Source organism: Brachybacterium sp. AG952, from assembly GCF_004362645.1.
GTDB lineage: Bacteria > Actinomycetota > Actinomycetes > Actinomycetales > Dermabacteraceae > Brachybacterium > Brachybacterium conglomeratum.
Genome location: NZ_SNXV01000003.1, coordinates 397,336 through 455,006, shown reverse-complemented (window position 1 = coordinate 455,006; position 57,671 = coordinate 397,336). Strand labels below are relative to the sequence as shown.

Below are 57,671 nucleotides of genomic sequence, written 5' to 3'. Positions count from 1 at the left end.
CCGCTGGGAGGGACAGCCCGTCGCCCTCCAGGAGGCGCTCCTGGCCGGCCGCGCGATCGTCGCCACCGACGCCGGCGGCACCCGCTGGGTCACCGGAACGGCCGCGCACCTGGTCCCCGTCGGTGACGCGGAGGCGCTCGCCGCGGCGGTCAGCACGCTCCGCGCCCCGCTCGCACGGCGCCGCGCCGAGACCGCCTCCCGGCGGCGGGCCCGCGAGCTCCCGCGTGCCGAGGATCTCCTGGCCCAGCTCGAGGAGATCCTCGCCCCCGCACCCCGTCGATGGTAGGTTGGCCGTCCGTGGCAGACACGAGCGCGAGCGCACCCCAGACCGGCACCGGCCCCATCCCCCGGATCGGGGCGGCCGCATCGGCCAAGCCCTTCCGCAACGAGGGCACCACCAAGCACATCTTCGTCACCGGCGGTGTCGTCTCCAGCCTCGGCAAGGGACTGACCGCTTCCTCCCTCGGGATGCTCCTGCGCAACCGCGGGCTGCGCGTGACGATGCAGAAGCTCGACCCGTACCTCAACGTGGACCCGGGCACGATGAACCCCTTCCAGCACGGCGAGGTGTTCGTCACCGAGGACGGCGCCGAGACCGACCTCGACATCGGCCATTACGAGCGGTTCCTCGACGAGAACCTCTCCGCGAACGCGAACGTGACCACCGGCCAGGTCTACTCCACCGTGATCGCCAAGGAGCGCCGCGGCGAGTACCTCGGCGACACCGTGCAGGTCATCCCGCACATCACCAACCAGATCAAGGAGTCGATGCGCTCCCAGGCCGGTGACGACGTGGACGTGATCATCACCGAGGTCGGCGGCACCGTCGGCGACATCGAGTCCCAGCCCTTCCTCGAGGCCGCGCGCCAGGTCCGCCAGGACATCGGCCGCGAGAACGTGTTCTTCGTGCACGTCTCCCTGGTGCCCTTCATCGGCCCGTCCCAGGAGTTGAAGACCAAGCCCACCCAGCACTCCGTCGCCGCACTGCGCAGCATCGGCATCCAGCCCGACGCGATCGTGCTGCGCGCCGACCGGGCGCTGCCCGCCTCCGTGAAGTCCAAGATCTCCTCGATGTGCGACGTGGACATCGACGCGGTCGTCACCTGCGCCGACGCCCCCTCCATCTACGAGATCCCGCTCGTGCTGCACGGCGAGGGCCTGGACGCCTATGCGATCCGGCGCCTGGACCTGCTCAGCCACGACGTGGACTGGAGCCAGTGGGAGGAGCTGCTGCGCCGCGTCCAGCATCCCGCCTACGAGGTCACCGTCGCCCTGGTCGGCAAGTACGTCGACCTGCCCGACGCATACCTCTCGGTCACCGAGGCGCTGCGCGCCGGCGGCTTCCACCACAGCGCGAAGGTCACGATCCGCTGGGTCGAGTCGGACCTGTGCGCGAGCGAGGACGGGGCCCGCGAGCAGCTCGCGGACGTCGACGCGATCGTCGTCCCCGGCGGCTTCGGCGTGCGCGGCGTGGACGGGAAGGTCGGCGCGCTGAGCCACGCCCGCACCCACGGCCTGCCCGCGCTGGGCCTCTGCCTGGGCATGCAGTCGATGGTGATCGAGTACGCCCGCACCGAGCTGGGCCTGACGGGGGCGCACTCCACCGAGTTCGACCCCGACACCGCCCATCCCGTCATCGCGACCATGGCCGAGCAGGAGGACATCGTCTCCGGCGCCGGGGACCTGGGCGGCACCATGCGGCTCGGCTCGTACGACCACACCCTCGCCGAGGGCTCCCTCGCCGCCGAGGTGTACGGCACCACCGAGGTCGCCGAGCGGCACCGTCACCGCTACGAGGTCAACAACGCCTATCGCGACCGGCTCGAGCAGGCGGGGCTGCGCATCTCCGGCGTCTCCGAGCTGACCGAGGACCACTCCCTGGTCGAGTTCGTGGAGCTGCCCGCAGAGGTGCACCCGTTCTACATCGGCACCCAGGCCCATCCCGAGCTGAAGTCCCGCCCCACCCGCGCCCATCCGCTGTTCGCGGGTCTGATCGGGGCGGCGCTCGACCTCCAGAAGGCCACCCGCCTGCTCGAGGTGGAGCCCGACGGGACCGTGCCCGAGCTCGCCGAGCGCGAGGACGACCAGGACCAGCAGGACTGAGACCCGCGCGGGCGCGCCGGGACCTCCCCTCCCGGCGGCCCGCGACGACCGAGGACGGAGCGGCGATGACCGACGGCACGACCCAGCACCCGCAGCACGGCGGCGAGGACCCGCTGCGCGACGACGCGGACCTCCGCCCCGTCGCCGCGCACCGCACGGTGCACGAGGGGATGGTGTGGGACCTGGTGCGCGACACGATCGACTTCGCGCCGGGCGTGCGCTTCGACCGCGAGTACATCCGACACACCGGCGCTGTCGCGGTCCTCGCCGTGGACGAGGCCGACCGGGTGCTGCTGATCCGCCAGTACCGCCATCCCGTCGGCCACCGGCTCTGGGAGATCCCGGCGGGGCTGCTCGATCTCGCCGGCGAGCCGCCCCATGTCGCGGCCGCCCGCGAGCTCGCAGAGGAGGCCGGCTGCGAGCCGGTGCGGATGTCCACCCTGGTGGACCTCCGCCCGAGCCCCGGCGGCAGCGACGAGGTGATCCGGGTCTACCTCGCCGAGGGCGTGCGCGAGAGCGAGGAGGAGTTCGAGCGCGTCCACGAGGAGGCGGAGCTGATCAGCCGCTGGGTGCCGCTGGGCGAGGCCGTCGCCGCAGTGCTCGAGGGCAGGATCACCAACGGCACCACGGTCGCCGCGCTGCTCGCCCTGCAGGCGCTGCGCGGCGGGGGATCCCCCGCGGTCTCGCTGCGACCCGCCGACGCGCCGTTCATGGAGCGGCCCGGACGGGACTGAGCGGGCGCTTCCCGGGTTCAGACGGACTCGACGAGCGCCCGGTGGATCACCGGCGCGGACTGCTCCGCCTGCCAGGGACGGGCGCCCAGGTCGCGCAGCGCCTGCTCGACCTCCGCCTCGGTCCCGGCCTGCTCGTGCTCCCACACCCACTGGCGCAGCAGCGCGGGCTGGAGGAGGTTCTCCGGCGGCATCTCGAGATCCTCGGCGCGCTCGTTCACCGCGGCGCGCACCAGCTGGTAGCGCTCGGCCACTTCGGGATGCTTCTTGGCCCAGAGCTTGTGGGGCGGGGGATAGGACCGCTCGGAGCGCTCCGGCAGATGCGAGGCGGGCAGCTCGATGCCCGAGCGGGCGACCTGCCACCAGCGGTCCTTGTGCCGCATCTTCGACGGCAGCGCCCGGTCGAAGGCCTCCCTCCCGCGCGGCGCCTCCTTCGCGGCGGCGACGAGGTCGCGGTCCTTGATCACCCGGTGCGGGGAGAGGTCCGCCTCGCTCGCGAGCTCGTCGCGGCGGGTCCACATCTCCCGCGCCGCCGCGAGCTGCCGCACGGTGCGCAGGGCGCCCAGGCCGTGCAGCCCCCGCCAGCTCGAAGAGCGGGTGGGACCGTGCTCGCGGGTGCGCTCGTGGGCGAACTCCTGGGCGGCCCAGTCCGCCTTGCCCGCCTCCTCGAGGCGCTGCGCCAGCACGTCCCGCACCTGGACCAGCACCTCGACGTCGAGCGCGGCGTAGACCAGCCAGCTCTCCGGCAGCGGCCGCTTCGACCAGTCCGCGGCGGAGTGCTCCTTGGCCAGGCGCAGCCCGAGGGTGTCCTCGACCACCGCGCCGAGCCCGACCCGCTCCATGCCCAGCAGCCGCGCCGCGAGCTCGGTGTCGAACAGGCCGCCCGGGTGCAGGCCCAGCTCCGCCAGGCTCGGCAGATCCTGGCCGGCCGCATGCAGCACCCACTCGCGCTCGGCCAGAAGGGTGCGCAGCGTGCCCGGCATCGTGAACGCCAGCGGGTCGATCAGTGCGGTCCCGGCCGCCTCGGTGCGCAGCTGCACCAGATAGGCGCGGGAGCTGTAGCGGTAGCTGGAGGCGCGCTCTGCGTCCACCGCGACCGGCTCGGCGGGATCGGAGGCCGCCGCCTCGCACCAGGCCAGCAGCGGCTGGATGCGGTCGATCACGGGCACGAGGCCGTCGCGGGGCGCGGTGAGGTCGCGCAGCTCGGGTCCTGCGGCGGGAGTGGTGGCGGTGTCGTGGGGCATCTGGGTGCTGGCTGCGCTGTCCGTGGTCTCGAGGGGGCGGGGGCGGCGAAGGCCGCGCGTGCGGGTGCGGCGGCGGGAGCGGGACGCCGCAGGATCGGCGTGATCGGCGGGGGAGGCGTCGCTCGCGGCGTTCACCGCAGCTCCCCGTCGTCCTCCGCGGTGCGGGGCGCTCGCGCATGGTGGGTGGGCGCGATCGCCGAGATCTGCGGGGGCGCCGGGGGCAGCCCTCCGGCGGCGGCGAGCATCGCGGTCCAGGCCGCGAAGTGCGGGGCGAGGGCGAGGTCCCCGTCTTCGGAGGGCTCCGGCGTCCACGACACCCGCATCTCGACGTCGACCGTGGAGGGCCGTGAGGCGAGCGCGCCGTAGGACTGCGAGACGACGCGGGTCGCTGTGCAGCCGAGCTCCCGGGCGTCGGCGTCGTGCAGCTCGAGGGACTCGGTCACCCAGGACCAGGCGACGTCGCCGAGCATCGACTCGATCGCGAACTCGGGCTCGAGCTGCGCCTGGACCAGCGCGACCATCCTCGAGGTGCCGTCCCAGGACTCCTGGCCGGCCGGGTCGTGCAGGACCACCAGTCGACCGGAGGCGAGCTCGTCGTCATGGACCAGGATCTCCCCGGTGCAGGCCCACGTCGAGGGCGCCATCCGGGATGGGGCCGGGATGGTGCGCCATGTGAACTCCGGGCGATGGGGAGCGCTGGTCATGGCGTCGATGGCGGCGCGGAAGGTGTCGTCGCCGGTGCGGATTCGATGGACGGACACGCAGGGAGGCTATCCCCGGCGTGCTCGTCCGCCCGGCAGGCGCGCCGGGGTCAGCCGCGGTCGGCGGCGTCGTCGCTGTGCAGCAGGCTGATCGAGTTGATGCAGTAGCGCTGGTCGGTGGGGGTGGGGAAGCCCTCGCCCTCGAAGACGTGCCCGAGGTGCGAGCCGCAGTTCGCGCAGCGCACCTCGATGCGGCGCATGCCGAGGGAGGTGTCCTCGAGCAGCTCCACCGCGTCGGCGTCGCCCGGGGCGTAGAACGCCGGCCAGCCGCAGTGGGCATCGAACTGGGTCTCGGCGGTGAACAGCTCGACGCCGCAGGCGCGGCAGGCGTAGGTGCCGGCGGGACGCACCTCCTCGTACTCGCCGCTGCCGGGGCGCTCGGTGCCGCCCTGGCGGAGCACCTGGTACTCGGCGGGGGAGAGCCGCTCGCGCCACTCCTCCTCGCTGATCGCGACCGGGTAGGGGCGGGTGCCGATGGGATCGGTGGACATGATGCCTCCGCTCTGCGGCGCCTGGCGCCGCCTGGGGCCGCGGACCGGCAGGGACGGGCTCGTCGCCGCCGGCGCGGACGGGTGTTCTCAGGGTCAATGGTAGTGCGTCGATAGGATGCGCGATATGACGCGCGACCTCTTCCGGAACCGTCCGACCACGGCTGTGACCCTTCGCGAGCGGCTCCTGGCCGCACGCCCTGACCAGGCGCGATGGTCCCACGTGGCGGGCTACGGGATCACCGGGGCCGCCGGGGCGTTCGCGCTCAGCGCAGGGCTGCTCACCGTCGGCGCCCGGGTCATGGCCCGACTGCCGCTGGTGCCGCGGGAGAGCCTGCGCGGGCGGCCGGACGTCACCGTCCGCGCCGTCCACCCCGACCGGGTGCACCTCGACGCCTCCGCGACCACGCGGCGCGACGGGCTGCTGGCGCTGCGCCAGTCCGGCGGGACCGTGCACGTGCGGCTCGGACCGGTCGCCGATCACCCCACGCAGACCACCGTCTCCCGGCCGCTGCTCGCCCGCGACACCGACGAGCCGCTCCTCGTGGACCGGGCGAAGTCCAACGGCTTCTTCTGGGCCGGCACGCCGCAGACGGCGCACGGGCTGGGGACGGAGGAGGTGGAGATCAGCTCGCCCGTCGGCCCGATGCCGGCGTGGCTCGTGCGGCCCGACGAGGCCGAGGGGTCCGTGCCGGGGCAGGAGGACACCTGGGCGATCCTGGTGCACGGCCACGGCTCCGCCCGCGGCGAGGCGCTCCGCGTGATCCCGCTCCTGCACCGACTGGGGCTGACCAGTCTCACCATCACCTACCGCAACGACGTCGGCGCCCCCGCCTCCGCGGACCGGATGCACCACCTGGGCTCGGCCGAGTGGGAGGACACCGAGGCGGCGATCGAGTACGCGGTGGCCCAGGGCGCCCGGCGCCTCGTGCTGGTGGGCTGGTCGATGGGCGGGGGGATCGTGCTGCGCACCTCCGTGCGCTCGGCCCACCGCGACCTCATCGAGGCCCTCGTGCTCGACTCCCCGGCCGTGGACTGGCAGGACATCCTCGTCTACCACGCCACCGCGCTGAAGGCCCCCGCCCCGATGCGGCGGCTCGCGATGTGGATGATGACCTCGAGCATCGGGGCGCGGATGGTGCGCCTGCACGAGCCTCTGGCGCTGCACGAGATGACCCCCGCCTACTACGGCCGTCACCTGCGCCACCGCACCCTCCTCTTCCACGCCCTGGACGATGCGACGGTGCCGCCCGCCCCGAGCCGGCATCTCGCTGCGCTGCGGCCGGACCTGATCGAGTTCGAACCCTTCGAGGGCGCCTCCCACACCCGCGAGTGGAATCGCGACCCGGCCCGGTACGAGCGGCTGCTGGCCGACTTCCTCGGCGATGCGCTCGGTCTGGGGGAGCAGGCCGCCGCGCTCGAGGTGCCGGTGCGCGATCCCGCTGCGCCCGCGCTCGAGGGATCGATCGGGCTGCGTCTCTGAGCGGTCGAGCCCCGAGGGCCCCGGTCGCGCCCCGACCGGGCGTGCTCAGTCCCGCCGGTAGCGCGACAGCGTCGCGCCCTCGCCCAGCAGCAGGGACTCCAGCGTCCAGCGCGTCTGGTGCGGGGCGCCGTCGAGCACGCGCGGGGAGGGTCCGCCGACGGTGCGGTGCGCGGTGGTGAAGCACAGCTCGTCCAGCAGCTCCGCCTCCGCCAGCCGGGCGAGGGCCGACGGTCCGCCCTCGGCCTGGATCAGCCGCATCCCCCGGGCGGCGAGCACCTCGACCGCCTCCTCCGCGGAGTCGGCGGCGAGCACCTGCGCGGCGGGCAGGCCCGAGCGCTCTGCCGCCTCTCCCGCCCCGGCCGACGGAGTGAGCAGATAGGTCGGCTGATCGGGGTCGACGTAGTCCGGCAGCTCCCCGCTGCGCGACCAGATCGCGAGCGCAGGTCGCGGGGCGCCGCCAGGACGGAGGGAGGGCCGCAGCAGGTCCTCGCGGCCGCGCACGCCGCGGTAGTCCTCCGCCCGCACGGTCGCCGCCCCCACGAGCACCACGTCGGCGAGCGCCCGCAGCACGGAGAACAGGAACGAGTCGTCGGGGTCGTGGAGCGAGCCCGAGGTCCCGTCGGCCCCCGCGATCGCGCCGTCGATCGTGGTGGTCATCATCGCGCGCACGTGCACGGCGCCCGGCGGGAGCTCCGGGGCGGCGTACAGCGCGGCGAGCGCGCGGGCGCCCTCGGCGTCGGCCGGGACGGGCACGGGGGAGGGCAGCGGGGCGCCGTCGCGCAGCAGCAGGTGCACGGGGACTCCTTCGCACAGGACGGGCGGGACGGGACATGCCGCTCCGGAGCATGGCCGGAGGGTGTGTCCTCGATCATCGCGCACCGGGGAACCGCCCGGGGCACGGCACGCGGTGCGGGATGCGCCCTACACTGACCGGCGTGACCGACTCCCTCTGCGACCGTCGCCCCGAACCGACCCTCGAACGACTGCTCGCGGACCTCGTGCCCCCGCCCCGCTTCGCGCAGGCGCGCCTGGAGAACTACGTCCCCGACCCCGCGCACCCCTCCCAGCAGGAGGCCAAGGAGCGCGTCTCCGCCTTCTCCGCCGCCCTCGACCGGCCGCGCGGCGGATTCCTCTCCCGGCTGCGCCGACGCAGCGAGGCGGCCCGCGGCATCTACCTCGACGGCGGCTTCGGCGTGGGCAAGACCCACCTGCTCACCTCGCTCTTCCACGCGGTCGAGGGGGAGAAGGTCTACGGCACCTTCGTGGAGTACACCGACCTGGTCGGCGCGCTCGGCTTCCAGAAGGCCGTGGACCTGCTGGGGGCCTCGCGCCTCGTCTGCATCGACGAGTTCGAGCTCGACGACCCCGGCGACACCCTGCTCATGACGCGGCTGATCCGGGAGCTCTCCGACCGGGGCGTCTCCATCGTCGCGACCTCCAACACGCTCCCCGACGCGCTCGGCGAGGGTCGCTTCGCCGCCCAGGACTTCCTGCGGGAGATCCAGGCGATGGCCGAGCGCTTCGAGGTGCTGCGGATCGACGGCGAGGACTACCGGCGCCGCGACGGGGTCGCCGAGATCTCCGCCCTGCCCGAGCAGGAGGTGCGCGAGCACGCCGCGGCGCAGGACGGCGCGACCCTCGACGTCTTCGACGAGCTGCTCGCGCATCTCATGCGCGTCCACCCCTCCCGCTACGGCGCCCTGATCGACGAGGTCGCCGCCGCGCACCTCACCGGGGTGCACGGGCTCACGCACCACCACGACGCGCTGCGCTTCGTGGTGCTCGTGGACCGGCTCTACGACCGGGAGGTCCCGGTGCTCCTCTCCCTCGCCCCGGCGGGCGGCGCGGACGCCGACGGCCGGGCCGCGGCGAGCGAGCCCGGGGACGGTGTGCTCGAGGACCTGTTCTCCGCCGAGCTGCTGCGCTCCGGGTATCGCAAGAAGTACCTCCGGGCGCTGTCGCGCCTGGCCTCCCTCGCCCGGGACGGGCTCGTCCTCAGCCGCTGAGGCGCGCCCCGCGCAGCACGGCCGCTCCCGCACCGTCCAGGTGCACGCCCCCGTCCTGTCCGTGACGGAGCGGCCCGAAGGAGCCCAGCACCTCCTCGGCGTGGAGCACCCGCCCGTCGGCCGCGGCGAGCGCGCCCGGGCCGAGGTGGGCGAGCACCGAGAGCTCCCCGCGATGCATCAGCACCGTCTCCTCGGCGAGCACCTCGACGCGGGTCGCGGCCAGATCGCCCGAGCGCAGCGCCTCGTGCGCGCGGCGCATCGCGATCAGCTCCCGGTACCACTCCAGCATCCGCCCGTGCTCGCCCTCGGCGCGCTCCTCCCAGCGCAGCTGCGAGCCGACGAAGGTCGAGCGCTGCTGCGGGTCGGGCACCTCCGCGGCCCAGCCCATCGCCGCGAACTCCTCGGCGCGGCCGACGCTGACCAGGGGCCCGAGCTCGTCGTCGTGGTCGGTGAAGAAGGCGAAGGGGGTCGAGGCCGCCCATTCCTCGCCCTGGAAGAGCATCGGCGTGCCCGGGCCCAGCAGGATCAGCGCGATCGCGGCGGCATGCGCGCCCGAGGATATGCCGTGGTGGATCCGGTCGCCGGCGGCGCGGTTGCCGACCTGGTCGTGGTCCTGCAGGAAGGTGACGAAGGAGTGGCCGTCGTAGTCGGGGGAGGCGGGGTCCACCGGCGCGCCCCACACCCGGCCGCGGAAGCTCGAGTACGTGCCGGCGTGCAGGAAGATGCCCGGCAGGACGGCGGCGAGCACGTCGGCGTCGCCGAAGTCGGCGTAGTAGCCGGCGCGCTCGCCGGTGGCCCAGGCGTGCACGGCGTGGTGCACGTCGTCGGCCCACTGCATGTCCATCCCCAGGCCTCCCGCGCCCGTCGGTGTGACGGTCGCGGGCTGGTTGCGATCCGATTCGGCGATCAGGGCGAGGGGGCGTCCGGTCTCCTCCTGCCAGGCGGCGACGGCGCCGGAGAGCTCGGCGAGGAAGTGCGGAGTGGAGTCGTCCTTCAGCTCGTGGACAGCGTCGAGCCGCAGCCCGTCCAGCCCCAGCTCCACCAGCCACTGCCGGGCGCTTCCCAGCAGGAAGTCGCGCACCTGGCGGGAGCCGGGCTGGTCGAGGTTCACCGCCTCGCCCCAGGGCGTCTCGTGGCGGTCCGTGAAGTACGGGCCGAACATGCCCAGGTAGTTCCCCGAGGGGCCCAGGTGGTTGTGGACCACGTCCAGCACGACGGCGAGGCCGCGGTCGTGGGCGGCGCGCACGAAGCGGGCCAGCGCCTCCGGCCCGCCGTAGGCGGAGTGCACGGCGTACAGCCCCACTCCGTCGTAGCCCCAGCCGCGCTCGCCGGGGAAGGTCGCCAGCGGCATCAGCTCGACCGCGTCCACGCCGAGCTCGACCAGCGCGTCGAGCCGCTCGATCGCGGTGTCGAGGGTGCCGCCGGCGCCGTCCGGACCCGGGGCGAAGGTGCCCACGTGCAGCTCGTAGAGCACGGCCCCGCGCAGGTCCCTGCCCTCCCATCCCGGTGACGGCGCGAGCGCCTGCGCGTCGACGACCTCGCTCGCGGCGTGGACGCCGTCCGGCTGGGACAGCGACCGGGGATCCGGCAGCCACAGCTCCCCGTCGTCGAGTCGGAAGGCATAGCGCGCCCCCGCCACGGGCGCCGGGTCCGACAGCTCGAACCATCCCTCCCCGGCCGGGGCCATGGTGTGCACGGTCCCGTCCACGCGGATCTCCACGGCGTCGGCCGACGGGGCCCACACGCGATAGCGGTCCATCCCGCCGAGCGGGGTCCGGGGCTGCGGCGGCGTCGAGGGGCGGGGGGCGGCAGTCATCGCGTCTCCTCCAGGGGGTGGGGGACCGGCAGGGCACCGGTCGGGGTGGCGCCGACGCGCACCAGCAGCGCGACGGGGCTGTCGTCCAGCAGCTCGACCAGCGGGACCATCCCGCCCTCGTGCTCCGCGCCGCCGAGCACGTCGCGCCAGCGGCCCTCGGGCAGGCCGATCCGGCTCTCGCCCCAGCCGCCGCGCTGGGCGAGCCCGTGCGCGAGCCGGGTGACGACGGTGACCACCTCGACCGGCCCCTCGCCGCACGCGCGGCCGAAGGCGACGGCATGGCCGGTCGTGGTGGGCAGCGGGTGGTAGGCGGCGTCCCGGCCCTGGAACAGGTCCGGCCGCTCCCGGCGCAGCACCAGTGCACGGTGGGTCAGCCACAGCTTCTCGTCGCCGATCCCCTCGGGACGGGCGCCCTCGATCATCCGTCCCAGGCGGGCGGCGTGCGCGGCGTGGTCGACCTCGCGGCGGTTGTCGGGGTCCACCAGGGAGAGGTCCACGCTCTCGTTGCCCTGGTAGACGTCGGGGACGCCCGGCATTGTGAGCTGCACGAGCTTCTGGCCGAGGATCGCGGCGCGCTGCACGGCGGCCGTGCGCCGGGTCCAGTCGGCGAGGATCGCGGCGACCTCCTCGGACTCCAGCGCCGCTCGCCCCAGGGCCTGCACCTCGCGCTCGTACTCGGCGTCCTGCTCGGTCCAGGTGGTGTGGGTCTTCGCCTCGCGCATCGCCTTGGCGAGATAGCCCTCGAGCCGGTCGGCGTCCAGCGGCGCGGCCCCGGAGCCGGGCAGCTCCCAGCAGGCGGCCAGGGTCTGCCACAGCAGCAGCTCGATCGCCCCGTCGACCCGGTCGCCGCGATGCGCGGAGGTCGCCCGATCCAGGTCCTGCACCACCAGCGCCCACTCGAGCGGCTGCTCGGTGAGGACGGCCAGGCGCGCCCGCACGTCCTCGCTGCGCTTGGTGTCGTGGGTGGACAGGGTGGTCATCGCATCGGGCCGGGTGCGCACCATGTGCAGGGCGTGGTCGTGCAGCACATCCGACTCGACCCCGATCCGCTCCGGGTCCGAGCCCACCTCGTTCACGGCCAGGAAGCGGGTGTAGCGGTAGAACGCGGTGTCCTCGAGCCCCTTGGCGTGGACGGGGCCGCAGGTCTGCGCGAAGCGGACCACGACCTCGTCGCGCTCGGCGCTGCGGCTGCGCCCCGCGCTGCCCGCCTCGTCCCCGCACACCAGGGCGACGACCAGCTCGAGGGTCGCGGCGAGGTCCTCGTCGTCCCCGAGCCGGGCCTGTGCCCGCGCCGCGGCCTGCTCGATCACGGCCCGCTCGGCGCCGGGGGCGGGCTCGCCCGGGACGATGTAGGCGCGGTAGCGGTCCATCGAGGTCAGCAGCGCGACGACGACCTTCTGGATGTTGCGCCGCGTGGTGTCGCGCAGGCGGATGTCGTCCTGGCAGATCCCGTGGATCAGCGCGGTCAGCCGTTCGATCTCGGCCCACAGGCTGGTGGTGACCACGAGGTCCGTGGACTCGGCGGCGACCTCCTCGAAGGGGCGCAGGTCACCGGTGCGCCGCTGCCACAGATGGGTCAGGCCCAGCGCGCCGTGCGGGTCGTGGAACAGGCCCGTCACCCGCCACAGCGCGTCGTAGCCGGTCGTGCCCGCGCAGGGGAAGTCGCCGGGCAGGTGCTCCTCGCCCTCGAGGATCTTCTCGATCACGGTCCAGGCCCCGTCGGTCGCGCGCTCGAGATCGCGCAGGTAGCCGCGAGGATCGGAGAGGCCGTCGGGATGGTCGATCCGGTAGCCGTCGATCACGCCCTCGCCCTGCAGCTGCAGCAGCGTGCGATGGGTCGCCTCGAACACGGCGGGGTCCTCGACCCGCACCGCGGCGAGGGTGTCCACGTCGAAGAAGCGCCGGTAGTTCAGCTCCTCGTCGGAGACCTTCCAGTACGCGAGCCGATACCACTGGCGGTCCAGCAGATCGGCGAGCCCGAGGTGCTCGGTGCCGGCGGCGACGGGCAGCACGTGGTCGTAGTAGCGCACCACGGTCTCCTCGGCGACCGACCCGTCGGCCTGCGGGACCTCCTCGACGCCCATCGTGATCTCCCCGTCGGCGAGGACCGCCCCGATGGGCCGTCCCAGCACCGGCACGAGCACCGAGCGCTCGCCGGAGAGCTCGAGGTCGAACCACTCGGCGAAGGGGGAGGCGGTGCCGTCGCGCAGCACCGACCACAGTGCCCGGTTGTGCCAGATCGGGGTCGGGATCGACATGTGGTTGGGGACGACGTCCACGACGATCCCCATCCCGTGGGAGTGGGCGGCCTCGGCGAGGCGGTGCAGCGCCTCCTCCCCGCCGATCTCCTCGCTGATGCGGGTGTGGTCCACGACGTCGTAGCCGTGGGTCGAGCCGGGCGCGGCCTGCAGCACGGGGGAGCAGAACAGGTGCCCCACGCCGAGCCGGGCGAGATAGGGCACGATCTCCGCCGCGTCGTCGGCGGTGAAGCCGGCGTGCAGCTGCAGGCGGTAGGTCGAGGTCGGGACCCGGCGCACCGCGGGCTGGGCCCCGGTGACGGCGGGTCGGGAGCGCCGGGACGGCGTCTCCCGGGTCGTGGGACGGGGACCGGTCTCGAGGCTCACTGCGGGGCTCTCCTTCTTGTGGGTCAGGCGCGGACCGTGCGCTCGAGGTCGTCGGCGGCGCGCTCCTCGTCCTCGCCAGTCTCCGGGGGCCGCATGAGGATCAGCATCGAATGGCCGGGGCGGACGACCTGCTGGCCGGCGTCGAAGACGGAGCCGACGTCGATGGTGTCGCCCGTGCCGAGCACGACCTCCCACTCGGCGCCGTACTCCTCGCCGGGCAGCACGACATCGACGTCGTTGCCGGAGGCGTTGAACACCACCAGCGCCGAGTCGCCCTCGATCCGTTCGCCGCGGGAGTTGGGCTCGGGGATCGCGGAGCCGTTGAGGAACATGGTCAGGCACTTGTTCTGAGGATCGTTCCACTCCTCCTCGGTCATCGGCTCCCCGTCGGTGCCCAGCCACTCCACGTCCTTGAGCACGGAGCCGGCGTCCTCGCGCACCACGCCCTGCAGGAAGCGGCGCCGGCGGAAGATCGGGTGCTCGCGGCGCAGCGCGATCATGCGCTGGGTGAACCAGAGCATCTCCTCCTGGTGCTCGTCGAGCTCCCAGTCCACCCACGACAGCTCGTTGTCCTGGCAGTAGGTGTTGTTGTTGCCCTGCTGGGTGCGTCCCATCTCGTCGCCGTGCAGGATCATCGGCACGCCCTGGCTGACCAGCAGCGTGGCCATGAGGTTCTTGGCCCGGCGCTTGCGCAGGGCGAGCACGGCCTCGTCGTCGGTGTCGCCCTCGACTCCCGAGTTCCAGGAGCGGTTGTGGCTCTCCCCGTCGCCGCCGCCCTCCTGATTGGCCTCGTTGTGCCGCTCGTTGTATGAGACGAGGTCCCGCATCGTGAACCCGTCGTGGGCGGTGACGAAGTTGATCGACGCGATCGGAGTGCGGCCGGTGTGCTGGTAGAGGTCCGAGCTGCCGGCCAGGCGCGAGGTGAAGTCGCCGACGGTGCCCGGCTCCGAGCGGTGGAAGTCCCGCACCGAGTCGCGATAGCGGCCGTTCCACTCCGACCACAGCGGCGGGAAGCCTCCCACCTGGTAGCCGCCCTCGCCCAGGTCCCACGGCTCGGCGATGAGCTTGACCTGGGAGATGATCGGGTCCTGCTGGATGATGTCGAAGAAGGCGGAGAGCCGGTCCACCTCGTGCAGCTCGCGCGCGAGGGTCGAGGCGAGGTCGAAGCGGAAGCCGTCCACGTGCATCTCGGTGACCCAGTAGCGCAGCGAGTCCATGATCAGCTGCAGCACGTGCGGGGTGCGCATCAGCAGCGAGTTCCCGGTGCCGGTGGTGTCGTAGTAGTGCGCCTCGTCGCCCTCGACCAGGCGGTAGTAGGCGCTGTTGTCGATGCCGCGGAAGCACAGGGTGGGGCCCAGGTGGTTCCCCTCGGCGGTGTGGTTGTAGACCACGTCGAGGATGACCTCGATGCCCGCCTCGTGGAGGTTCTTGACCATCTGCTTGAACTCCTGGACCTGCTGGCCCAGATCGCCCGCATAGGCGTACTCGTTGTGCGGTGCGAAGAAGCCGATCGTGTTGTAGCCCCAGTAGTTGCGCAGCCCCTTCTCGACGAGATGGCCGTCCTGCACGAACTGGTGGACCGGCATCAGCTCGACCGCGGTGACGCCCAGCTCCTTGAGGTGCTCGATCACGGCGGGATGGCCCATCGCGACGTAGGTGCCGCGGATGTTGTCGTCGATCTCCGGGTGCAGCATCGTCAGGCCCTTGACGTGCGCTTCGTAGATCACGGTGTCGTGGTACTCGTGCGCCGGCGGATGGTCGTTGCCCCAGTCGAAGAAGGGGGAGACCACGACCGAGTGCATGGTGTGGGCGGCAGAGTCCTCGGTGTTGCGCTTCTCGGGATCCTCGAAGTCGTAGCTGTACAGCGAGGGATGGTTGCTGGCCATGCCGGCGATCGCCTTCGCGTACGGGTCCAGCAGCAGCTTCGAGGGGTCGCAGCGCAGTCCTGCGCTGGGGTCGAAGGGCCCGTGCACGCGGTAGCCGTAGCGCTGGCCGGGCTGGACCGCGGGGAGGTAGACGTGCCACACGAAGGCGTCGACCTCGGTGACCTCGATGCGCCGCTCGGCGCCGTCCTCGTCGAACAGGCACAGCTCCACCCGCTCGGCCGCCTCGGAGAAGAGTGCGAAGTTGGTGCCCGAGCCGTCGAACGTGGCGCCGAGGGGATACGACTTACCTGTCCAGATCTGCATGGCCCCACAGTAATGCGCGCGGGCGGGCTGGGATCGGTGCGCGGCGAGGCGGGCCCGATCGTGATACTTCCGCGGGGCCGGACACGGCACAGGAGGGGACGGGGTCGCCGCCGGGGCAGGGGACGAGAAAGGCCCCGGCCGGAGCCGGGGCCTTGCATGGTGGGCGATACTGGGATCGAACCAGTGACCTCTTCCGTGTCAGGGAAGCGCGCTACCGCTGCGCCAATCGCCCGTCGCGCCGGAGGCGCGGGGGAGGGATGGAGCGGACGACCGGATTCGAACCGGCGACCCTCACCTTGGCAAGGTGATGCTCTACCAACTGAGCTACGTCCGCACATCGGCTGGGCCGACGAGGAGTTACCTTAGGCGCGTCCCGACCCCCGGCGCAAACCCGGACGGCGTTCAGTGTCCGAGGTCACGGGCGGCAGGGTCGGGGTGTGCGGAGTGCTCGTGTCGGCCGGTCGGCCGGGGCTTCGGGGCGCGAGGGGCGCGGACCGCGCCCGCGCTCCGCCCTCGCGCCTCACGGGCGCGGCGCGCCCGTGCAGTCGGATCGGCGGCGCGTCCGTGCGATCGGATCGGGGGGGGGGGCGATGGGGTCCGGGTGCCGGCGGGGCCGGAGGGTCGGCTCGTCGGGTCCGACGCCGCTCCGACCGACCGGGACGCAGGTCACATCCAGAAGTGGCGCGAGCACCCGTCGGGAGCATGTAAGCTTCTTCAAGTCCGATCGAGAGAGCGGACATCACCTCAGGGCGATTGGCGCAGCGGTAGCGCGCTTCCTTCACACGGAAGAGGTCACTGGTTCGATCCCAGTATCGCCCACGGCAGGATCCTCGGATCGCTGTCCTGCGGACGTAGCTCAGTTGGTAGAGCATCACCTTGCCAAGGTGAGGGTCGCCGGTTCGAATCCGGTCGTCCGCTCCGGGGGAACGGCGCTCCCGACCTCGCGTCGGGAGCGCTGTTCCGTATGATGCGTGAGCATCACCCGGTGGGTTGGCCGAGAGGCGAGGCAACGGCCTGCAAAGCCGTGTACACGGGTTCGAATCCCGTACCCACCTCGAACGGCACCCGTCGGTGCCGTCCCGGGCGATTGGCGCAGCGGTAGCGCGCTTCCCTGACACGGAAGAGGTCACTGGTTCGAACCCAGTATCGCCCACCCCCAGCAGAAGAGCCTCGGCCCCCCGGCCGGGGCTCTTCTGCGTCCGCGGAGAGGCGCCCCACGCCGGGTCCCGCAGCCGGGGCCCACCGGGCCCTCGGTCCCGGTGCGCGGCCTCCGAGGTCTCTAGGCTCGACGGTGACGAGACCGCCGTCACGTCACCCGCCGCGCCGACCCGGAGGAGACCTCAGCATGCGTGCCCTCATCGTCCGTGCCCATCCGCTGGACCCCAGCAAGTCCCGTTCCATGACGATGGCCGACGCCTTCGTCGAGGAGCTCACCGCGCATCGCCCCGACACGGTTTTCGACGACGTGCGGCTGTACGAGACCGCCGTGCCCGAGATCGACCTGGACATGATGACCGGCTGGGAGCGGCTGCGAGCGGGCGAGCACTTCTCCCACCTCACCGGTGCCCAGCAGAACAAGCTGGCGCTTTTCGACCAGTACACCAAGCAGTTCCAGAGCGCGGACCTGGTGGTGATCGCGAACCCGCTGTGGAACCTCTCGGTGCCCACGCGTCTGAAGGCATGGATCGACACCGTCTGCCGCGCCGGCGTGACCTTCCGGTACACGGCCGAGGGCGAGGCGGAGGGCCTCGTCACGGACAAGACCGTGGTGCACCTGCAGGCCAGCGGCGGCCACTTCGGCCAGCAGGATCCCGCGAGTCTGTACATCGCCGGGATGTTCCAGTTCCTGGGCTGCACTACCCACACCCTCGCCGCCGAGGGCATGGACCACGAGCCCGATCGTGCCGAGGAGATCATGGAGGCGGCGCTCCTCCGGGTGAGGGAGCTCGCGCGCTCCCTCTGAGCCGCCGGCGTCGAGGGGCCGGTCCGGCGCGGGCGTGCCGGCCGGTACCATCGACGGCGGAGCCGGCATCGTCGGCCGGCTCACCCCGACACGCAAGGAGCAGCACGTGGCCCAGATCGCCATCACCCTCGACGGTTCCCCCCAGCAGATCGAGGAGGGGACCACGGGCACCGCGCTCTTCGAGGGCACCGCCGCGATCGTCGCCCTGCGCATCGACGGGGAGCTGCGCGACCTCGACACCGTGCTCGGGGACGGGCAGGACGTCGAGGGCGTGGACATCTCCAGCCCTGACGGGCTCTCGATCCTCCGCCACTCGACCGCGCACGTGCTCGCGCAGGCCGTGCAGAAGACGAACCCCGATGCGAAGCTCGGCATCGGCCCGCCCATCACCGACGGCTTCTACTACGACTTCGACGTCGCCGAGCCCTTCACCCCCGAGACCCTCAAGGTGCTCGAGAAGGAGATGAACCGGATCGTCAAGTCCGGCCAGCGCTTCGTGCGCCGCGAGATCACCGACGACGCGGCCCGCGCCGAGGAGGCCGCAGAGCCCTACAAGCTCGAGCTCATCGGCCTGAAGTCGACCGCCGACGACGCCGCCGAAGGGGCGAGCGTCGAGGTCGGCGAGGGCGGCCTGACCATGTACGACAACGTCGACCGGCGCGGCGAGGTGGTCTGGACCGACCTCTGCCGCGGCCCGCACCTGCCCTCCACCAAGCTCATCGGCAACGGCTTCGCCCTGACCCGCTCCGCCGCCGCCTACTGGCGCGGCAGCGAGAAGAACCCGATGCTGCAGCGCGTCTACGGCACCGCCTGGCCCACCAAGGAGGAGCTGCGCGCCCACCAGGAGCGGATCGCCGAGGCCGAGCGCCGCGACCACCGGCGCCTGGGTAGCGAGCTGGACCTGTTCTCCTTCCCCGACGAGATCGGCTCCGGCCTGCCGGTGTTCCATCCCAAGGGCGCCATGATCAGGATGGAGATGGAGGACTACTCGCGTCGCCGCCACGTCGAGGCCGGCTACTCCTTCGTCTCCACCCCCCACATCACGAAGAAGAACCTCTTCGAGACCTCCCGCCACCTCGAGTGGTACGCCGACGGCATGTACCCGCCCATGCACATGGACGAGGAGGTCGACGCCGACGGCAACGTCACCAAGCAGGGCCAGGACTACTACCTCAAGCCCATGAACTGCCCGATGCACAACCTCGTCTACCGCTCCCGCGGCCGCTCCTACCGCGAGCTGCCGCTGCGGCTGTTCGAGTTCGGCAGCGTCTACCGCTACGAGAAGTCCGGCGTGGTCCACGGCCTGACCCGCGCCCGCGGCTTCACCCAGGACGACGCCCACATCTACACCACCCGCGAGCAGATGAAGGAGGAGCTCTCCAGCCTGCTCGGCTTCGTCCTGGACCTGCTGCGCGACTACGGCCTGGACGACTTCTACCTCGAGCTGTCCACCCGCGACCCCGAGAAGTCCGTCGGCGACGAGGCGACCTGGGAGGAGGCGACCCGCACCCTCGAGGAGGTCGCCACCGCCTCCGGCCTCGACCTCGTCCCGGATCCGGGCGGCGCCGCCTTCTACGGCCCGAAGATCTCCGTCCAGGCGAAGGACGCGATCGGCCGCACCTGGCAGCTCTCCACCATCCAGCTGGACTTCTTCGAGCCGGAGCTGTTCGAGCTCGAGTACACCGCCCCCGACGGCTCCCGCCAGCGCCCGGTGATGATCCACCGCGCCCTGTTCGGCTCGATCGAGCGCTTCTTCGGCGTGCTGCTCGAGCACTACGCGGGCGCCTTCCCGGTCTGGCTCGCGCCGGTCCAGGTGGTCGGGGTGCCGGTCGCCGCCGAGTACGTGCCCTACCTCGAGGAGGTCGCCGCCAAGCTGCGCGCCCGAGGCGTGCGCGTCGAGGTCGACTCCTCCGACGACCGGATGCAGAAGAAGATCCGCACCCACACCAAGGAGAAAGTGCCCTACCTCCTCATCGCCGGCGGCGAGGACCAGGAGAAGGGCGCGGTCTCCTTCCGCATGCGCGACGGCAGCCAGGACAACGGCATCGACGTCGACGAGGCCGTGGAGCGGATCGTCACCGCGATCGCCGACAAGGTGCAGGTGTGAGCCCGGCCGACCAGCCCGGCGGCGAGCCCGCGCTCGAGGACGCCCGCGCCTTCGCGGGCGTCCCCGACGACACCCAGCGGCTGTGGACCCCGCACCGGATGGCGTACATCGGCGGGGAGAACAAGCCCGAGGACCCGCACGACGACGAGCAGTGCCCCTTCTGCGCGGGGCCGCGCCGCCGCGACGAGGACGCGCTCATCGTCCACCGCGGCCGCGTCGCCTACGCGATCCTGAACCTCTACCCCTACAACTCCGGCCATCTGCTGGTGTGCCCGTACCGGCACGTCTCGGACTACACGGAGCTGACCGAGGAGGAGGTGGCGGAGGTCGCCGAGATCACCCGCACCGCGATGACCGTGATCCGCGCGGTCTCCGGCCCCGCGGGCTTCAACCTGGGCATGAACCAGGGCGAGGTCGCGGGCGCCGGGATCGCCGCCCACCTGCACCAGCACGTGGTGCCGCGCTGGGCGGGGGACGCGAACTTCCTGCCCATCGTCGGCCGCACCAAGGCCCTCCCGATCCTGCTCGCGGACACCCGTCGGCTCTACGCCGAGGCGTGGCCCGGCGGCGGCGGGGCCTGAGCTAGCATGGCCGAGCGCATCCGGGGGGAGCGCCGTGCGGACGGCGGGAGCCGACCGACCGCGACCGAGCACCGGGGGAGAGGCAGGGCCACGCTGTGACCAGCTCGACCGGCGCGCCCGCGCGCCAGCCCGGCCCACCGCGGGCCGTCGGCCCCGGCGCCGCCGCCCCGGCCGGTCCCGACCCCGGGTACGGCTACGACATCGCGCGCACCGATCCCCGCGCCCCCGGCCGGCTCGGCCCGGGCACGCCCGCCGCCGCCCGGCCCCGCCGACGCTGGCTGCGCTGGGTGCTGCTGATCGGCTCGCTGCTGGGCATCCTCGCCTCCCTGGTCGTGCTGTACCTGGTGGTGATCAGGCCGCTCGGCATCGGCACCGCGCTGGTCGCCCTCACCGCGGCGCTCGTGCCGGTCGCGCTCGTGCTCGGCGCGGTGTGGTGGCTGGACCGGTACACGCCGCAGCCCCGGCTCTCGCTCGTCTCCGCCTTCGCCTGGGGCGCGATCGGCTCCGTGCTGCTGTCGCTGTTCTTCGGGACCTTCTTCGACGCCTGGATCTCCCCGCAGGAGGAGACCGAGCTGATCGACTCCTTCCTCGGCGCGACCGTGCAGGCACCGGTGATCGAGGAGACGATGAAGTCCGCGGGCCTGTTCGCCCTGCTCGTCTGGGGGCGCCGGTACATCTCCGGTCCGCTCGACGGCGTCGTCTACGCCGCCCTCATCGCGGGCGGCTTCGCCTTCACCGAGAACATCCTCTACTTCGGCAACTCGTTCCATCAGGCGCAGGCCGCCGGGACGGTCGACGTCTTCTGGCAGACCTTCTTCCTGCGCGGCATCCTCTCGCCCTTCGCCCACGTGTCCTTCACCGCCCTGTGCGGCCTCGGCCTCGGCATCGCGGCCGAGCGCCGCTCGCTGATGCTCTACTTCGGCCTGGGCCTCGGCGGGCTGTCGCTCGGGATGGCGCTGCACGCGCTGTGGAACGGCTCGAGCTTCTTCCTCCCGGTGGACCCGGAGGCGCCGCTGGCCGGGTTCCTGCGCTACTACGTCACCGTGCAGGTGCCGATCTTCCTGCTGCTGGTGGGCATCGTGCTGTTCCTGCGCCTGCGGGAGAAGCGGATCCTGCGCCGCCAGCTGTCCGAGTACGGGAGGGCGGGATGGTTCTCGCCCGACGAGGTCGAGATGCTGGTCTCGATGCGTCGACGCCGTCGCGCCGAGACCTGGGCGGGCCGCCACGGCGCCGTCGCCCGGATGGGCATGCACGATCTGATCCGCGCCGCGATCTCGCTGGGCATGGAGCGGCACAGCGTCCTGTTCGGCCGGCCGACGGCGAGGACCCGCGCCCGCGAGCGCGAGCTGCTCGAGCAGATCACCGCCGATCGTCGCCTGATCGGTGCGCTGACCGCCCCCGTCGTCCGCGGCTGACCGTCCCGCGGGGCGCGGCCGGACGACACGGCGGGATGCGGCGGAGCCGCGTCGGCGGGGACGCGACGGCGCGGTCGGCGGAGAGGCCCGGCGGTGCGCGGCGTGGAGCGCCTTCGCCGTACCACTAGGATGGTCCGGCGATCCGCCACCCCATGGCGGACCATCGGAAGGAGCGAGATGTCCGGGCATTCCAAGTGGGCGACGACCAAGCACAAGAAGGCCGTCATCGATGCCAAGCGCGGCAAGCTGTTCGCCAAGCTGGTGAAGAACATCGAGGTGGCCGCACGCATGGGCGGCCCCGACCCATCGGGCAACCCGACGCTCTACGACGCCATCCAGAAGGCGAAGAAGACCTCCGTCCCCAATGACAACATCGACCGTGCCGTCAAGCGCGGCGGCGGGCTCGACGGCGGCGGCGTCGACTACGAGACGCTGATGTACGAGGGCTACGCCCCGGGCGGCGTCGCCGTGCTGGTCGAGTGCCTCACCGACAACAAGAACCGCGCCGTCTCCGAGGTGCGCCTGGCCTTCAACCGCAACGGCGGCAACATGGCGGACTCCGGCTCGGTCTCCTATCTCTTCGAGCGCCGGGGCGTGGTCACCGTCGCCAAGGGCGAGAACACCGAGGACGACCTGCTCGAGGTCGTGCTCGACGCCGGCGCCGAGGAGATCAACGACGAGGGCGAGACCTTCGAGATCCTCTCCGAGGCCACCGACGTGGTCGCCGTGCGCACCGCGCTGCAGGAGGCGGGGATCGACTACGAGAGCGCCGAGGCGCAGTTCGTGCCGACCATGCGAACCCCCGTCGACCTCGAGGGCGCGCAGAAGGCGCTGCGCCTGATCGACGCGCTCGAGGACAGCGACGACGTGCAGGCCGTCTACTCCAACCTCGACATCCCCGACGACGTCGCGGCCCAGCTGGACGAGCAGGAGTGAGCGGGCGGGACGGCGCGGCCCCGGCCTTGGCCGTGTCGTCCTCTCGGCCGCACCGCCGACGCGGGCCGCACCACCCGGACCGGGGAGAGGTCCGTTGACACCGCCGACGGCGATGCCGGGAGGGGAGGAGCGCAGATGACGACCCTGCGCGTGCTGGGGGTCGACCCCGGGCTGACCCGCTGCGGGATCGGCATCGTCGACGCGATCGGCGGACGACGCGCTCGTCTCGTCCACGCGGGCGTGATCCGCTCGGACTCCGAGGAGCCGCTCGAGCAGCGCCTGCTCGGCATCGCCCGCGGGCTGCGCGCCGTGCTCGAGGAGTTCGCCCCCGACGCCGTCGGCGTGGAGCGGGTGTTCAGCCAGTCCAACATCTCCACCGTGATGGGCACCGCGCAGGTCTCCGGCATCGCGCTGCTCGAGGCGGCGGAGCGCGGCATCCCCGTCGCGCTGCACACCCCCTCGGAGGTCAAGGCCGCCGTGACCGGCAGCGGGCGGGCGGACAAGAAGCAGATCCAGTCGGTGCTGGTGAAGGTGCTGGGCCTGGACGCGGCACCCCAGCCCGCGGACGCCTCCGATGCCGTCGCGATCGCGCTGACCCAGCTGTGGCGGGGCGGCGGCCCGGTGGCGCTGGACCGCACCGGCGGCGTCCGCACGAGCGCGCAGGCCGTATGGGCCGAGGCGGAGCGACGGGCCCGACGCGCCCGGGAACGCTCGACCTCCCGACAGTGATCGAACAGGTGTTCTAGGCTGGTGGCGTGATCGCATCCCTGACCGGGCGGGTCGTCCGCCTCGACCTCGACGCCCTCGTGCTCGAGGTGGCCGGCATCGGCTACCTCGTGCGCACCACGCCGCAGGCCCTCGCCGCGACCCGTCACGGGGCCGAGCTCACCCTGCACACCGAGCTCGTCGTCCGCGAGGACTCCCTGACCCTCTACGGCTTCCCCCAGGCGGAGGAGGCCGAGACCTTCCGCATCGTGCAGTCCGTCACCGGGATCGGCCCGCGCACGGCGCTGGCCGTGCTCGCCGTGCTCGACCCGGAGGAGCTGCGCCGCGCCGTCGCCGAGCAGGACGTGAAGACCATCACCCGCACCCCGGGCATCGGCCCGAAGGTCGCCGGCCGGATGCTCCTCGAGCTCGGCGGGAAGCTGCCCGCGCCGAGCGAGGCCTCGACGGAGGCGCCGTCGGTCCCGGGCGCGGCGCCCGGCGGCCCCGACGCCGACGTGGTCGAGGCCCTCGTCGGGCTCGGCTGGGCGGAGAAGGCGGCGCGCAGCGCCGTCGAGGCCGCGCGCGAGGAGGGCGGGGAGCAGGTGGACGCCGCCGCGCTCCTGCGCACGGCTCTGCGCGGTCTCGGAGGACATCGATGAGCGCGCGGGCGGCGGGCCGCGAGGAGGAGCCGGCCGGCAGGTCCTTCGCCGACGGCTCGTGGGAGGCGACCGAGGACGCGCCGCGCACCGTGACGAGCCCCGAGTCGATGCCGCCCGAGCGCACCGCGGAGGCCGCGCTGCGCCCGCGTCGGCTGGAGGAGTTCGTGGGCCAGCAGGTGGTGCGCGACCAGCTCTCGCTCGTGCTCGACGCCGCCGCTGCACGTGGCCGCGCCCCCGAGCACATGCTGCTCTCGGGACCGCCGGGACTGGGCAAGACGACCCTCGCCATGATCATCGCCGCCGAGCTCTCCGCCCCGCTGCGCATCACCTCGGGACCTGCGATCCAGCACGCCGGCGATCTCGCCGCGATCCTCTCCTCCCTCGACGAGGGGGAGGTGCTCTTCATCGACGAGATCCACCGCCTCGCGCGGCCCGCCGAGGAGATGCTCTACATCGCCATGGAGGACTTCCGCGTCGACGTGGTGGTCGGCAAGGGCGTCGGGGCGACGTCGATCCCGCTGGACCTGCCGCCCTTCACCGTCGTCGGCGCCACCACCCGCGCCGGGCTCCTCCCGGCGCCGCTGCGCGACCGCTTCGGGTTCATCGGCCACCTCGACTTCTACGGCGCCGAGGAGCTGCGCGAGGTGGTGCGACGCTCCGCCGTGCGGCTCGAGGTCGAGCTCGAGGACCGCGCCGCGATCGAGATCGCCTCCCGCTCCCGCGGCACGCCCCGCATCGCCAACCGTCTCCTGCGCCGCGTGCGCGACTGGGCCCAGGTGCGCGGCAGCGGCGACCTCGACCTCGGCGCCGCGAAGGAGGCGCTGCGGGTCTACGAGGTCGACGACCGGGGCCTGGACCGTCTGGACCGCGCGGTGCTCAGCGCCCTGTGCGGCCGCTTCGCCGGCGGGCCCGTGGGCCTGTCGACCCTCGCCGTCGCGGTGGGGGAGGAGACCGAGACGGTCGAGACGATGATCGAGCCGTATCTCGTGCGCGAGGGATTCCTGCTGCGGACCCCGCGCGGCCGGGCGGCCGCCCCCGCCGCCTGGGAGCACCTCGGCCTCGAGCCGCCCGCAGGGGCGGAGGGCACCCCGCCCATGCTCGGCCGCTTCTGAGGCCGGGCGCCGGCCGGCCGCCTCGTGCGGAGCTCGGCGCCCCCGGGCGCCGGCTGGGAGGACCGCGGCGGACCGACGGGTACAGTGGGGCGGTCAGTCGCCCGCGGCAGGACCTCGCCCGTGCAGCAGCATGGACCCGAGGGGCTGTCCGTCGAGAGGAAAACCGTGGAGTTCCTTCCCATCCTGCTCATCATCCTCGTGATGATGCTGCCCCTGTTCCTGCTCTCCCGCAGTCAGCGCAAGGCGCAGGCCAGGCAGCAGGAGCTCGTCAAGAAGCTCGGCGTGGGCGACGAGGTGCGCACGCACTCCGGCTTCTACGGCCTCATCGTCGAGGAGTACGACGACGTGGTGGTGCTCGAGTCGGAGGACGGCACGCAGACCAAGTGGGCCCGCATGGCGATCGCGATGGCCGTGGACCCGGTCGAGGACGAGCAGGGCGAGACCCTCGAGGGCGAGACCGTCGAGGGTGAGACCGTCGAGGGCGTCGCCCCTGAGGGCGCCGACCCCCGGGGGGCGCAGGACGCCTCCGCCACCGGCCAGGTCCCCGGCGTCACCGTCGCCGACGAGGACCCCCGCGAGGACGGCTCCGCGCGCGGTCGCTGACCCGACCCGCGCCGCGCGCCCGACCGCGCACGACGCCGTACGACCCGCGGGGCCTCCTCGCCCCGCCCTCCGCTCCCTGGCCCGTCGTCCTGAGGAATCCCCACCATGCCTGCACGCCGCATCGCCCTGGCGACCCTTGCGGTGCTGATCCTGCTGCTCGGCGGCGGGATCGGTGCCGGGGTCTGGAAGGGTGGCTGGCAGCCCGCCCCCAAGCTCGCCCTCGACCTCGAGGGAGGCACCCAGGTCATCCTCCAGGCGCAGTCGCGCGACGGCTCCGCGATCGACGAGACCGCCATGGAGCAGGCGCGGCAGATCATGAGCCAGCGCATCAACGCGATGGGCGTGGCGGAGACCGAGATCACCGTCCAGGGCGGCACGAACATCGTCATCGACGTGCCCGGGCAGATGGATCAGCAGACCTCCGCCGCGATCCGCCAGACCGCCGCGATGTCCTTCCGCCCCGTGCTCGGCGTGGTCGCGCCCGAGGGCAGCGGCGAGGCGCTCCCCTCCGACGGCGGCGGCGCCTCCGACGCCGGGGGCGACGAGTCCGCGGGGGAGACCTCCGAGGCCCGCGCCGATCCCTCGCAGCAGCTCTTCTCCGGCCTGCTCAGCGACGACTCCTCGATGGCTCCCGCGACCGGGACCGGCGAGGGCGACCTGCCCTACCCGGCCTGGAGCATGGACTGGATGACCCCCGAGGTCCAGACCGAGCTGATGAGCGCGGACTGCGTCGACCCCGCCGCGCAGCAGGAGCGCGCCACGGAGACCGCCCCCGACGAGCCAATGGTCGCCTGCGCCCCGGACGGGAGCGCGAAGTACCTGCTGGGCCCCGAGGTCATCGCGGGCTCCTCGATCGAGGACTCCTCCGTCGCCTCGGACGTCACCCCGACCGGCCAGCCGACCGGCTACTACGTCGTGAACATGTCCTTCGACGAGACCGCCGCGGAGTCCTTCTCGACCATGACCGGCGCCCTGTACAACGGCGAGGGCGCCACCGCCGCCTTCGGCATCGTGCTGGACGGGATGGTCATCTCCGCTCCCGAGGTGCAGGAGCCCTCCCCGGGCGGCGAGGCGTCGATCTCCGGCAACTTCTCCCAGGAGCAGGCGACCCAGCTCTCGGACCAGCTGCGCTTCGGCGCGCTGCCGCTCGAGTTCGAGGTCGCCTCCGAGCAGCAGATCTCCGCCACCCTCGGGGCGGACCAGCTGCAGATGGGACTGATCGCGGGCTTGATCGGGCTCGCGCTCGTGGTCGCCTACGCCTTCGCGCAGTACCGCCTGCTCGCGATCGTGACCTCCTCGAGCCTGCTCATCATGGGCGTGCTCACCTACGCCACCCTCACGGTGCTCTCGAACATCCCCGAGATCGGCTACCGCCTCTCCCTCGCGGGCGTGGTCGGTCTGATCGTCGCGGTCGCCTTCACGGCGGACTCGTTCATCGTCTACTTCGAGCGCGTGCGCGACGAGATCCGCGAGGGCCGCGGCATCGCCGCGGCCGTGGACCACGGCTGGGTCCGCGCCAAGCGCACCATCCTCGCCTCCGACACGGTCAACATCATCGCGGCTGTGGTGCTCTACCTGCTCTCCACCGGCGGCGTGCGCGGCTTCGCCTTCGTGCTGGGGCTGACCACTCTGCTGGACCTCCTGGTCGTCTTCCTGTTCACGCATCCGGTGCTGCAGGCGCTCGTGCGCACGCGATTCTTCGGGAAGGGCCATCCGTGGAGCGGCCTGGACCCGGCGCGCCTGGACCGCGACGTGCCCGCCTACGCCGGGCGCGGACGCGTCCGCCTCGGCGAGGAGCGCGGCCGCGGCGGTCGCCGCAGCGCCCGCGCGGAGGAGGAGGCGGCCGAGCGCGAGCCGATCGCGGTGCGCCGCGCCCGTGAGGCCCGGGAGGCGCGTGAGGCGCAGGAGGCCCGTGACGGGGTCCCCGCGGACGGCACCGCCGACGACGACAGCTCCGGCGACGGTGGGGCCGACGTCGGCGCCCCTGCCGACGAGGACACCGACGAGACCGAGGAGCAGGGCCGATGAGCACCACCTTCGCCACCTTCGGCAACGACCTCCACGCCGGCAGGCGGATCCTGCCGATCGTCTCCCGCCGACGCACCTGGTACATGATCAGCGTCGTCGTCGTGGTGCTGCTGGGTGCCCTCGCGGTCGTGCGCGGGCCCAACCTCGGCATCGAGTTCACCGGCGGCTCCGAGTTCCAGATCGCCGGGGTCGCCGACACCGAGCAGTCCTCCGCCCGTGAGGTCGTGCGCGAGCACCTGCCGGACAACGAGCCGAAGGTCACCCAGCTCGGCAGCGACACCCTGCGCGTGCAGACCGAGCAGCTCGACTCGGCCCAGACGGCCGAGCTCGCCGGAGAGCTCGCGGCGGCCTACGAGGTGCCCGCCGACGCGGTCTCGACCTCCTACATCGGCCCGGTGTGGAGCGGTGACGTCACCCAGAAGATGGCCCGCGGCGTCGTGGTTTTCCTGGTCCTGGTCGCCGCGATGATGGCGCTCTACTTCCGCGACCTCAAGGCGTCCCTCGCCGCGATGATCGCGCTGGGCCACGACATGCTGCTCACCGCCGCGGTGTACGGCGTGGTCGGCTTCGAGATCACCCCCGGCACGGTCATCGGCTTCCTCACCGTCATGGGCTACTCGCTCTACGACACCATCGTCGTGTTCGACAAGGTCCGGGAGAACACCGCGGACCTCACCGGCCAGCGCCGACGCACCTTCGCCGAGCTCGTCGAGCTCGCCGCGAACCAGACCCTGGTGCGGTCGATCAACACCTCCGTCGTCGCGCTGCTGCCGATCGGCTCGATCCTCGCCATCGGCGCGTTCCTGCTCGGCGCCGGCACCCTCAAGGACATCTCCCTCGCCCTGTTCATCGGGATCATCGCCGGCACCTACTCCTCGATCTTCCTCGCCCCGGGGCTGCTCGTGGACCTCCGCCGGCGCGAGGACACGATCGCTCGCCACACCCTCGCCCTCGAGCGGGCGCGCCGCGGGGAGACCGGCTCGACGTCCGAGGACTCTCCCGGGAGCCCCCGCGGAGAGGACGCCGCGACCCGCGCCGACGGCGCCGACCTCGACGCCGTCGACCCCGATGCCGCCGACCCTGCCGACGCCGACGCGGCGGACGAGGGTGAGGGGCGCACCCCGGAGGCCGACCCCGCCGACGAGGACGACGGCACCGTCGGCCGCGCCGCCGCACCCCGCTCCGCCCGGCAGCAGCCGCGCAGGACCACCCGACGCCGACGCTCCGGCAGGTGAGGAACCGATGAACGACCCGCAGACCGTCCCTGCCCCGCTCCGCACCGCGGAGGAGATCCCCACCGCCGCCGAGATCGAGACGCTGCGCAGCACGCACATCGCCGAGTACCCGGACTTCCCGACCCCGGGCGTGCTCTTCCGCGACATCACCCCGCTGCTGCGCGACGCGAACGCGCTGCGCCGCGTCATCCGCTACTGGACCACGCTGCTGCCCGAGGGCATCGAGTACATCGTCGGCACCGAGGCCCGCGGCTTCGTGCTCGGCGCACCGCTCGCCTACGAGCTCGGCGCCGGGTTCATCCCGGTGCGCAAGGCGGGCAAGCTCCCCGGCCGCCCGGCCGGGCTGAAGTACGAGCTCGAGTACGGCAGCGCCGAGATCCAGATCCCCGAGAACTCGCTCCCGGCCGGCGCGCGGACCCTCGTGCTCGACGACCTGCTCGCCACCGGCGGGACCGCCGCGGCGACGGTCGAGCTCACCCGACGCTTCGACGTCGAGCTGCTCGGCGCCTCCTTCCTCATCGAGCTCGAGGGCCTCGGCGGCCGCGACCTGCTGCCGGACGTTCCGCTGACCACTGTCTGGTCCATCCCCGACTGATCCCCGGGACGTCGCCGTCCGCCGCCGGCGGACGCGGCGCGCACCCCTGTCGCCCGCGCGTAGACTGTGGCCTTCCAGGCAGGGAGGTGTGCATGCAGGAGCGGACCGCATCCGAGCAGGCCGGGGCCGAGGCAGGCCCGGCCGACCAGGCCGCGCGCCCTCCCGCCGCACCGCCCGCACAGCCCGATTCGCCGCGCACCCCCTCGACCGCGCCACGACGCTCCCGCTCGCGCCTGTCCTTCTTCGCCCCGCGCTCCTCCCCGGTGGATCCGCTGCTCGCACCGCTGCTGGAGACGATGACGGCGGTGAGCCCGAAGGAGAACCAGGAGCTTGTGCGCCAGGCGTACACCGTCGCCGAGCGCGCCCACCGCGGCCAGACCCGCCGCAGCGGCGACCCGTACATCACCCACCCGGTCTCGGTCGCCACGATCCTCGCCGAGCTCGGCTCGCCGGCCGATGTCGTCGCCGCCGCGCTCCTGCACGACACGGTCGAGGACACCGACTACTCCCTGGACCAGCTGCGCGCCGAGTTCGGCGAGGTCATCGCCGTCATGGTCGACGGCGTGACGAAGCTGGACAAGGTCACCTACGGCGAGGCCGCGCAGGCCGAGACCGTGCGCAAGATGATCGTGGCGATGAGCCGCGACGTGCGCGTGCTGCTGATCAAGCTCGCCGACCGCCTTCACAACGCCCGCACCTGGAAGTACGTGCCGGCCGCCTCGGCGGAGCGCAAGGCGAAGGAGACCCTCGAGATCTACGCCCCGCTCGCGCACCGCCTGGGGCTGAACACGATGAAGTGGGAGTTGGAGGACCGCTCCTTCCAGGTCCTCTACCCCAAGGTGTACGAGGAGATCGTCTCGCTGGTCGCCCAGCACGCCCCGGCGCGCGAGCAGTACCTCTGCACCGTCTCCTCCCAGATACAGGAGGATCTCAAGAAGGCGCGGATCAAGGCCGAGGTCACCGGCCGGCCCAAGCACTACTACTCGATCTACCAGAAGATGATCGTGCGGGGCCGCGACTTCTCCGACATCTACGACCTGGTCGGCGTGAGGGTGCTCGTGGATACGGTCCGCGACTGCTACGGCGTGCTCGGCACGCTCCACGCGCGCTGGTCGCCGGTGCAGGGCCGCTTCAAGGACTACATCGCGCTGCCGAAGTTCAACCTGTACCAGTCGCTGCACACCACCGTGATCGGCCCGACCGGCAAGCCGGTCGAGGTCCAGATCCGCACCCGCGAGATGCACCGTCGGGCCGAGTACGGCGTCGCCGCGCACTGGAAGTACAAGGCGATGGCGGGCGGCCAGGGCGGCGGCGAGTCCGCGGCGATCACGAACGACGCCGCCTGGCTGCGCCAGCTGATGGACTGGCAGAAGGAGACCACCGACTCCGGCGAGTTCCTGGACTCGCTGCGGTTCGAGATCAACACGCAGGAGGTGTACGTCTTCACGCCGAAGGGGGACGTGCTCGCCCTGCCGCAGGGCTCGACCCCGGTCGACTTCGCCTACTCGGTCCACACCGAGGTGGGGCACCGCACCATCGGGGCCCGGGTGAACGGGCGCCTGGTCTCCCTGGAGTCCGCGCTCGCCACCGGCGACGTCGTGGAGGTCTTCACCTCGAAGTCCGCCGACGCAGGCCCCAGCCGGGACTGGCTCGGCTTCGTGAAGTCCCCGCGGGCGCGCAACAAGATCCGCCAGTGGTTCTCGAAGGAGCGTCGCGAGGAGGCGCTGGAGCGGGGCAAGGAGGAGCTCGCCAAGGCGCTGCGCCGGCAGGACCTGCCCATGCGCCGCCTGCTCACCCACGACACGCTCGCCACGATCGCCTCGGAGCTCAACCTCGGCTCGATCGATGCGCTGTACACCTCGATCGGCGAGGGTCACACCGGCGCCCAGCACGTGGTCGAGAAGCTTCGCGCCTCCTTCGGCGGCGCCGACGGGGCGGAGGAGGACCTCGCCGAGATCACCCTGCCCTCGAAGGTCCGCCCTCGGGGCAGTCGCGCCGAACGGCACACGGCGGAGACGGACCAGGGCGTCATCGTGGACGGCCACGCCGACCTCTGGGTCAAGCTCGCCAAGTGCTGCGCTCCGGTGCCGGGCGATCCGATCGTCGGCTTCATCACCCGCGGCTCGGGGATCTCCGTGCACCACACCAGCTGCACCAATGCGATCCAGCTCCAGCAGCAGCAGCCCGATCGCATGGTCGAGGCGAGCTGGTCCGGGCGGCACTCCACCGCCTATCTCGTGCACATCAAGGTCGAGGCGCTGGACCGTCCCCGACTCCTCACCGATCTGGCGCTGGTGATCTCGGAGCAGCAGGTCAATCTGCAGTCCGCCTCGGCGCAGTCGAACACCGACCGGCTCGCGACGACCTTCTTCTCCTTCGAGCTGGCCGATCCCGCGCACCTCCAGTCCGTGCTCGCCCAGGTCAGGCGCGTCGAGGGCGTCTATGACGTCTACCGCGTCACGGCCGACGGCCGGCCCGTCGGCCTCGGCGCACCGCTCACGGCGAGCTGAGAGGCCCGGTCCGCTCCGACCGTGCTGTGATCAGCGGACCCTCGAGGCGCACCCCCGCGAGCGGTGTGAGCGCCCGGTCCAGCCGCTCCCGGGCCTCCTGCACGCCGGGATGCCGGTGCAGCCGGTGCAGATGTGCGCGCAGCTCCTCGTGCTCCACCAGACCCGCCCGTTCGAGCCGCCTCAGCAGCGGGCGGGCGATCGCCTCGGGGCTGAAGCGCAGCAGGTCCGAGGCGGTGCGGCGGGGCGTGGTCACGGGCGCGCCGCCGACGGTGTCGATGTCGCCCGGGCCGAGCCGGGCATGGCGCTGGACCACGCCGGCGAGGATCCCTCGGTGCGCCGGGGAGAGCAGCTCGAGCGATGCCGGCGGCCGACCGCCCAGATGCACCCAGGCGGCGCTCCTCCCGGCGATCACGTGATGGGACTGCAGGTGCTCCCCGAGGGCGCAGCCGAGCGCCAGGGCCCGGCGCACCGAGGTCCCGAGGAGATCCGGGGGCAGGAACACCCCGGGCAGCAGTCGGACGATCTCCCCGCGGGCGACCATCGCGGCGGTGGTGGGGGTCTCCTCCCAGCGCTGCAGCTCGGCGCCGAGGGGGAGGGCGAGGTCCGCCGCGTGATACGACCAGGCTGCGCACAGCCCGATCGGGCGCAGCCTCACAGATGGGGGCGGGCGGTCGCAGGGCGGGGGAGCGTCCTGTGCGGGCTCGTCGGCGAGGAGCTCGCGCAGCACGGGGTCCGCCAGGGCGTCGCGGAGCGCGGCGTCGACGGGCACTCCGAGCGCGGGTGCGGTGAGAACGGGCGCGGTGAGGGCGGGCGCGGCAGCGGCGAGGGTCTCCATGCATCGACCCTGGCCCCCACCGGTCCGCACGGCAACGCCCCGCCCGTCCCTGTGGACGAGCGGGGCAGTGGGGAGGAGAGGTGCGCGGCGCCGGCGGCCGGCGCGCGGGCGCCTCAGCCCAGGTCGCGGGCGGAGCGCTCGATCACGGCGAGCCACTCCTTGCGGGCCTCGAGCGCCGCCTCGGCCTCCGCGATCTTCTTCGGGTCGCCGCCGGCGCGGGCCTTCTCCAGCGACTCCTCGTAGGAGGCGATCGCGGAGTGCAGCTGCGAGGACGCACCCTCGACGCGCGCCTTGGTGCGCGGATCGGTGCGGCGCCACTCGGCCTGCTCGGCGTCCTTCACGGCACGCTCGACGGCCCGCAGGCGGTCGTCGATCCGGCGCATGTCGCCGCGCGGCACCTTGCCCGCCTCCTCCCAGCGGTCCTGGATCGAGCGCAGCGCGGACTTCGCCGCGTCGAGGTCCTTGCCCGGGTCGAGCGCCTCGGCCTCGACCAGCAGCGCCTCCTTCACCTCGAGGTTCTTGCGCTGCTCGGCCTCGGTCTCGTGGAGGTCCGCGTTGCGCGCCGCGAAGAACGTGTCCTGGGCGGCCTTGAACCGCTTCCACTGGGCGTCGTCCTTCTTGCGGCTGCCGCGCGGCGCACGGCGCCACTGGTTCATGAGGTCCTTGTACGCCCGGACCGTCGGACCCCAGTCGGTGGAGTCCTGCATCGCCTCGGCGCGGGCGATGAGCTCCTCCTTCTGCGCGGCGGCCTCGGCATGCCGCTCGTCGAGCTGGGAGAAGAACTGCTTGCGCATCCGGTCGAAGGAGGCGCGGGCGGCCGAGAGCCGCTTCCACAGCGCCTCCTCGGTGGGTCGGTCCAGGCCGATGTCCTCGGACTGCATCTGCTTCCACGTCGGGACCATCTGACGCATCGTCTCGCCGGCGTTCTTCCAGGAGATCTGCTCCGGGTCGGTGGCGACCAGGGCCTCGATCGACTCGACGAACTCGGTGCGGCGACGGGTCGCGGCCTCCCGGCCCTCGGCCCGCTTCGCCTCGAGCGCCCGGATCTTCTCCTTGGCCTGCTCGCGCAGCTCGGAGGCGCGTGCGCGCAGCGCCGGGATGTCGCCGACGACCTGCGGCTCCTTCATGTTCTTGCGCAGGTTCTCCAGGAGCCGGTTGAGCTCGTTCTGGGTGTGCTCGGGCGCGGTGAGGGCGGAGGCGGTCTGGTCGAGGAAGGCGACCAGGTCCAGGTACCCCTTCGCGAAGGGCTCGAGCGCGGCGTCGTGGTCGGTCTCGGTCGTGGTGCCGATCGTGCGCACCTGGGTGCCGTCCTGGACGGTGACGGTGCCGTCCTCCGCCACGCTGCCGAAGGCCTTCGCCGCGGCGATCTCGGCGGGGTCGTGCTCGGCGGCTGCGGGAGCGACGGGCAGGAGCGCCGCCGTCGGCTTCTTCCCCGCCAGCGCGGCGGGGGAGGGGGCGGCCGGGCGCGGGCGGGGACCGGCCGGCGCAGGCTTCGGCACGGGAGTCGGTGCAGGCGTCGCCGGCGTCGCCGCGGTGGAGGCGCCCGCTCCCGCGGCGGGGGCCGCGTCGTCGGCGGGAGTCGCGTCGTCCGAGGAGGTCGTAGCCTCCGAGGCAGCCGCAGCCTCCGAGGCGGTCGTGTCGGCCGCGGAGGACTCCCCGGTCGAGGCGCTCTCCTCGGTCGTGGTGCTCTGCTCGGCCTCGACGCCGTGCTCGGCCGCTGCGGCCGGCTCGCCGTTCTCGGCGGCGGCGACGGGACCGGCCTTCTCGGCGGCGGTCGCCTGCTCCGAGGTCGACAGTTCCGCGCTCTCCTGCTCGGCGGCCGTGGTCTGCGACTCGGGGGTGGAGGGCTCCGCGGAGGTCTGCTCGGCCGTGGCGTCGACGACGGCGTCGGCGGGCTGGGCGGCTGCCTGGTCGGCGGGGAGGGAAGTCTCGGACTCGCTCACGATGAGCTCCTTCGATGGGATCCGCTGCGGGGCGGGACACTGCCGTCACCAGGACGGCCGGGCTGATGGGTGCTCGTCACGGACGGACCGGGGCGACCACGTCAGGGAACTCTACAGCGGAGCGCGCCGGCGTTCCGCCTCGTCCGGCGCCGTGCGACCGCGCCTCGGGCACGCCCGGCCTCGAGAGGGGATAATGGGCGCGCACCGCAGACGACCAGAAGGAAGTGCACCGCATGGCGAAGATCGCCGCCCTGTCAGGATTCCCGGAGTGGCTCCCCTCCGAGCGCCTCGTCGAGCAGCACGTGATCGACGTGTTCCGGGAGGTCGCCGAGCTGCACGGGTTCTCCGGCATCGAGACGCGCGCGGTCGAGCCGCTCGAGCAGCTGCTGCGCAAGGGCGAGATCGACAAGGAGGTGTACGTGCTGCGCCGCCTCCACGCCGAGGAGGGAGACGAGGACACCGGCGCCGACCGCTCCCGCACCCTCGGCCTGCACTTCGACCTCACCGTCCCGCTCGCGCGCTACGTGCTCGAGCACCAGAACGACCTCGCCTTCCCCTTCCGGCGCTACCAGATCCAGAAGGTGTGGCGCGGCGAACGCCCCCAGGACGGCCGGTTCCGCGAGTTCTACCAGGCCGATCTCGACGTGATCGGCCAGGACACCCTGCCCGGCCACGTCGAGGCCGAGGTCGCGATCGTGATGGCGGAGATCCTCTCTCGCCTGCCGCTGCCGCAGGTGAGCATCCACGCCAACACCCGCCGCCTCTCCGAGGGCTTCTTCCGCGCGATCGGCTTCGAGGACCACACCCCCGTGCTGCGCGCCCTGGACAAGCTCCCGAAGATCGGCGCCGACGCCGTGTCCGCCCTGCTGCGCGACGAGGCCGGTGCGAGCGAGGAGCAGGCGCAGAAGGCGCTCGCCTTCGCCTCCATCCGCACCCGTGACGCCTCCTTCGCCCAGCAGGTCCGCGATCTCGGCGGAAGCGGCGAGATGGTCGAGGAGGGCATCGCCGAGCTCACCGCCGTCATCGAGCGGGTCGAGGCGGCCGTGCCCGGCATGATCGTCGCGGACCTCTCGATCGCCCGAGGCCTGGACTACTACACCGGCACCGTGTTCGAGAGCTTCGTCGCCGGGCACGAGTCGCTCGGCTCGATCTGCTCCGGCGGGCGCTATGACCGCCTCGCCTCCGACAACCGCCACACCTATCCCGGCGTCGGCCTCTCCATCGGCCTCTCGCGGCTGGTCTCCCGCCTCGTCTCGGCCGGGATGGCGGCCCCGAGCCGCGCGGTCCCCACCTGCGTGCTCGTCTCGGTCACCGACGAGGAGCACCGGGGCCGCAGCGACGCGGCCGCCCGAGCGCTGCGCGCCCGCGGCATCTCCTGCGAGGTGGCCCCGAGCGCCGCGAAGTTCGGCAAGCAGATCCGCTACGCCGACCGCCGCGGCATCCCCTTCATCTGGTTCCCCGGCGAGGAGGGCACCGGCGGAGAGGTCAAGGACATCCGCAGCGGCGACCAGTCCGCGGCCGACGCCACCACCTGGCAGCCCCCCGCCGAGGACCTGCGCCCGCGCGTCCTCGCCGCCCAGGAGGACCAGACGGAATGACGGCCCGTCCGACCGCCGGCGGATGAGCTGGCTCACATCGCGGCCCTGGGGGAATGATCCCCGCGGCCGCGGCGTTCCAGCGGTCATGGCTACGCTCACTCTGACCACCGAGAACCACGACAAGACCGTCGAGGACGGCATCGTCCTGATCGACTTCTGGGCGGGCTGGTGCGTGCCGTGCCAGCGCTTCTCCCCGATCTACGAGGAGGCCTCGGAGACGCACGAGGACGTCACCTTCGCGAAGGTCGACACCGAGGACCAGCAGGACCTCGCCATGCGCTACGGCGTCACCTCCATCCCGACCCTCGTCGCCTACCGCGAGGGCATCCCGGTCTTCTCCCAGGCCGGCGCCCTGCCGCAGTCCGCGCTCGAGGACCTCATCGGCCAGGTGAAGAACCTGGACATGGACGAGGTCCGCAAGGCCTACGCCGAGGCCCAGCAGAAGCAGGGCTGATCCCTCCGCCGGGCCGACCCCGGTCGCGCCCCGCGACCCCGACGACGACAGGACCCCGCCACCCGGGAGGGTGGCGGGGTCCTGTCTGTGCGGAGGCGCTGCGCCGCGAGATGCCCGGCGGAGCCGTGCACCGCCGAGCTCACGCCCCGGGCGGCCCCACCGAGGCGGGGCCGGCCCCGGGGCGGGAGCGGCGCTCAGCCCTCCCGGCGGAAGGGGCGGCGCCTGCCCTCGGGGCGGCCGCCGCGGTCGTCACGGCGCGGACGGTCGTCGCGGCGGAAGGGACGCTCGCCGTCACGACGCGGGCCCTTGCAACCGCGCGGCCCGCGGTCCGGGCCGATGCGCAGCTCGCGACCGCCGAGCTTCGCCCGGCTGATGCGGTCCATCTGCTCGGGGCTCAGCGAGCCGCGGATCTGGACCAGCGAGAAGTGCGGGAAGATCTGGATCTTGCCGATGTCCTTCCCGTGCAGGCCGCCCTCGCCGGTCATGGCGCCGACGATGCCCGGCGGGCGCGCGCCGTGGGAGTGGCCAACCCCGACCTTGTAGGAGGTGTACCCGCGCTCGATCGGCGTCGCCTCCCGCGGGCCGCGGTCGCCGCGCTCGCGGTCGTCCCCGCGCAGCTGCGCGCCGGTGAACTCCTCGTCCTCCGTCGCCGCGCCGGGGCCCTCGTCGCCCACGGTCATCGCGCCGAGCACGGCGGCGAGCTCGAGCGGGTCGATGTTGTTCTCGGCGACGAACTCGCCGATCAGCTCGCGGTACAGCTCCAGACGGCCCCGCTCGATCCGCTCGGGGACCTGGGTCAGCAGTGCGGCGAGACGATGCTTGGAGACGTCGCGGGGCGAGGGGATGTCCGCCTCGGCGAGGGTCTGCTTGGTGGCGCGCTCGATGTTCTTCAGCGCACGGCGCTCGTGCGGGCCGATGAAGGTCAACGCCTCGCCGGTGCGGCCCGCGCGACCGGTGCGGCCGATGCGGTGGACGTACGACTCCGCCTCCTTGGGCACGTCGAAGTTCACGACCAGGCCGATCCGCTCGACGTCCAGGCCGCGGGCGGCGACGTCGGTGGCGACGAGCACCTGCAGGGAGCCGTCGCGGAGCCGCTCGACGATCTTCTCGCGCTCCTTCTGCGGCACGTCGCCGCTGATCGACGCCGCGATCAGGCCGCGGGCCACCAGCGCGGAGCCCACCTCCTCGGCGGCGGCGCGGGTGCGCACGAAGACGATCGCCGCCTCGGCGGACGAGGTGGCCAGCACGCGGGCGAGCGCGCCGGTGCGGTGCTTGAAGGGCACCACCGCGTAGGTCTGGGTGACGCTCTTGACGGTCGAGGACTGCGGGGTGACGCTCACGCGCACCGGGTCCTTCATGTGGGTCTGCGCCACGCGCTGGATCGCGGCGGGCATCGTCGCGGAGAACAGCGCGACCTGACGGGTCTCGGGGGAGTGGGAGAGGATCTCCTCGACGTCCTCCGCGAAGCCCATGCGCAGCATCTCGTCGGCCTCGTCCAGGACCGCGAAGCGGATCGTGTCCAGCTTGAGGTTCGCGCGGCGCATGTGATCCATCACGCGGCCGGGCGTGCCGACGACTACCTGGGCGCCGCGGGAGAGCGCGCGCTCCTGCGGGCCGTAGGGGGAGCCGCCGTACAGGGCGACCACGTCGAGCCCGCCCATGGAGGTGGCGAAGGAGGAGATCGCGTCGGCGACCTGCATCGCGAGCTCGCGGGTCGGGGCGAGCACCAGCGCCTGCACCTCGCGGACGGACGGGTCCACGGCGGCCAGCAGCGGCAGGCCGAAGGCGGCCGTCTTGCCGGTGCCGGTCTGGGCGACGCCGATCACGTCGCGGCCCTCGAGCAGCGAGGGGATCGCCTGCGCCTGGATCGCCGAGGGGGTGGTGAAGCCGAGCTCGTCGACCGCGCGGCGCAGCGGCGCCGGCAGGTCGATGTCGTCGAAGCTGGGGCCGGCCGGGGCCTGCGGCTCCTCGGCGGCCGACGGGGCGGTCTCGCTCTGCGCGCCCGCCCCCTCGGTGCTCTCGGTCACGGTCTCGGCAGGGACGTCGGACCCGTCGGCGGGGTCGACGGCATCGGGGGCAGGGCGGGATTCGGTCATGGCGTCCTTACGACGGTCAGGGGTTTCAACAGGCCCCAACAGGTCGCAGGGCGTGGCTGCCCATACATTCCGCGCTGCGAGCGTCATGCGCGGGGCACGGCATGCTCGGGCGGACTCGGGCGGAAGGACCTGCGCTCCGGCAGGTCGAACAGAGCTCGAGTCTACGGGGGAGAGGGCCCGCTCCGACAGGTCGGCGGTGGCGAGATCCCTCACCCCGGACGGTAGGCTGGCCTCTCCGCGCACCCTGTGCGCCGGACCCCGCGCGCCCCGCGCCGGGGAGCCACCGACCCCCGACACCGCGAAGGACATCCCGTGCTGCGCACCCACACCGCCGGTGAGCTCCGCCAGGAGCACATCGGACAGACCGTCACCCTCACCGGCTGGATCGGCCGTCGCCGTGACCACGGCGGCGTGACGTTCCTCGATCTGCGCGACGCCGCGGGCGTGACCCAGGTCGTCGTGCGCGAGGACGAGGCGATGCACCTGCGCAGCGAGTACGTGCTGAAGGTGACCGGCTCCGTCGACCGCCGACCTGAGGGCAACGAGAACCCGCAGCTGCCCACCGGCGAGATCGAGGTCACCGCGACCGAGGTCGAGGTGCTCAGCACCTCCGCGCCGCTGCCCTTCCAGCTCGACGAGCACAGCGAGGTGGGCGAGGAGACCCGCCTGCGCTACCGCTACCTCGACCTGCGCCGGCAGGGCCCGGCCGCCGCGATTCGCCTGCGCTCCGAGGTCAACCGCGCCGCGCGCGACACCCTCCTGGACCAGGGCTTCGTCGAGGTCGAGACCCCGACCCTGACCCGTTCCACCCCCGAGGGCGCCCGCGACTTCCTTGTCCCTGCGCGCCTCGCCCCGGGCTCCTGGTACGCGCTGCCGCAGTCCCCGCAACTGTTCAAGCAGCTGCTCATGGTGGGCGGCATCGAGAAGTACTTCCAGCTCGCCCGCTGCTACCGCGACGAGGACTTCCGCGCCGACCGCCAGCCCGAGTTCACCCAGCTCGACGTCGAGATGAGCTTCGTGGACCAGGAGGACGTGATCGCGCTGGCCGAGCAGATCCTCTCCGCCGTCTGGGCGAAGGCCGGCCATGAGATCTCCGGCCCCTTCCCGCGCATCACCTACGCCGAGTCGATGCGCCGCTACGGCTCGGACAAGCCCGACCTGCGCTTCGACCTCGAGCTGGTCGAGATGACCGAGTACTTCGCGGACACGCCCTTCCGCGTGTTCCAGGCCCCCTACGTCGGCGCGGTCGTCATGGCCGGCGGCGCCTCCCAGCCCCGTCGCCAGCTCGACGCCTGGCAGGAGTGGGCCAAGCAGCGCGGCGCCAAGGGTCTCGCCTACGTGCTCGTCCAGGAGGACGGGACCCTCACCGGTCCCGTCTCCAAGAACATCTCCGAGCAGGAGAAGGCGGGTCTGCTCGAGAAGACCGGCGCGGCCCCCGGCGACTGCGTCTTCTTCGCCGCCGGCGAGCCGAAGAGCTCCCGTGCCCTGCTCGGCGCGGCCCGGAACGAGATCGCCGAGAAGCTCGGGCTCATCGACGAGGACGCCTTCGCCTTCGTGTGGGTCGTCGACGCGCCGATGTTCGAGCCCGCCGCGGATGCCCGCGCGGCCGGTGACGTCGCCGTGGGCGGCGGCGCCTGGACCGCCGTCCACCACGCCTTCACCTCGCCGAAGCCCGAATTCCTCGACACCTTCGACACGGACCCGGGCAGCGCCCTCGCCTACGCCTACGACATCGTCTGCAACGGCAACGAGATCGGCGGCGGCTCGGTCCGCATCCACTCCCAGGACGTGCAGCAGCGCGTCTTCGAGGTGATGGGGATCGGCGCCGAGGAGGCGCAGGAGAAGTTCGGCTTCCTGCTGGACGCCTTCCAGTTCGGTGCCCCGCCGCACGGCGGCATCGCCTTCGGCTGGGACCGGATCGTGGCGCTGCTGGCCGGGGAGGAGTCGATCCGCGAGGTCATCGCCTTCCCCAAGACCGGCAACGGCTACGACCCCCTGACCGCGGCCCCCGCCCCGATCACTCCGCAGCAGCGCAAGGAGGCGGGCGTCGACGCGAAGCCCGCCGCGAAGGACGCGCCGAAGGATCCTGCGAAGGACGCGCCCCAGGGCGAGGCGGGCACCGCCTCCCCGGAGGCCTGATCCCCCTGCACACGAGAACGGCCGACGCGAGTGATCGCGTCGGCCGTTCTCGTGGTCCCGGGGAGTCGCTCAGCGAGGCGCCTCGCCGTGCTTGATCTGCGGCTTCGGCAGGCGGAAGCGTCGGATCTGGATCGCTCGCATGATCCCGTAGCCGACCAGGCCCTGGCCCACCGAGCCGAAGCGCTCGGTGAGCTTCGCGCGCAGGGAGCGGCGCAGGACGAGGCTGTCGATCACGCACAGCGCGATGCCGCCCCACAGCACGACGATCATGCCCGTGCTCATCGCGGTGGTGATCTCCGGACGGATCAGCGGCAGCACCAGCGCCACCAGCATGAACACCAGCGCGATCGGGAAGAAGTACTCGGCGACGTTGCGGCGCGAGTCCACGACATCGCGCACGTAGCGGCGCTCGGGGCCGCGGTGCTGAGCCGGCATCTTCCGCTCGTCGCCGGTCACCAGCGCCTGCTGCGCCTCCATGCGCTCCTGGGAGGCGCGCTCGCGATCGCGCTTGCGCGCCTCCTTGCGGTCGTCGACGACCAGCGGACGGCGGCGCGCCGCCTCGGCCTCCTTGCGGGTGCGCGTGGGGCGACCCTTGGTGCCGGGGCGGGAGGGGGCCGAGGACTGCTCGGCGGGATGCGGGGGCTCGGACTTGCGGAAGATCACCGGGGCATTCTAGGCGACGGGGACGGGAGCCGTCTGGGACCCCCGCGCGGGCCCGCCCCGCGCCCGGACCCGTCGGCGGGCCGCGGCGGTACCGTGAGGGCCATGAGCCTGAACGAAGACCCCGTCTCGCCCACCGCCGACGCCGCCTCCCCGGAGGAGGTGCAGGCGCTGCGCGAGCGTCTGGATCCCCTGCTCCCCGCCGCGATCGAGGATCTGAAGGATCTGGTGCGGATCCCGTCGATCGCCTTCGAGGGGTACGACCGGGAGCCCGTGCGCCGCAGCGCCGAGGCCGTCGCCGAGCTGCTGCGCGGCGCCGGCATGCAGCAGGTGGACATCGAGTCCGTCGCGGGCGGGAGCCCCGCGGTCATCGGGCGCAGCCCGGCCGCCCCGGGTCGCCCGACGGTGCTGCTCTACGCGCACCACGACGTGCAGCCCACCGGCGAACTCTCCGACTGGAGCAGCGACCCCTTCGAGCCCGTCGAGCGCGACGGCCGCCTCTACGGGCGCGGCGCCGCCGACGACAAGGCCGGCATCATGGCCCACGTCACCGCGCTGCGCCTGGTCGGGGAGGAGCTCGCGGCCGACGGCATCGGTGTGAGCGTCTTCGTCGAGGGCGAGGAGGAGGCGGGCTCCCCGACGTTCCGCCCCTTCATCGAGGCGCACCGCGACGCCCTCGCGGCGGACCTCATCATCGTCGCGGACTCCGCGAACTGGGCGGTGGGCACCCCGGCCCTGACCACGAGCCTGCGCGGCCTGGTCGACCTCGTGGTCGAGGTGCGGGCACTGGACCACGCCGTCCACTCCGGCCTCTTCGGCGGCCCCGTGCTCGACGCCCTCACCCAGCTCAGCCGCCTGCTCGCGACCCTGCACGACGAGGACGGCACGGTCGCCGTCGAGGGGCTGCGTCGCGCCGAGGACCCGAGCGTCGAGATGGACGAGGCCGACTACCGCCGCGACGCCGGCGTCGTCGAGGGGGCCGAGCTCTCCGGCGAGGGGCCGCTGACCGCGCGACTGTGGACCCGTCCGGCGCTGTCGGTGATCGGCATCGACGCCCCCTCGGTGCGCGACGCGTCGAACACGCTCGTGCCCGTCGCCCGCGCGAAGGTGTCGCTGCGGATCCCGCCGGGCGAGGACCCCGAGCGCGCCATGGCGGCGCTGACTGCCCATCTCGAGTCCCACGCCCCGTCCACGGCGAAGGTCACGATCCACCGCGGGGAGCTGGGTCGCCCCTTCAGCGCCGCGCAGAGCTCGGCCGCGATGGACCTCGCCCGCCGCTCCTTCGCACGAGCCTGGGGCACCGAGGCGGTGGACACCGGGCTCGGCGGCTCCATCCCGTTCATCGCCGACCTGCTCGAGGTCTTCCCGCAGGCCGAGGTGCTGGTCACCGGGGTCGAGGATCCCGAGTCCCGCGCGCACGGCATCGACGAGTCCCTCCACCTCGGGGAGTTCGCGAAGGTCTGCCTCGCCGAGGCGCTCCTGCTGCGCGGCGCCGGCGCGCTCGCGGAGAGCACCTCGCAGATCCGCGACGGGGACGGGGCATGAGCGGTCAGGGACCGGGCCGCCAGGGCGCCGGGGTCGGCCGGGGGAGCGGGCAGGAGCCCGCGCCGGTCTCCCCGCTGATGATCCCGCTGCTGGTGCTGGGCCTCGCGATCGGCTTCTTCTCCGGCTACTTCCTGCTGTGGTGGGGCGCGCTCGTGGTCCTCGGCGTGATCGTCGCGGCCGTCTCGCTCGTGCTCAGAGGCCGCAGCCGGGACGGCGCCACGGGCGCGGTCGCCGGCGTGCTCCTCGGGTACGCGGGCGTGATCCTGCTGGCGCTCTTCCGCGGCGCGCTGTGACGGCGGCCGGACGAGAGGAGGGCGTCCCCGTGCCGGCCGGGCTGGGACGTGAGGCGGCTCGCCGTCGACGGTCCTCCCCGTTCCCGGCGGCCGAGGCGTATCCTGGCTGGAATCGAGCTTCGAGGAGGACCGCATGACCACGACCACCACCGAGCGTCCCGCCGCGGCGCACGGCGTCACCCTCACGTCCGGCGCCGCACAGAAGGTCACGAGCCTGCTGGAGCAGGAGGGCCGTGACGACCTCCGCCTGCGGATCGCGGTGCAGCCCGGCGGCTGCTCCGGGCTGATCTACCAGCTCTACTTCGACGAGCGCCTGATGGACGACGACCAGGTCGTCGACTTCGAGGGCGTCGAGGTGATCGTCGACAAGATGAGCAGCCCATACCTCAGCGGTGCCGTCATCGACTTCTCCGACACCATCGAGAAGCAGGGCTTCACGATCGACAACCCCAATGCGGGCAGCTCCTGCGCCTGCGGCGACTCCTTCTCCTGAGTCCCGCCCCGCCGAGCCGAAGGGCCCGGGCCACGTCCGCAGGACGTGGCCCGGGCCCTTCCTCATGCGCTCCGTGCCCGGTGACGGTGCACTCCAGGGGCGCTGCGGGTGTGACCGTCGCGACGTGCAGATCACGGACCGGTCACGGCGCGACGGAAGGGGAGGTCCACGGTGGGTCGAAGTGCCCGCACCACCCGTCGGACGCCGTATGATGACGAGGTGCCGTCAAGTGACGGGCCTTCCCTGGTCCGCCACGGCTCGTTCCTCAGGGGCGGGCGCGGCACTGTGGGTGTGTTCAGCCCACGTCAGTACCAGCTCCGCGCCGCGGAGCCGCCCCGGAACCTCCCTCCGGGGCGGCGACGAGGGCAGGAGACGACGAGCGGAAGGTCATCCCCTGTGATCCCCCAGGTCCCCAAGCGCGCGCGGCGCGGCCGTCGCGCAGCGGCAGCCGGCCTCGCCCTGGCCACACTGGTCCTCGCCGGTTGCACCCAGGCGCAGCAGCGCGGGTTCCTCCCCGGCCCCGACGACGGCCAGGAGGTCACCAGCCAGACCGAGAGGATCACGAACCTCTGGGTCGGGTCCTGGTCCGTGCTGGTCCTCGTCGGCCTCATCATCTGGGGCCTGACCATCTGGTGCGCGGTGGCCTACCGCCGCCGGAAGAACGACAAGGGCTTCCCGATCCAGCTGCGCTACCACGTGCCGCTCGAGCTGATGTTCACGCTCGTGCCCGTGGTGATGGTGCTGACGTTCTTCTACTTCACCCAGCGCGATGCGCGGGAGATCGAGATGCACGTCGCCGAGCCCGACGTGACCGTCAACATCGTCGCCAAGCAGTGGAGCTGGGACTTCAACTACGTCGACGAGAACGTCCACGAGCCTGCTGGCGTGCAGTCCTTCGCCACCGGCGAGCCCGGTGCCGCGGAGTCGCTGCCCGAGCTGTGGGTTCCCGTCGACCAGACCGTCGAGTTCCGCCTCGACTCGCGCGACGTCATCCACTCGTTCTGGGTCGTGGACTTCCTGTACAAGAAGGACATGATGCCGGGGCACACCACCAGCTTCCAGGTGACCCCCACGCGCATCGGCGAGTACTCCGGCAAGTGCGCCGAGCTGTGCGGCGAGTACCACTCCGACATGCTCTTCACGCTGAAGGTCGTGTCCCAGGAGGACTACGACGCGCACATGGAGGAGCTGCGCCAGCAGGGCTACGAGGGCCAGCTCGGCGTGGATCTCAACCGCAACGAGGAGGAGTGGAGCATGCGCGAGAAGCATGACGACGCCGGTCCTCGCTACACCGAGGAGACCGCGACCAGCGGCAACGAGGGAGACGACCAGTGAGCACCGACGTCACCGCCTCGCCGACCACCACGGCGCCCGCGCGGTTCCAGGAGGAGCGCCCCACCAACCTGGGGAGCCAGTTCTTCAAACTCCTGACCACCACCGATCACAAGCTGATCGGCATGATGTACATGGGCATGGCGTTCGCGTTCTTCGCGTTCGGCGGCCTGCTCGCGCTCGGCATCCGCACCGAGCTGTGGGAGCCCGGACTGCAGGTCGTGGTCTCCAAGGACCAGTACAACCAGCTGTTCACCATGCACGGCACGATCATGCTGCTGATGTTCGGCACGCCGCTGTTCAACGGCTTCGCGAACTACCTCGTGCCGCTCCAGATCGGCGCCGTGGACATGGCCTTCCCGCGGCTGAACATGTTCGCCTTCTGGATCACGCTGTTCGGCTCGCTCATCGTGGTGGCCGGCTTCCTCACCCCGCAGGGTGCCGCGTCCTTCGGCTGGTTCGCCTACGCGCCGCTGTCGGACACGACCTTCTCGCCCGGCCTGGGCGGTGATCTGTGGGTCTTCGGATTGGCGTTGCAGGGCTTCGGTACGATCCTGGGCTCGGTCAACTTCATCACCACGATCATCTGCATGCGCATGCCCGGCATGACCATGTTCCGCATGCCGATCTTCACCTGGAACACCCTGATCACCGGTGTGCTGGTGCTCATGGCCTTCCCGCCGCTGGCCTCCGCGCTGCTGGCGCTCGGCGCCGATCGTCGCTTCGACGCGAACATCTTCGACCCCGCCAACGGCGGCCCGGTCCTGTGGCAGCACCTGTTCTGGTTCTTCGGCCACCCCGAGGTGTACGTGCTCGCGCTGCCGTTCTTCGGCATCGCCTCGGAGATCATCCCGGTGTTCTCGCGCAAGCCGATCTTCGGCTACAAGACCCTGGTCGGCGCGACGATCTCCATCGCGGCGCTGTCGGTGACCGTGTGGGCGCACCACATGTACACCACCGGTGCGGTCATGCTGGACTTCTTCGCCTTCATGACGATGCTCATCGCCGTGCCCACGGGCGTGAAGTTCTTCAACTGGGTCGGCACGATGTGGAGAGGGTCGCTGACCTTCGAGACGCCGATGCTGTTCACGCTCGGGTTCCTCACCACCTTCATCTTCGGCGGTCTGACCGGTGTCATCCTGTCCTCGCCGGTGCTCGACTTCCACATCTCCGACACCTACTTCGTGGTCGCGCACTTCCACTACGTGATGGCCGGCACCGTGGTCTTCGAGATGTTCGCGGGCTTCTACTTCTGGTGGCCCAAGATGTTCGGCTACAAGCTCAGCGAGGGCATCGGCAAGCTCCACTTCTGGCTGCTGACCATCGGCTTCCACATGACCTTCCTGATCCAGCACTGGCTGGGCGTCGCCGGCGCACCGCGCCGCTACGTGAACTACCTCGCCGAGGACGGCTTCGACTGGATGAACCAGATCTCGACCGTCGGCGCGTTCATCATGGGCGTGTCCACCCTGCCCTTCCTCCTCAACGTGGTCCTGACCCACCTGAAGGGGAAGAAGGTCGAGGTCGACGATCCGTGGGGCTACGGCGCCTCTCTCGAGTGGGCGACGTCCTGCCCGCCGCCGCGCCACAACTTCCACTCGCTGCCCCGCGTCCGCTCCGAGCGCCCTGCCTTCGATCTCCACCACCCGGAGGTCGCGCTGCAGGACCACATGCTCGCGGAAGAGCCTCTCGACCACCCCAGGAGCAACTGACATGAGAGCAACCGCAAAGATCTTCTGGATCCTCGGTGTCTTCTTCCTGATCGTCACGGTCGCGTACGGCCTGCTGACGGGGTACTTCGAGCCCCTCGGCATCGAAACCGTCGGCTTCCCGGCGATGATCGCGCTGACCGGTCTGGCGTTCATGATCGCGATGACCGCCAGCCTCGCGGTCCGCAAGAACGACCTCGGCGCCTCCGACGAGGAGGACGGCGACCTCGAGAGCTCGGCCGGTGTGCAGGGCAGCTTCAGCCCCTACAGCTGGGCTCCCCTGTGGGCCGCCATCGGAGGTGCGCTGTGTTTCCTCGGCGTGGCCGCCGGCTGGTGGATCTTCGCCTTCGGCATCCTCTTCGCGGCCTACGGCGTCCTGCTCTGGGTCCTCGAGTTCTCCCGAGGCCAGCACGCCCACTGAACCCGCAGCACTCGCCTCGCTCCGAGGCATCCCAGGAAGGCCCCGCATCTCGGATGCGGGGCCTTCCTGCATCTCCCGCTGCGGGTGACGCCCCGGGCGGTCATGCCTGCTCGGGCACATGCAGCAGCCGGAGCGGGCGCGTCAGCCGGGGTCACGCATCGCGTGGGGTGCACGCATCACGTGGGTGCGCACATCGCGTGGGGTGGGCACGTCGCGGGCGCGCACACATCGCGTGGGGTGCTGACATCTTCTGCGCTGTGCGCACCGCCCGGCGCACACGGAGGACGTGCGGTCCGCACGTCCTCGATCCACGTCCTCGGCCGGGGTGCGCACTCCGCGTGACGTGCACTCCGCTCGTCGACGGCGGCACTCCTCGATCTCCGGCACGGGGCGGGCGTGGGTGCGCGGCCAGGGCACGATGTGCTCCATCGGCCGTTGCGGCGAGGCTCGCTGGGGGAGGGGGACGTGCGCCAGGACTCGTCGACAGCCCATGCCGGAGTGCCTCCTCATGTCAGGGCGGCGCACGAGGTCGAGGGGTCGTGAGGAGCCGTGGAGGAACCCTGGATCGAACTCGCTGGGACAGTGCGAAGCGAAGGTACCCGGAGGAACAGTTGTAAAGCGCTGTAATAATGTCGCCGTCATGGCATTCCGTCCTCGGCGGCATGGTCGCCGTGCACACGAGGGTGCAGGGCGGCGTGGTTCCGCAGCAGCCCGGTGCTAGCTTGGCCCTGGATGCCCTGTCCGTCGGTCGCCACCCGCTCGCGACCACGTGCCAGGGCTACGAGCCGCCGCGGGGCGGCTCGTGCAGTGCCACCTCACGACGATCAGGAGACGGACGAGATGATCAGCTCCAGCAGGACTCCCAGTGATCGTGCGAGAGCGCAGATCGCCCAGCTCTTCGGCGGCGAGCAGGGGGAGGAGCGTGCCGTCGCCTGGGCGCGCGGTGTGCTCGAGCACGCCGGGCTCGACGCCTCTCGGGCGCCTCTGCGGTCGATGCGTGCACTGCGGCGCGCGGAACGGCGCCTGGGCCTCGTCGCCGGCCGCTATCTCGTCGAGGCGGTCGCCGGTCGCTCCGATGCGACAGGACCCGCCGGCGCGGGAAGCCCTCTGAGGGACTGATGCCGCGTCGGGGCAGTCGGCGACCGTTCGCTCTGATCGGGGGAGGGGCCCGCTGCGCGGTGGAGACCGCTGCGCGAGAGGCGGCGCCGACGACGGGGGAGAGGGACGCAGAAGGAAGGGCCCCGAGGAATGATCCTCGGGGCCCTTCCTTCACGGCTGGCCGGTGGGGTCAGCAGCCGGTCAGTGCACGACCTTCTCGGCCGGGGTGCGGTAGTCGCCGCCCGTGGCCTCGTCGACCAGATGCTTCTCGTGTCCCGCGTGCTCCATCGCCTCGCGGAGCGACGCCGGGGTGACCGGCTCGATGCGGTCCTTGAAGAAGAAGCTGGTGGCCTTGGCACGCAGGGAGGAGACTCCCTTGCCCGTCTTGAGCGGACGGTAGTCGTCGTGGGCGACGAGCTCCCAGCGCTCGTACTCGTCCAGCGGCTCATGGATCTCGATCATGTCGCCGGAGCCGGTGCGGACGATGCGGGAGGTCTCCCGGCCGTGCAGCACGAGATCGCGCTTCTGACGCTGGATCGAGAGGCACAGGCGCTTCGTGATGTAGAAGGCGAGCACCGGGGCCACGAAGAACGACACACGGAACAGCCAGGTGAGGTCGTTGATCGAGAGCTGCAGGGCGATCGCGATCAGGTCGTTCGTGGCTGCCAGCGCGAGGATCAGGTACGAGACGATCCAGGCGACGCCGATCCCGGTGCGGACCGGGGCGTTGTACGGCTTGTCCGCGAGGTGGTGCTCACGGTCGTCCCCGGTGACCCAGGACTCGATGAACGGGTAGAGGGCGAGGAAGGCGAGCAGCCCGCCGTAGATCGCCATCGGGATCAGCATGTTCAGCGAGATCACGTAGCCGAAGATCGTGAACTCCCAGCCCGGGATGAGGCGCAGGCCGCCGTCGGTCCAGAGCATGTACCAGTCGGGCTGCGAGCCGGCCGAGACGGGGGAGGGATCGTAGGGGCCGTAGACCCACATCGCGTTGATCGAGGTGGTCGCCGAGATCAGCGTGATGATGCCGAAGACGAGGAAGAAGAAGCCGCCTGCCTTCGCGCCGAACACCGGCAGCACCGGGTGTCCCACGACGTTGCGGTTGGTGCGGCCCGGGCCCGCGTAGTGGGTGTGCTTGTGCACGACCACGAGCACGAGGTGGATCGCGATGAGGCCCAGGATGGCCGCGGGCACGAGCAGGATGTGGATCGTGAACAGTCGCGGGATGATGTCGGTGCCCGGGAACTCACCGCCGAAGAGCAGCATCGACAGGTAGGTGCCGACGATCGGGATCGACTTCATCAGGCCGTCGACCACACGCAGGCCGTTGCCGGAGAGGACGTCGTCCGGGAGGGAGTAGCCGGAGAAGCCGGCGACCATGCCGAGCACCATGAGCGAGAAGCCGATGAGCCAGTTGAGCTCGCGGGGCTTGCGGAACGCACCGGTGAAGAACACGCGGAACATGTGCACGAAGATCGCGACCATGAACACGAGCGCCGCCCAGTGGTGCATCTGTCGGAACAGCAGACCGCCCTTGACCTCGAACGCGATCTCCATCGTCGACTCGAAGGCGCGGGAGACCGTGGCGCCCTGGAGCGCCTCGTACGGGCCGTTGTAGATGACCTCCTCCATGGAGGGGTCGAAGAACATCGTCAGGAAGACGCCGGAGATCAGCAGGATGACGAAGCTGTACAGCGCCATCTCGCCGAACATGAAGGACCAGTGGTCCGGGAAGACCTTGCGCGCGAAGAACTTCACGAAGCCGGCGCCGGAGAGGCGCTGGTCGAGGAAGTCGCCGCCCACCGCACCGAGCTTGAGGATGCGGGAGTCGCCGTCGGAAGACTGCTTCCGGGTGCTGGGAGTCGTGGTCGTCATGTGATCACTTGTCCTTGTGGATGTTCCAGAAGCTGGGACCGATCGGCTCGGTGAAGTCGCCGGGGGCCACGAGGTACCCCTCGGCGTCGACCTCGATCGGCAGCTGCGGCAGCGGACGGTGGGCCGGGCCGAAGATCACCTTGGCGCCGTCGGTGACGTCGAAGGTGGACTGGTGGCACGGGCAGAGCATGTGGTGCGTCTGCTGCTCGTAGAGCGCGACCGGGCACCCGACGTGCGTGCAGATCTTCGAGAACGCGAGCACGCCCTCCACACCCATCGACATCGACTCGTCGTTCTTCGCGAGCTTGGGGTCGATGCGCACGATCACGGCCGCGGCCTTCGCACGCTCCTCGAGGTGGTGCGGGGTCTCGTGGGTGAGGCCCTCGGGCATGACGTGGAAGATCGAGTTCATCGCGACGTCGGACAGCTTGATCGGCGTGCCGTCGTGGTCGCGGGCCAGTCGCTGGCCCGGGTTGTGGCCCCAGAAGGTGTGGTGGAGCTTGTTGCCCGGGAGCGGACCCAGCGTCGACAGCGGGGCGAGCACGGCGATGGGCAGGGCCGCGAGGGCCGCCACCATCGCGGTGACCATGACGGGACGACGGCCGATGCCCGTCTCCGCCAGACCGCCGGTGATCATCTCGGCAGCTGCCTTGCGCGTCTCGTCGGAGCCGCGGACGTCATGGCGCTCCTCGACCCACTCCTCGTCGGGCATGAGCGTCTTGGCCCAGTGCACCGCCGCGGCGCCGATGAAGAACACCGCGATCGCGAGGCCGAGGCCCGCGACGAGGTTGGACCACCACAGCGCGCGGGGAGTGCCCTCCTCCGCGAAGATGTTGGTGTCCAGCGGCGTGACGAGGAAGTACGCCGCGATGAAGATGACGGTCCCGACCACGCTGAGGAGGAACATGAAGGCGACGAGTCGCTCGGCGCGCTTCTCCGCGGGCTTGGAGATGTCGGTCTGACGGGGGGAGTGGGGAGGCAGACCCGGGTTGGGGAATCCGCCGCCCTCCTTGGGGGCGAGGGTGCTGACCCGGGTGGGGGAGCTGCCGTCGGTGTTGGTGTTCATGCTCGCATTCACTTGGCCTTCGCCCCCAGCCACACGGCGGCGCCGAGGAGCAGGGACAGGATGATCGTCCAGGCGTACAGTCCCTCGGTCACGGGGCCGAGGGAGCCCAGGGAGATGCCGCCGGGGGAGCCGGTCTCCTCGAGGGTCTCGAGATAGGTGATGACGTCCCGCTTGTCCTCGGGCGAGAGGTTGGTCTCGTTGAAGACCGGCATGTTCTGGGGACCGGTGTCCATGGCCTCGTAGACGTGCTTGCCCTCGACGCCGACGACCGGCGGGGCGTACTTGCCTCGGGTCAGCGCACCGCCGGCACCGGCCGCGTTGTGGCACATGGCGCAGTTGATGCGGAAGATCTCACCGCCGCGCTCGGCGTTGCCCTTGCTGGTGTCCAGCCACTCCTCGTCCGGCACCGACGGGCCGGGGCCCAGCGAGGCCACGTACGCGGCGAGCTGACGGGTCTGCTCCTCGTTCATCTGCTGCGGCTTCTCGCGGGCCTGGGCGCCGGAGGCCTGCATGGGCATGCGGCCCGTGCCGACCTGGAAGTCGACGGCGGCGGCGCCCACGCCGATCAGCGAGGGTCCGAGGGTCGAGCCGTCGGCGTCCGTGAGACCCGCGGCGTCACGGCCGTGGCAGGTCGCGCAGTTCGCGAGGAAGAGAGCCTCTCCGGCCTCGACGTCGCTCTCTGTGTAGGCCTCGGCCTGGGCCGTCTGCGGCTGCAGGGCCGCGTACAGCCCGCCGGTCGCGACGAGCGCGAGCAGCAGGATCACGAGTAGCGCCATCGGGTGATGACGACGTGCGGCGAGAGCCTTCACGGTTCGGACCTCGATTCGTGGAGGGGGCGGACGGGGAGGGACAGGAGTTCGGGGGTGCGGTGGGGCCCGGGGGCCGCTGCGCGGATCAGAAGATCGTCCAGTCGAAGTCGACCGGGACCACGTGACCGGACGAGGCGCCGGTCAGGATCGGGTCGAGCATGTACACGACGAAGAAGAGCACGATCCAGACGATGTCGACGAAGTGCCAGTAGTAGGAGATGCAGATCGCCGAGACCTGCTCGTGCGCCGTGAAGCTCTCCGCGACGTAGGCGCGCATCAGCACCATCAGGAAGGCGACGAGGCCGCCGATCACGTGGAGGCCGTGGAAGCCCGTCGCGAGGTAGAAGATCGAGCTGAACGGCGAGGACGACATCGTCACGCCGTGGTGCACGAGCTCCGCGTACTCGAAGGCCTGGCCCGAGACGAAGATCGCGCCGAGGATGAAGGTGAGCGTGTACCACTCGATCATCCCCCAGCCGGCGATGTTGAAGATCGAGCCCTCGCGGCGCTTGCGCGGCGCGAACGACTGCCCCCAGGGGAAGCGGCCCTCGGCGACGAAGACGCCGATCTGGCAGGTGACGGAGCTGAAGACCAGGATCGAGGTGTTCAGCAGCGCGAAGCCATGGGTGAAGTTCGACTGGCCCTCGGCGAAGGTCTCCGGCGCCATCGAGCGCAGCGTGAAGAACATCGCGAACAGGCCGCCGAAGAACATGAGCTCGCTGGCGAGCCAGACGAGGGTGCCGATCTGCGTCGGGTTCGGGCGGCCGACCGCTGGGGCGGCAGCGGGGGAGGAGCGCACAGGCAGAGTCGCAGTAGTCACGTCACCATTATGTCGTGTCGTCAGATTCGGTGTGTCGGTTCACGACGACCGAGCACATCGCGGGGCCTGCGCCCCGGGCGGACCGTGCCAGCATAGCCCTCCTGACGGCCTGTCACGAACCAGGACACGCGTCGATACGCCCAGGTGATCGGCCATGTGGGTGCGTCGTGACCGTTCCGTGATCCGATCCGTGACCAGGGCGACGGTGCACACGCTCGCAGGTGCGATGATCGAGCCATGAGCGAGCAGACCCCGATCTGGTCCCGGCTCACCGCGCGCCTGGTGCGCGGCGAGCATCTCGAGCACGCCGAGGCGAGCTGGGCGATGGACGAGATCATGACCGGAGAGGCGGGTCCCGTCCCGCTGGCGGGCTTCCTCGTGGCGCTCCAGGCCAAGGGCGTCAGCAGCTCGGAGCTCGAGGCCCTGGCCGATTCGATGGTCGCCCATGCCCGTCCCGTCGCGGTGGAGCGGCATGCGATCGACATCGTCGGCACCGGGGGCGACCTCGCGCAGACTGTGAACATCTCCACGATGGCTTCGATCGTGATCGCCGCGTCCGGCCGCACCGTCGTCAAGCACGGCAACCGCGCCTCGACCTCGCGCTCGGGCTCGGCCGACGTGCTCGAGGCGCTCGGCGTCCGGCTGGACCTCCCCGTGCCCGAGGTCGAGCGCCTGGTCGGCGAGGTCGGCATGACCTTCCTCTTCGCGCAGGTGTTCCATCCCTCCATGCGCTTCGCCGCCGAGGCGCGCAAGGGCCTGGGCATCCCCACCGTGATGAACATCCTGGGACCGATCACGAACCCCGCGCGGCCGCTCGCGAGCGCCGTCGGGGTCGCCGATCCTGCCATCGCGCCGACCGTCGCCGGCGTGTTCGCCTCGCGCGGCACCAGCGCCCTCGTCTTCCGCGGTCAGGACGGCCTGGACGAGCTCACGGTGAGCGCCGCCTCGGACGTCTGGGAGGTCCGCGGCGGGGAGGTGCGCTCGCACCTGCTGGACCCGACGGCGCTGCTGGGCATCCCCCGCAGCCCCCACGACGCGCTCCGCGGCGGTACGGCCGAGGAGAACGCACAGGTCGCCCGTGATCTCTATGCGGGGGCGAAGGACGGGCGGATGGGCCCGATCCGGGATGCGGTGCTGCTGAACGCCGCGGCGGGCATCCTCGCCCACGACGGCATCGAGAAGCCGGCCGCCGACGGGTTCGACGACCGCTTCCGCGCCGCCCACGCAGAGGCGGTCTCGACGCTCGACAGCGAGGCGCCGGCGAGGCTTCTCGCGCGCTGGGCGGCGGCATCCCAGGAGTCGCTCGCCGCGAACGGCTGAGCGGACCGGCACGATCGGTCGACGCCGTCCCCCACGCAGGCCGTCCCGGGACGGCCTCCGACCGGGGCGAGACGCGATCGCCCCGGTCGGCAGGGGCTCTCAGCCCTCGAGACCCAGATCGAAGGCGGCGTCGAGGTCACGCTTGGAGTAGGTCTTGAAGGCGATGTTGGTGGTGGTGTCGCGGACGCCCTCGACCCGGCTGAGGGAGCCGGCGATCACGCCGGCGAGGTCCTCGTGGTTCCGCACACGGGCGACCGCGATCAGGTCCACGTCGCCGGTGACGGAGTAGACCTGCTCGATCCCGTCGATGTCGACGATCGCCTCGGCGACCTCCGGGATGCGCTGGGGGTCGACGACGATCGAGACGATGGCGGTGATCATGAATTCTCCTTCGACGGGCGCGGGGGCGCCGGGCGGCTTCTCCCGTGAGCCTATTCCCCCTGGGCGGTCGAGGTCATGGCGAAGCGCCGGGCGAGGTGCTCCGCATCGAACCGGGCCCGGGCCGGCACCTGCCACGATCCCTCGCACAGCACCGTGCGCACGCCCTCGCCCTCGAGCCACCCCAGCAGGATCTCGGCCTCCTGGTGATACCCCTGGCACAGGGGCGCGGCGAGCTCGGCCTCGCCGGTCCCCGTCATCGCCAGGGAGCGGGCGAAGGGCAGGGGATCCTTCGCCGCCGGAACCAGCGTGGTGCCGGAGAAGCGTCCATGACGTACGGCCAGCAGCTCCCAGCCGCGTCCGCCGATCACGGCCTCGGTGCTGGGCCGGGCCGCGATGAGCAGCGGCACCTCCGCGAGGGCGCGCAGGCGTGAGGCGCGACGGGCGGCGTCGAGATAGGCGAGAGCCAGTCGGCGCAGCTTCTCCGCGTCCTCGTAGCGTCCCGCGTCGACGTGGGCGCGCAGCCGGGAAGCGGCATGGTCGAGCACCTCGCGCGGGTCGGCGACCATGGCGCGGCGCAGCCGCTGGTGATGCCCGCTCGACGGGGCGGCGCCGTGCGCGGCTTCGGCCTTCAGCGCGGCACCGCGCCCCATGACCGCGTCGGTGAGCAGCCCGCGCAGCGGCTGGGCGTCGTGCCGGGAGGAGAGCGGACCGATGTGCGCCGAGCCGTCGGCCTCCGTACGGGCCAGCCGCGCCCCGCGCAGCCCCTCGCCCGTCGGCCCGAGCCGCAGCCAGTGCGCCGCCTCCGGGCGCAGCCCGCGCCGGTTCGAAGGCGGCTTCTCCTGCGCGATCAGCCGCAGCTCGCGCACGGCGGCCTCGGTGGCGGTGGCGCACTCGATCACGCGCAGCGACTCCGCGCGCGGCAGCATGTCCAGGATCGCGCGGCGCGTCTCGCTCGCGGTGAAGTAGGTGCGCACCCGGGAGCGCAGGTTCCGGGAGGTGCCGACGTACAGCACCGAACCGTGCGCATCGAGGAACTGGTAGACGCCGGGGACCGAGGGGACGTCGGCCGCGAGGTGCTTCTTGCGCAGCTGCACGGGCTTGGCCCGGCGGTGGGCCGTGCCGAGATCCTCGAGGGTCGAGGCGCCGGTCGGGCCCAGCCGGGCGATGATCGCGTGGAGCACGTCGACCGTCGCGCGGGCATCGGAGAGGGCACGGTGGTCCGGGGTGACCGCCGCCCCGACATGGGCGGCGAGGGTCGAGAGCTTGTGATCGCGCACCTCGTCCCGGCGGAAGACCGTCCGGGCGAGCGCGAGGGTGTCCAGCACGGTCGGCGCGGGCCACTCCAGCGCGCACTCGGCGGCGCGGGCGCGCAGGAAGCCGATGTCGAAGCGGGCGTTGTGGGCCACCAGCGCGGCCTCGGACCCGACGAAGTCCAGGAACATCGGCAGCACGGTCCGGATCGAGGGGGCGCCGCGCACGGTCGCATCGGAGATGCCGGTGAGGGAGGCGATGTAGGCCGGGATCGGACGCTCCGGGTCCACGAAGGTGCGGAACTCGCCGAGCACCTCGCCGCCGCGCACCTTCACCGCGCCGATCTCGGTGATCGCGTCCGCGGAGGGGTCCGTCCCGGTGGTCTCGAGATCGACCACCACCAGCGTCGCCTCCGCGAGCGGGGTGCCCAGGTCCTCGAAGCTGAGCTGACGGCGTGCGGGCATGGGGGACAGGCTACGACGCGGCCCCGACAGCCGGACGTCGGGAGGCTGCGCGGGCACCGGTCCGCGACGAGCCCGGACGCACGACGGGCCCGCGATGCGCGACGGGCCCACGACGCGCGACGGGCCCCGGCACCTCCGAGGTGCCGGGGCCCGTCGGCCGCCGCGAGGCGCGGCCGCGCTCAGCCCTGGGGCTTGGGCGCGGAGTAGATCTTCTCGATGATCGGGGCGAGGTCCTTCACGACCACGTTGCGCTTGAGCTTCAGCGAGGGCGTGAGATAGCCGTTCTCCTCGGTGAAGTCGGAGTCGATGACCACGAAGGAGCGGATCGACTCGGCCCGGGAGACCGACTCGTTCGCCCGGTCCACCACCTTCTGCAGCTCGGCGCGGATCTCCGCGTCCTCCGCAGCCTGGGTGAGGCTCATCTCCGGCTTGCCGTTGTTCTTCAGCCAGGTCGGGAGCATCTCGGCATCCAGCGTGAGGATCGCGGCGACGAAGGGCTTCTGGTCGCCGATCACCACGCACTGGCTGACCAGGGGGTGGGAGCGCAGCTGGTCCTCGAGCTGCGCCGGGGAGACGTTCTTGCCGCCCGCGGTGACGATGACCTCCTTGCGGCGTCCGGTGATCGTGATCGATCCGTCGTCGGCGAGGGAGCCGAGGTCACCGGTGTGGAACCAGCCGTCCTTCAGGGACTCGGCGGTGGCCTCGGGGTTGTTGTGATAGCCCTTGAACACCATCACGCCCTTGACCAGCAGCTCCCCGCTGTCGTCGATCGCGACGGAGGAGCCGGGCAGGGGCGGGCCCACGGTGCCGGGGCGGACGTCCCAGGGCAGGTTCACGCAGATCGGCGCCGTGGTCTCGGTGAGGCCGTAGCCCTCGAGCACGGTCACGCCGATGCCGCGGAAGAAGTGGGACAGCCGCGCACCCAGCGGAGCGCCGCCGGAGACCGCCCACTTGACCTGACCGCCCATCGCCTCGCGCAGGGTGCCGTAGACGAGACGGTCGAAGAGCTTGTGCTTGAGCGAGAGGGTGAGCGGGACCTTCCCATCGGCCAGCGCGGTGGAGTAGTCGATCGCGGTCTTCGCGGCGGCGCCGAAGATCCTGCCCTTGCCGCTGGCGATCGCCTTGGCCTCGGCGCCGTTGTAGACCTTCTCGAACACGCGCGGCACGGCGAGCAG

47 protein-coding genes and 6 tRNA genes (2 of these 53 only partly in view) are annotated in these 57,671 nt (G+C 72.0%); 33 read left to right on the top strand and 20 right to left on the bottom strand.

Annotation, left to right across the window (positions count from 1 at the left end):
* The 3 genes from DEU31_RS10335 to DEU31_RS10325 form a co-directional block, all read left to right on the top strand.
* Positions 1-286: the 3' portion of a glycosyltransferase gene (locus DEU31_RS10335; RefSeq protein WP_133677031.1), read on the top strand. 770 nt of this gene lie to the left of the window's left edge; the window shows 286 of its 1,056 coding nt (coding positions 771-1,056); its start codon lies off the left edge, out of view; it ends in the stop codon at positions 284-286.
* Positions 287-297: 11 nt separating this feature from the next.
* Complete coding sequence (locus tag DEU31_RS10330) at positions 298-2,103, top strand: CTP synthase (protein ID WP_133677030.1); 1,806 nt, start codon at positions 298-300, stop codon at positions 2,101-2,103.
* 65 nt (positions 2,104-2,168) lie between these two features.
* Positions 2,169-2,837 carry an NUDIX hydrolase gene (locus tag DEU31_RS10325; protein ID WP_133677029.1) on the top strand — a complete coding sequence of 223 codons (669 nt, stop codon included), beginning with the start codon at positions 2,169-2,171 and terminating at the stop codon, positions 2,835-2,837.
* 17 nt (positions 2,838-2,854) lie between these two features.
* Here DEU31_RS10325 and DEU31_RS10320 read toward each other — a convergent pair whose 3' ends face one another.
* The 3 genes from DEU31_RS10320 to msrB are packed head-to-tail and all read right to left on the bottom strand — an operon-like array spanning position 2,855 to position 5,330.
* Positions 2,855-4,213 carry an HRDC domain-containing protein gene (locus tag DEU31_RS10320; RefSeq protein WP_166649460.1) on the bottom strand — a complete coding sequence of 453 codons (1,359 nt, stop codon included), beginning with the start codon at positions 4,211-4,213 and terminating at the stop codon, positions 2,855-2,857.
* The gene (locus DEU31_RS10315) at positions 4,210-4,839 is read right to left on the bottom strand and encodes a DUF3000 domain-containing protein (protein ID WP_010552383.1); all 630 of its coding nucleotides are present in this window, start codon (positions 4,837-4,839) and stop codon (positions 4,210-4,212) included. The genes DEU31_RS10320 and DEU31_RS10315 overlap by 4 nt, the downstream gene beginning before the upstream one ends.
* A 50-nt stretch (positions 4,840-4,889) precedes the next feature.
* On the bottom strand, positions 4,890-5,330 hold the full coding sequence (gene msrB, locus DEU31_RS10310) for a peptide-methionine (R)-S-oxide reductase MsrB (RefSeq protein ID WP_133677028.1): 441 nt from the start codon (positions 5,328-5,330) through the stop codon (positions 4,890-4,892).
* Between the two features lie 124 nt (positions 5,331-5,454).
* Here msrB and DEU31_RS10305 point away from each other — a divergent pair, with 124 nt between their 5' ends.
* A complete protein-coding gene (locus DEU31_RS10305) occupies positions 5,455-6,810 on the top strand; it encodes a prolyl oligopeptidase family serine peptidase (RefSeq protein ID WP_133677027.1) in 1,356 nt (451 codons plus the stop codon).
* 45 nt (positions 6,811-6,855) lie between these two features.
* Here DEU31_RS10305 and DEU31_RS10300 read toward each other — a convergent pair whose 3' ends face one another.
* Positions 6,856-7,605 carry a dihydrofolate reductase family protein gene (locus tag DEU31_RS10300; RefSeq protein WP_133677026.1) on the bottom strand — a complete coding sequence of 250 codons (750 nt, stop codon included), beginning with the start codon at positions 7,603-7,605 and terminating at the stop codon, positions 6,856-6,858.
* Between the two features lie 140 nt (positions 7,606-7,745).
* On the opposite strand from DEU31_RS10300, the gene zapE reads away from it, so the two are divergent.
* Positions 7,746-8,816 carry a cell division protein ZapE gene (gene zapE / locus DEU31_RS10295; protein WP_133677025.1) on the top strand — a complete coding sequence of 357 codons (1,071 nt, stop codon included), beginning with the start codon at positions 7,746-7,748 and terminating at the stop codon, positions 8,814-8,816.
* Here the strand turns inward: zapE and treZ are convergent.
* The 5 genes from treZ to DEU31_RS10270 all read right to left on the bottom strand — a co-directional run bounded on the left by treZ (position 8,806) and on the right by DEU31_RS10270 (position 15,779).
* Entirely contained in the window at positions 8,806-10,632 is a 1,827-nt protein-coding gene (gene treZ / locus DEU31_RS10290) for a malto-oligosyltrehalose trehalohydrolase (RefSeq protein ID WP_133677024.1), read from the bottom strand. The genes zapE and treZ overlap by 11 nt on opposite strands.
* Positions 10,629-13,256 carry a malto-oligosyltrehalose synthase gene (gene treY, locus DEU31_RS10285; RefSeq protein ID WP_133677023.1) on the bottom strand — a complete coding sequence of 876 codons (2,628 nt, stop codon included), beginning with the start codon at positions 13,254-13,256 and terminating at the stop codon, positions 10,629-10,631. The genes treZ and treY overlap by 4 nt, the downstream gene beginning before the upstream one ends.
* Positions 13,257-13,279: 23 nt before the next feature.
* Positions 13,280-15,445: a glycogen debranching protein GlgX gene (gene glgX / locus DEU31_RS10280; protein WP_133677022.1), complete on the bottom strand. Its 2,166-nt coding sequence runs from the start codon at positions 15,443-15,445 to the stop codon at positions 13,280-13,282.
* A 157-nt stretch (positions 15,446-15,602) separates the two neighbouring features.
* Positions 15,603-15,677 (bottom strand) — tRNA-Val (locus DEU31_RS10275).
* 26 nt (positions 15,678-15,703) lie between these two features.
* Positions 15,704-15,779, bottom strand: a tRNA-Gly gene (locus DEU31_RS10270).
* A gap of 413 nt (positions 15,780-16,192) precedes the next feature.
* On the opposite strand from DEU31_RS10270, the gene DEU31_RS10265 reads away from it, so the two are divergent.
* From DEU31_RS10265 to DEU31_RS10185, 17 genes are all read left to right on the top strand, one after another.
* Positions 16,193-16,264: transfer RNA gene (locus tag DEU31_RS10265), tRNA-Val, on the top strand.
* Between the two features lie 26 nt (positions 16,265-16,290).
* Positions 16,291-16,363, top strand: a tRNA-Gly gene (locus tag DEU31_RS10260).
* Positions 16,364-16,429: 66 nt separating this feature from the next.
* Positions 16,430-16,500, top strand: a tRNA-Cys gene (locus DEU31_RS10255).
* Between the two features lie 26 nt (positions 16,501-16,526).
* A tRNA-Val gene (locus DEU31_RS10250) sits at positions 16,527-16,598 on the top strand.
* Positions 16,599-16,790: 192 nt separating this feature from the next.
* Positions 16,791-17,408, top strand: coding sequence for an NAD(P)H-dependent oxidoreductase (locus tag DEU31_RS10245; RefSeq protein ID WP_133677021.1), 618 nt, complete (start codon positions 16,791-16,793; stop codon positions 17,406-17,408).
* A gap of 106 nt (positions 17,409-17,514) precedes the next feature.
* Positions 17,515-19,515 (top strand): threonine--tRNA ligase, encoded by a 2,001-nt coding sequence (gene thrS, locus DEU31_RS10240; RefSeq protein ID WP_133677020.1) that lies wholly within the window; start codon positions 17,515-17,517, stop codon positions 19,513-19,515.
* On the top strand, positions 19,512-20,096 hold the full coding sequence (locus DEU31_RS10235) for an HIT domain-containing protein (RefSeq protein WP_133677019.1): 585 nt from the start codon (positions 19,512-19,514) through the stop codon (positions 20,094-20,096). The genes thrS and DEU31_RS10235 overlap by 4 nt, the downstream gene beginning before the upstream one ends.
* Before the next feature lie 95 nt (positions 20,097-20,191).
* Positions 20,192-21,511: a PrsW family intramembrane metalloprotease gene (locus tag DEU31_RS10230; RefSeq protein WP_133677018.1), complete on the top strand. Its 1,320-nt coding sequence runs from the start codon at positions 20,192-20,194 to the stop codon at positions 21,509-21,511.
* Positions 21,512-21,688: 177 nt separating this feature from the next.
* Positions 21,689-22,447 carry a YebC/PmpR family DNA-binding transcriptional regulator gene (locus DEU31_RS10225; RefSeq protein ID WP_010552371.1) on the top strand — a complete coding sequence of 253 codons (759 nt, stop codon included), beginning with the start codon at positions 21,689-21,691 and terminating at the stop codon, positions 22,445-22,447.
* 135 nt (positions 22,448-22,582) lie between these two features.
* Positions 22,583-23,176 (top strand): crossover junction endodeoxyribonuclease RuvC, encoded by a 594-nt coding sequence (gene ruvC, locus DEU31_RS10220; RefSeq protein WP_133677017.1) that lies wholly within the window; start codon positions 22,583-22,585, stop codon positions 23,174-23,176.
* Positions 23,177-23,202: 26 nt separating this feature from the next.
* Complete coding sequence (gene ruvA, locus DEU31_RS10215) at positions 23,203-23,811, top strand: Holliday junction branch migration protein RuvA (RefSeq protein ID WP_133677016.1); 609 nt, start codon at positions 23,203-23,205, stop codon at positions 23,809-23,811.
* Positions 23,812-23,918: 107 nt separating this feature from the next.
* Entirely contained in the window at positions 23,919-24,923 is a 1,005-nt protein-coding gene (gene ruvB, locus DEU31_RS10210) for a Holliday junction branch migration DNA helicase RuvB (RefSeq protein WP_133677058.1), read from the top strand.
* 165 nt (positions 24,924-25,088) lie between these two features.
* Complete coding sequence (gene yajC, locus DEU31_RS10205; RefSeq protein WP_133677015.1) at positions 25,089-25,526, top strand: preprotein translocase subunit YajC; 438 nt, start codon at positions 25,089-25,091, stop codon at positions 25,524-25,526.
* 105 nt (positions 25,527-25,631) lie between these two features.
* Positions 25,632-27,554, top strand: a complete 1,923-nt coding sequence (secD, locus tag DEU31_RS10200; RefSeq protein WP_133677014.1) for a protein translocase subunit SecD — start codon at positions 25,632-25,634, stop codon at positions 27,552-27,554.
* The gene (gene secF / locus DEU31_RS10195) at positions 27,551-28,789 is read left to right on the top strand and encodes a protein translocase subunit SecF (RefSeq protein ID WP_133677013.1); all 1,239 of its coding nucleotides are present in this window, start codon (positions 27,551-27,553) and stop codon (positions 28,787-28,789) included. Before secD ends, secF begins: the two co-directional genes overlap by 4 nt.
* A 7-nt stretch (positions 28,790-28,796) precedes the next feature.
* Positions 28,797-29,384, top strand: a complete 588-nt coding sequence (locus tag DEU31_RS10190) for an adenine phosphoribosyltransferase (protein ID WP_133677012.1) — start codon at positions 28,797-28,799, stop codon at positions 29,382-29,384.
* Positions 29,385-29,476: 92 nt separating this feature from the next.
* Positions 29,477-31,894 carry a bifunctional (p)ppGpp synthetase/guanosine-3',5'-bis(diphosphate) 3'-pyrophosphohydrolase gene (locus tag DEU31_RS10185; protein ID WP_133677011.1) on the top strand — a complete coding sequence of 806 codons (2,418 nt, stop codon included), beginning with the start codon at positions 29,477-29,479 and terminating at the stop codon, positions 31,892-31,894.
* On the opposite strand, the gene DEU31_RS10180 is transcribed toward DEU31_RS10185, so the two are convergent.
* Entirely contained in the window at positions 31,881-32,729 is an 849-nt protein-coding gene (locus DEU31_RS10180) for a hypothetical protein (protein ID WP_133677010.1), read from the bottom strand. The two genes, DEU31_RS10185 and DEU31_RS10180, sit on opposite strands and share 14 nt — an antisense overlap.
* 113 nt (positions 32,730-32,842) lie before the next feature.
* Entirely contained in the window at positions 32,843-34,672 is a 1,830-nt protein-coding gene (locus DEU31_RS17325; protein ID WP_133677009.1) for a DUF349 domain-containing protein, read from the bottom strand.
* Between the two features lie 233 nt (positions 34,673-34,905).
* On the opposite strand from DEU31_RS17325, the gene hisS reads away from it, so the two are divergent.
* Both hisS and trxA read left to right on the top strand, forming a co-directional pair.
* Positions 34,906-36,270: a histidine--tRNA ligase gene (gene hisS / locus DEU31_RS10170; protein ID WP_133677008.1), complete on the top strand. Its 1,365-nt coding sequence runs from the start codon at positions 34,906-34,908 to the stop codon at positions 36,268-36,270.
* Between the two features lie 85 nt (positions 36,271-36,355).
* Positions 36,356-36,724: a thioredoxin gene (gene trxA / locus DEU31_RS10165; RefSeq protein ID WP_010552359.1), complete on the top strand. Its 369-nt coding sequence runs from the start codon at positions 36,356-36,358 to the stop codon at positions 36,722-36,724.
* Between the two features lie 194 nt (positions 36,725-36,918).
* Here the strand turns inward: trxA and DEU31_RS10155 are convergent, their stop codons facing one another.
* Positions 36,919-38,820, bottom strand: a complete 1,902-nt coding sequence (locus DEU31_RS10155) for a DEAD/DEAH box helicase (protein WP_133677007.1) — start codon at positions 38,818-38,820, stop codon at positions 36,919-36,921.
* A 312-nt stretch (positions 38,821-39,132) separates the two neighbouring features.
* Between DEU31_RS10155 and aspS the strand changes: the two genes are divergently transcribed.
* Positions 39,133-40,959: an aspartate--tRNA ligase gene (aspS, locus tag DEU31_RS10150; protein WP_133677006.1), complete on the top strand. Its 1,827-nt coding sequence runs from the start codon at positions 39,133-39,135 to the stop codon at positions 40,957-40,959.
* Between the two features lie 69 nt (positions 40,960-41,028).
* Here aspS and DEU31_RS10145 read toward each other — a convergent pair whose 3' ends face one another.
* Positions 41,029-41,622 (bottom strand): DUF3043 domain-containing protein, encoded by a 594-nt coding sequence (locus tag DEU31_RS10145; protein ID WP_133677005.1) that lies wholly within the window; start codon positions 41,620-41,622, stop codon positions 41,029-41,031.
* A gap of 102 nt (positions 41,623-41,724) precedes the next feature.
* Between DEU31_RS10145 and DEU31_RS10140 the strand changes: the two genes are divergently transcribed.
* From DEU31_RS10140 to DEU31_RS10110, 7 genes are all read left to right on the top strand, one after another.
* Positions 41,725-43,164 (top strand): dipeptidase, encoded by a 1,440-nt coding sequence (locus tag DEU31_RS10140; protein WP_133677004.1) that lies wholly within the window; start codon positions 41,725-41,727, stop codon positions 43,162-43,164.
* Positions 43,161-43,457, top strand: a complete 297-nt coding sequence (locus DEU31_RS10135) for a hypothetical protein (protein ID WP_243733800.1) — start codon at positions 43,161-43,163, stop codon at positions 43,455-43,457. The genes DEU31_RS10140 and DEU31_RS10135 overlap by 4 nt, the downstream gene beginning before the upstream one ends.
* Positions 43,458-43,590: 133 nt before the next feature.
* Positions 43,591-43,950, top strand: a complete 360-nt coding sequence (erpA, locus tag DEU31_RS10130) for an iron-sulfur cluster insertion protein ErpA (protein WP_053917775.1) — start codon at positions 43,591-43,593, stop codon at positions 43,948-43,950.
* Between the two features lie 396 nt (positions 43,951-44,346).
* Positions 44,347-45,285: a cytochrome c oxidase subunit II gene (gene coxB, locus DEU31_RS10125; protein WP_133677003.1), complete on the top strand. Its 939-nt coding sequence runs from the start codon at positions 44,347-44,349 to the stop codon at positions 45,283-45,285.
* Entirely contained in the window at positions 45,282-46,994 is a 1,713-nt protein-coding gene (ctaD, locus tag DEU31_RS10120) for a cytochrome c oxidase subunit I (RefSeq protein WP_133677002.1), read from the top strand. The genes coxB and ctaD overlap by 4 nt, the downstream gene beginning before the upstream one ends.
* A gap of 1 nt (position 46,995) precedes the next feature.
* Positions 46,996-47,412 carry a cytochrome c oxidase subunit 4 gene (locus DEU31_RS10115; RefSeq protein WP_133677001.1) on the top strand — a complete coding sequence of 139 codons (417 nt, stop codon included), beginning with the start codon at positions 46,996-46,998 and terminating at the stop codon, positions 47,410-47,412.
* A gap of 840 nt (positions 47,413-48,252) precedes the next feature.
* Positions 48,253-48,531: a hypothetical protein gene (locus DEU31_RS10110; protein ID WP_133677000.1), complete on the top strand. Its 279-nt coding sequence runs from the start codon at positions 48,253-48,255 to the stop codon at positions 48,529-48,531.
* Positions 48,532-48,711: 180 nt separating this feature from the next.
* On the opposite strand, the gene DEU31_RS10105 is transcribed toward DEU31_RS10110, so the two are convergent.
* From DEU31_RS10105 to DEU31_RS10090, 4 genes are all read right to left on the bottom strand, one after another.
* Positions 48,712-50,385, bottom strand: a complete 1,674-nt coding sequence (locus DEU31_RS10105; protein ID WP_133676999.1) for a cytochrome bc complex cytochrome b subunit — start codon at positions 50,383-50,385, stop codon at positions 48,712-48,714.
* A gap of 4 nt (positions 50,386-50,389) precedes the next feature.
* Positions 50,390-51,451: a Rieske 2Fe-2S domain-containing protein gene (locus DEU31_RS10100; protein ID WP_133676998.1), complete on the bottom strand. Its 1,062-nt coding sequence runs from the start codon at positions 51,449-51,451 to the stop codon at positions 50,390-50,392.
* An 8-nt stretch (positions 51,452-51,459) separates the two neighbouring features.
* Positions 51,460-52,260: a cytochrome c gene (locus tag DEU31_RS10095; RefSeq protein WP_133676997.1), complete on the bottom strand. Its 801-nt coding sequence runs from the start codon at positions 52,258-52,260 to the stop codon at positions 51,460-51,462.
* Between the two features lie 85 nt (positions 52,261-52,345).
* A complete protein-coding gene (locus DEU31_RS10090; protein ID WP_133676996.1) occupies positions 52,346-53,080 on the bottom strand; it encodes a heme-copper oxidase subunit III in 735 nt (244 codons plus the stop codon).
* Between the two features lie 237 nt (positions 53,081-53,317).
* Here DEU31_RS10090 and trpD point away from each other — a divergent pair, with 237 nt between their 5' ends.
* A complete protein-coding gene (gene trpD, locus DEU31_RS10085; protein WP_133676995.1) occupies positions 53,318-54,400 on the top strand; it encodes an anthranilate phosphoribosyltransferase in 1,083 nt (360 codons plus the stop codon).
* Positions 54,401-54,499: 99 nt separating this feature from the next.
* Here trpD and DEU31_RS10080 read toward each other — a convergent pair whose 3' ends face one another.
* The 3 genes from DEU31_RS10080 to DEU31_RS10070 form a co-directional block, all read right to left on the bottom strand.
* Complete coding sequence (locus DEU31_RS10080; RefSeq protein ID WP_010550590.1) at positions 54,500-54,781, bottom strand: Lrp/AsnC ligand binding domain-containing protein; 282 nt, start codon at positions 54,779-54,781, stop codon at positions 54,500-54,502.
* 50 nt (positions 54,782-54,831) lie between these two features.
* Positions 54,832-56,496 (bottom strand): DEDD exonuclease domain-containing protein, encoded by a 1,665-nt coding sequence (locus DEU31_RS10075; RefSeq protein ID WP_133676994.1) that lies wholly within the window; start codon positions 56,494-56,496, stop codon positions 54,832-54,834.
* 179 nt (positions 56,497-56,675) lie between these two features.
* Positions 56,676-57,671, bottom strand: the 3' portion of a protein-coding gene (locus DEU31_RS10070; protein ID WP_133676993.1) for an AMP-dependent synthetase/ligase. The gene runs 813 nt beyond the window's last position; the window shows 996 of its 1,809 coding nt (coding positions 814-1,809); its start codon lies off the right edge, out of view — the gene reads right to left on this strand; its stop codon occupies positions 56,676-56,678.

Coding starts and splice junctions, on each gene's coding strand:
- DEU31_RS10185 (WP_133677011.1), top strand. CDS start 29,477: ATGCAGGAGCGGACCGCATCCGAGCAGGCCGGGGCCGAGGCAGGCCCG.
- glgX (WP_133677022.1), bottom strand. CDS start 15,445: ATGCAGATCTGGACAGGTAAGTCGTATCCCCTCGGCGCCACGTTCGAC.
- ruvB (WP_133677058.1), top strand. CDS start 23,919: ATGCCGCCCGAGCGCACCGCGGAGGCCGCGCTGCGCCCGCGTCGGCTG.
- ruvC (WP_133677017.1), top strand. CDS start 22,583: ATGACGACCCTGCGCGTGCTGGGGGTCGACCCCGGGCTGACCCGCTGC.
- DEU31_RS10155 (WP_133677007.1), bottom strand. CDS start 38,820: ATGACCGAATCCCGCCCTGCCCCCGATGCCGTCGACCCCGCCGACGGG.
- msrB (WP_133677028.1), bottom strand. CDS start 5,330: ATGTCCACCGATCCCATCGGCACCCGCCCCTACCCGGTCGCGATCAGC.
- trxA (WP_010552359.1), top strand. CDS start 36,356: ATGGCTACGCTCACTCTGACCACCGAGAACCACGACAAGACCGTCGAG.
- DEU31_RS10075 (WP_133676994.1), bottom strand. CDS start 56,496: ATGCCCGCACGCCGTCAGCTCAGCTTCGAGGACCTGGGCACCCCGCTC.
- DEU31_RS10225 (WP_010552371.1), top strand. CDS start 21,689: ATGTCCGGGCATTCCAAGTGGGCGACGACCAAGCACAAGAAGGCCGTC.
- DEU31_RS10100 (WP_133676998.1), bottom strand. CDS start 51,451: ATGAACACCAACACCGACGGCAGCTCCCCCACCCGGGTCAGCACCCTC.
- secF (WP_133677013.1), top strand. CDS start 27,551: ATGAGCACCACCTTCGCCACCTTCGGCAACGACCTCCACGCCGGCAGG.
- treZ (WP_133677024.1), bottom strand. CDS start 10,632: ATGACTGCCGCCCCCCGCCCCTCGACGCCGCCGCAGCCCCGGACCCCG.
- DEU31_RS10180 (WP_133677010.1), bottom strand. CDS start 32,729: ATGGAGACCCTCGCCGCTGCCGCGCCCGCCCTCACCGCGCCCGTTCTC.
- erpA (WP_053917775.1), top strand. CDS start 43,591: ATGACCACGACCACCACCGAGCGTCCCGCCGCGGCGCACGGCGTCACC.
- DEU31_RS10115 (WP_133677001.1), top strand. CDS start 46,996: ATGAGAGCAACCGCAAAGATCTTCTGGATCCTCGGTGTCTTCTTCCTG.
- DEU31_RS10110 (WP_133677000.1), top strand. CDS start 48,253: ATGATCAGCTCCAGCAGGACTCCCAGTGATCGTGCGAGAGCGCAGATC.
- secD (WP_133677014.1), top strand. CDS start 25,632: ATGCCTGCACGCCGCATCGCCCTGGCGACCCTTGCGGTGCTGATCCTG.
- DEU31_RS10325 (WP_133677029.1), top strand. CDS start 2,169: ATGACCGACGGCACGACCCAGCACCCGCAGCACGGCGGCGAGGACCCG.
- hisS (WP_133677008.1), top strand. CDS start 34,906: ATGGCGAAGATCGCCGCCCTGTCAGGATTCCCGGAGTGGCTCCCCTCC.
- DEU31_RS10245 (WP_133677021.1), top strand. CDS start 16,791: ATGCGTGCCCTCATCGTCCGTGCCCATCCGCTGGACCCCAGCAAGTCC.
- DEU31_RS10190 (WP_133677012.1), top strand. CDS start 28,797: ATGAACGACCCGCAGACCGTCCCTGCCCCGCTCCGCACCGCGGAGGAG.
- DEU31_RS10080 (WP_010550590.1), bottom strand. CDS start 54,781: ATGATCACCGCCATCGTCTCGATCGTCGTCGACCCCCAGCGCATCCCG.
- trpD (WP_133676995.1), top strand. CDS start 53,318: ATGAGCGAGCAGACCCCGATCTGGTCCCGGCTCACCGCGCGCCTGGTG.
- DEU31_RS10140 (WP_133677004.1), top strand. CDS start 41,725: ATGAGCCTGAACGAAGACCCCGTCTCGCCCACCGCCGACGCCGCCTCC.
- DEU31_RS10105 (WP_133676999.1), bottom strand. CDS start 50,385: ATGACGACCACGACTCCCAGCACCCGGAAGCAGTCTTCCGACGGCGAC.
- DEU31_RS10305 (WP_133677027.1), top strand. CDS start 5,455: ATGACGCGCGACCTCTTCCGGAACCGTCCGACCACGGCTGTGACCCTT.
- DEU31_RS10135 (WP_243733800.1), top strand. CDS start 43,161: ATGAGCGGTCAGGGACCGGGCCGCCAGGGCGCCGGGGTCGGCCGGGGG.